34 protein-coding genes (1 of these 34 running past the window's edge) are annotated in these 43769 nt (G+C 72.4%); 16 read left to right on the forward strand and 18 right to left on the reverse strand.

Annotated features, from left to right (window positions below):
- A protein-coding gene (gene wecB / locus LADH09A_RS05760) for a non-hydrolyzing UDP-N-acetylglucosamine 2-epimerase (protein WP_238643686.1) crosses the window boundary here: on the forward strand, nucleotides 1–1078 show its 3' portion. 83 nt of this gene lie to the left of the window's left edge; the window shows 1078 of its 1161 coding nt (coding positions 84–1161); the start codon falls outside the window, past its left edge; the stop codon is at nucleotides 1076–1078.
- Nucleotides 1079–1206: 128 nt separating this feature from the next.
- Entirely contained in the window at nucleotides 1207–2691 is a 1485-nt protein-coding gene (locus tag LADH09A_RS05765) for an acyltransferase family protein (protein WP_238643687.1), read from the forward strand.
- 87 nt (nucleotides 2692–2778) lie between these two features.
- Here the strand turns inward: LADH09A_RS05765 and LADH09A_RS05770 are convergent, their stop codons facing one another.
- The 3 genes from LADH09A_RS05770 to LADH09A_RS05780 all read right to left on the reverse strand — a co-directional run bounded on the left by LADH09A_RS05770 (nucleotide 2779) and on the right by LADH09A_RS05780 (nucleotide 6417).
- On the reverse strand, nucleotides 2779–4008 hold the full coding sequence (locus LADH09A_RS05770) for a YeiH family protein (protein ID WP_238643688.1): 1230 nt from the start codon (nucleotides 4006–4008) through the stop codon (nucleotides 2779–2781).
- Nucleotides 4008–4154 (reverse strand): hypothetical protein, encoded by a 147-nt coding sequence (locus LADH09A_RS05775; protein ID WP_179779490.1) that lies wholly within the window; start codon nucleotides 4152–4154, stop codon nucleotides 4008–4010. Before LADH09A_RS05775 ends, LADH09A_RS05770 begins: the two co-directional genes overlap by 1 nt.
- Before the next feature lie 388 nt (nucleotides 4155–4542).
- Nucleotides 4543–6417, reverse strand: coding sequence for a pectate lyase-like domain-containing protein (locus LADH09A_RS05780; RefSeq protein WP_238643689.1), 1875 nt, complete (start codon nucleotides 6415–6417; stop codon nucleotides 4543–4545).
- A gap of 241 nt (nucleotides 6418–6658) precedes the next feature.
- Between LADH09A_RS05780 and LADH09A_RS05785 the strand changes: the two genes are divergently transcribed.
- Together LADH09A_RS05785 and LADH09A_RS05790 are read left to right on the forward strand one after the other, a co-directional pair.
- Nucleotides 6659–7609, forward strand: a complete 951-nt coding sequence (locus LADH09A_RS05785) for a hypothetical protein (RefSeq protein ID WP_238643690.1) — start codon at nucleotides 6659–6661, stop codon at nucleotides 7607–7609.
- Between the two features lie 39 nt (nucleotides 7610–7648).
- Entirely contained in the window at nucleotides 7649–8203 is a 555-nt protein-coding gene (locus tag LADH09A_RS05790) for a hypothetical protein (RefSeq protein ID WP_238643691.1), read from the forward strand.
- A 48-nt stretch (nucleotides 8204–8251) separates the two neighbouring features.
- Here LADH09A_RS05790 and LADH09A_RS05795 read toward each other — a convergent pair whose 3' ends face one another.
- A complete protein-coding gene (locus tag LADH09A_RS05795; protein WP_238643743.1) occupies nucleotides 8252–8986 on the reverse strand; it encodes an AfsR/SARP family transcriptional regulator in 735 nt (244 codons plus the stop codon).
- Between the two features lie 197 nt (nucleotides 8987–9183).
- Between LADH09A_RS05795 and LADH09A_RS05800 the strand changes: the two genes are divergently transcribed.
- Complete coding sequence (locus LADH09A_RS05800) at nucleotides 9184–12252, forward strand: AfsR/SARP family transcriptional regulator (protein ID WP_238643692.1); 3069 nt, start codon at nucleotides 9184–9186, stop codon at nucleotides 12250–12252.
- A 61-nt stretch (nucleotides 12253–12313) separates the two neighbouring features.
- Nucleotides 12314–15355: an AfsR/SARP family transcriptional regulator gene (locus tag LADH09A_RS31575; protein ID WP_274529064.1), complete on the forward strand. Its 3042-nt coding sequence runs from the start codon at nucleotides 12314–12316 to the stop codon at nucleotides 15353–15355.
- A 5-nt stretch (nucleotides 15356–15360) separates the two neighbouring features.
- On the opposite strand, the gene LADH09A_RS05810 is transcribed toward LADH09A_RS31575, so the two are convergent.
- The 7 genes from LADH09A_RS05810 to LADH09A_RS05840 form a co-directional block, all read right to left on the reverse strand.
- Nucleotides 15361–15915 (reverse strand): dihydrofolate reductase family protein, encoded by a 555-nt coding sequence (locus tag LADH09A_RS05810; protein WP_238643693.1) that lies wholly within the window; start codon nucleotides 15913–15915, stop codon nucleotides 15361–15363.
- Between the two features lie 73 nt (nucleotides 15916–15988).
- A complete protein-coding gene (locus tag LADH09A_RS05815) occupies nucleotides 15989–16579 on the reverse strand; it encodes a hypothetical protein (protein ID WP_238643694.1) in 591 nt (196 codons plus the stop codon).
- 17 nt (nucleotides 16580–16596) lie between these two features.
- On the reverse strand, nucleotides 16597–18441 hold the full coding sequence (locus LADH09A_RS05820) for a prolyl oligopeptidase family serine peptidase (RefSeq protein ID WP_238643695.1): 1845 nt from the start codon (nucleotides 18439–18441) through the stop codon (nucleotides 16597–16599).
- Nucleotides 18442–20220, reverse strand: a complete 1779-nt coding sequence (locus tag LADH09A_RS05825) for an N-acetylglutaminylglutamine amidotransferase (protein WP_238643696.1) — start codon at nucleotides 20218–20220, stop codon at nucleotides 18442–18444. It lies immediately after the preceding gene.
- Nucleotides 20221–20319: 99 nt separating this feature from the next.
- Nucleotides 20320–22989, reverse strand: coding sequence for a carboxylate--amine ligase/circularly permuted type 2 ATP-grasp protein (locus tag LADH09A_RS05830; protein ID WP_238643697.1), 2670 nt, complete (start codon nucleotides 22987–22989; stop codon nucleotides 20320–20322).
- Between the two features lie 229 nt (nucleotides 22990–23218).
- Nucleotides 23219–24568, reverse strand: coding sequence for a cellulase family glycosylhydrolase (locus tag LADH09A_RS05835; protein WP_238643698.1), 1350 nt, complete (start codon nucleotides 24566–24568; stop codon nucleotides 23219–23221).
- 90 nt (nucleotides 24569–24658) lie between these two features.
- A complete protein-coding gene (locus LADH09A_RS05840) occupies nucleotides 24659–25261 on the reverse strand; it encodes a dihydrofolate reductase family protein (protein WP_238643699.1) in 603 nt (200 codons plus the stop codon).
- Between the two features lie 146 nt (nucleotides 25262–25407).
- Between LADH09A_RS05840 and LADH09A_RS05845 the strand changes: the two genes are divergently transcribed.
- Complete coding sequence (locus LADH09A_RS05845) at nucleotides 25408–26385, forward strand: aldo/keto reductase (protein ID WP_238643700.1); 978 nt, start codon at nucleotides 25408–25410, stop codon at nucleotides 26383–26385.
- Nucleotides 26386–26407: 22 nt separating this feature from the next.
- Here LADH09A_RS05845 and LADH09A_RS05850 read toward each other — a convergent pair whose 3' ends face one another.
- Nucleotides 26408–27151, reverse strand: coding sequence for a YqjF family protein (locus tag LADH09A_RS05850; RefSeq protein ID WP_238643702.1), 744 nt, complete (start codon nucleotides 27149–27151; stop codon nucleotides 26408–26410).
- A gap of 19 nt (nucleotides 27152–27170) precedes the next feature.
- Nucleotides 27171–28328 carry a winged helix DNA-binding domain-containing protein gene (locus tag LADH09A_RS05855; RefSeq protein ID WP_238643705.1) on the reverse strand — a complete coding sequence of 386 codons (1158 nt, stop codon included), beginning with the start codon at nucleotides 28326–28328 and terminating at the stop codon, nucleotides 27171–27173.
- 269 nt (nucleotides 28329–28597) lie between these two features.
- On the opposite strand from LADH09A_RS05855, the gene LADH09A_RS05860 reads away from it, so the two are divergent.
- The 3 genes from LADH09A_RS05860 to LADH09A_RS05870 all read left to right on the forward strand — a co-directional run bounded on the left by LADH09A_RS05860 (nucleotide 28598) and on the right by LADH09A_RS05870 (nucleotide 31144).
- Entirely contained in the window at nucleotides 28598–29521 is a 924-nt protein-coding gene (locus tag LADH09A_RS05860; RefSeq protein ID WP_238643706.1) for an RNA polymerase sigma factor, read from the forward strand.
- A 112-nt stretch (nucleotides 29522–29633) separates the two neighbouring features.
- Nucleotides 29634–30518, forward strand: a complete 885-nt coding sequence (locus tag LADH09A_RS05865; RefSeq protein WP_238643709.1) for an alpha/beta fold hydrolase — start codon at nucleotides 29634–29636, stop codon at nucleotides 30516–30518.
- Nucleotides 30519–30682: 164 nt separating this feature from the next.
- Nucleotides 30683–31144: a DUF5709 domain-containing protein gene (locus LADH09A_RS05870; protein ID WP_238643711.1), complete on the forward strand. Its 462-nt coding sequence runs from the start codon at nucleotides 30683–30685 to the stop codon at nucleotides 31142–31144.
- A 60-nt stretch (nucleotides 31145–31204) separates the two neighbouring features.
- On the opposite strand, the gene LADH09A_RS05875 is transcribed toward LADH09A_RS05870, so the two are convergent.
- The 5 genes from LADH09A_RS05875 to LADH09A_RS05895 all read right to left on the reverse strand — a co-directional run bounded on the left by LADH09A_RS05875 (nucleotide 31205) and on the right by LADH09A_RS05895 (nucleotide 37850).
- Nucleotides 31205–32785, reverse strand: coding sequence for a DHA2 family efflux MFS transporter permease subunit (locus LADH09A_RS05875; RefSeq protein ID WP_238643713.1), 1581 nt, complete (start codon nucleotides 32783–32785; stop codon nucleotides 31205–31207).
- Nucleotides 32786–33555: 770 nt separating this feature from the next.
- On the reverse strand, nucleotides 33556–34806 hold the full coding sequence (locus LADH09A_RS05880; RefSeq protein WP_238643715.1) for an HNH endonuclease signature motif containing protein: 1251 nt from the start codon (nucleotides 34804–34806) through the stop codon (nucleotides 33556–33558).
- 146 nt (nucleotides 34807–34952) lie between these two features.
- Nucleotides 34953–35528: a DinB family protein gene (locus LADH09A_RS05885; RefSeq protein ID WP_238643717.1), complete on the reverse strand. Its 576-nt coding sequence runs from the start codon at nucleotides 35526–35528 to the stop codon at nucleotides 34953–34955.
- Nucleotides 35529–35606: 78 nt separating this feature from the next.
- Nucleotides 35607–36410 carry an IclR family transcriptional regulator domain-containing protein gene (locus tag LADH09A_RS05890; protein WP_238643719.1) on the reverse strand — a complete coding sequence of 268 codons (804 nt, stop codon included), beginning with the start codon at nucleotides 36408–36410 and terminating at the stop codon, nucleotides 35607–35609.
- 3 nt (nucleotides 36411–36413) lie between these two features.
- Nucleotides 36414–37850, reverse strand: a complete 1437-nt coding sequence (locus LADH09A_RS05895; protein ID WP_238643720.1) for an amidohydrolase family protein — start codon at nucleotides 37848–37850, stop codon at nucleotides 36414–36416.
- Nucleotides 37851–38048: 198 nt separating this feature from the next.
- On the opposite strand from LADH09A_RS05895, the gene LADH09A_RS05900 reads away from it, so the two are divergent.
- The 6 genes from LADH09A_RS05900 (at nucleotide 38049) to LADH09A_RS05925 (ending at nucleotide 43666) form a co-directional block, all read left to right on the forward strand.
- Complete coding sequence (locus tag LADH09A_RS05900; protein ID WP_238643722.1) at nucleotides 38049–39185, forward strand: CaiB/BaiF CoA transferase family protein; 1137 nt, start codon at nucleotides 38049–38051, stop codon at nucleotides 39183–39185.
- Complete coding sequence (locus tag LADH09A_RS05905) at nucleotides 39170–39940, forward strand: citryl-CoA lyase (RefSeq protein ID WP_238643724.1); 771 nt, start codon at nucleotides 39170–39172, stop codon at nucleotides 39938–39940. Before LADH09A_RS05900 ends, LADH09A_RS05905 begins: the two co-directional genes overlap by 16 nt.
- A gap of 29 nt (nucleotides 39941–39969) precedes the next feature.
- Entirely contained in the window at nucleotides 39970–40836 is an 867-nt protein-coding gene (locus LADH09A_RS05910; protein ID WP_238643726.1) for a DODA-type extradiol aromatic ring-opening family dioxygenase, read from the forward strand.
- Entirely contained in the window at nucleotides 40833–41195 is a 363-nt protein-coding gene (locus tag LADH09A_RS05915) for a hypothetical protein (protein WP_238643728.1), read from the forward strand. The genes LADH09A_RS05910 and LADH09A_RS05915 overlap by 4 nt, the downstream gene beginning before the upstream one ends.
- Complete coding sequence (locus tag LADH09A_RS05920) at nucleotides 41192–42157, forward strand: quinone oxidoreductase family protein (protein ID WP_238643730.1); 966 nt, start codon at nucleotides 41192–41194, stop codon at nucleotides 42155–42157. The genes LADH09A_RS05915 and LADH09A_RS05920 overlap by 4 nt, the downstream gene beginning before the upstream one ends.
- 84 nt (nucleotides 42158–42241) lie before the next feature.
- Nucleotides 42242–43666, forward strand: coding sequence for an aldehyde dehydrogenase family protein (locus LADH09A_RS05925; RefSeq protein ID WP_238643731.1), 1425 nt, complete (start codon nucleotides 42242–42244; stop codon nucleotides 43664–43666).
- Nucleotides 43667–43769 lie beyond the last annotated feature (103 nt).

Raw genomic sequence — 43769 nt, forward strand, 5'->3', positions numbered from 1 at the left:
CCGCCGTCTCCTCGATGACCCGAGGTTCACGGTGCGGGTGGCGGACACCGGTCAACAGCCGGGACGCGTCGCTGAGGCACTCGCCCCGTTCGGCCTCCACCCGGAGGTGAGCCTGCGCCCGCAACGGCACACCGGCTCGCTGGCGGAGTTGGCGGCGGCACTGATCACGGGGATCGACGATCTGGTCACACACCACCGTCCAGCGGCGGTCGTGGTGCAGGGGGACACCACGACCGCCCTGGCCGGCGGGACGGTCGCGTTCTGGCGGCGCGTTCCCGTCGTACACCTGGAGGCCGGGCTGCGGACGGGCGACCTGGATCGGCCGTTCCCGGAGGAGGCTAACCGGGCCATGCTCGCGCGCATCGCGGCGCTGCACCTGGCGCCGACCCCGGCGGCCAGGGCGAACCTCATCGGCGAGGGCATCCCCTCGGACGCGATCGTGGTGACCGGCAACACGGTCGTGGACGCGCTCCAGGATCTGGTCGAGCGAGGCACGGCCCAACCACCGACCTGGGTCGACCCGGGCCGGAAGCTGGTGGTGGCGACCGTGCACCGCCGGGAGAACTGGGGTCACGGGGTGGCCGCCACACTGGACGGTCTGAGCCGGTTGGCGCGACGCTGCCCCGAGGTTCAGATCGTGATGGTCGCCCATCCCAACCCGCAGGTCAGCGCAGCGGTCACCGCGGGGCTGACCGGCATCGCCAATGCCCGAGTCACTCCACCACTGCCCTACCCGCAGATGATCGGGCTGCTGCGGGTGGCCGACCTGATCGTCACCGACTCGGGTGGGCTTCAGGAGGAGGCCGCCACCCTGGGGGTCCCGTTACTGGTCACCAGGGACACCACGGAACGGCCGGAGGCCCTGACCGCGGGCCGCGGCGAGCTCGTCGGCACCGACCCGGAGCGGCTCGTGTCGGCCGGGCTTCGGTACCTCGCCGTCGGGCGCGGCGGCGCGGTCGGCTCGCCGTTCGGCGACGGGAAGGCCAGCGAACGCTCGGTCGCCGCCATGGCGGGGCTGTTGAGCCTGCCGGTCCCCCGCGTGGCGCAGCGTCGCCGGGTCGTCTCCCCCGCCGCCTGAAGGTTCGAGAATCGGGACAATCACCCATTACGGGGACAAACCTCCTTTACGCACTGATAATTGGCACATCGACCGGCGGCGTTCCGCTCTGTCGATCCCCACCATTCAGTGATCAGAGGAGTCGTCAGGTGCAGGCGTGGTTCAACGGGCAGCGATCCCCGACGCTGGAGGGCCGGTATTCGGCCCAGCACAACGCCTTCGGCGTGCTTCGCCTGGCGATGGCGTGCGGCGTGATCGTCGCGCACGCCGGGCCGCTGGGCTTCGGTCAGGCGAACGTCGGAGCGGCGACATTCGGCCGGCAGAGTGACCTCGGCACCATGTGCCTGTACGGATTCTTCCTGATCTCCGGATATCTCATCACCGAAAGCGCACTGCGCTCCACGCTGCGCCAGTACGTCCGCGCCCGGGTGCTGCGCGTCTTTCCGGGACTGTGGGCCTGCCTGCTCGTCACCGCGTTCGTCTTCGCCCCCCTGGCGGCGCTGTACGAGAACGGCAACCTCGACGGCTTCTGGGGGCACCCGGAGGGGCCCTTCGACTACGTCCTGACGAACCTCGTCGCCTCGATGGAGCAGTTCCCCATCTCCGGGCTGCTGGCCGACACCCCGTACGGGCAGATCGTCGGCGGACCCAGCGCGTTCGACGGGTCACTGTGGACCCTGCGGTACGACCTGGCCCTCTACGCCGTCGTCGGCATCCTCGTGGTGACCTCGGTCCTGCACAAGGCGCCTCGCGCGGTGCTGGTCCTGACCGCCGGCTCGTACGCGCTGATCCTGGCGGACTTCTTCACGGCACCGACCTGGAGCTCCCGGCCGCCGCAGCACGGCGCGATCGGACCGTTCCCGCTGATCGGCGCCTTCGCCGCCGACTGGACGTTGATGCTCGGCTTCCTGTTCCTGCTCGGTGCCGCCGCACGGCTCTACGCGCACCGGATCCCCGTGAACCGGGAGCTGGCCGTACTGGCCTCGGTGGTGCTGGTCGGATCACTGTGGCTGGGCGGGTTCTTCGCGGTCGGCCTGCCGGCGTTCGCTTACCTCGTGCTGTACGCGGCGGTCGCGCTGCCGAAGCGGCTGTCCACGATCAGCCGCCGGCACGACTACACGTACGGCATCTACATCTACGGCTTCCCGGTGCAGCAGCTGGTCGCCCTGTTCGGCGGCGCCCGGTTCGGGATCGTCGTCTACATCGTGCTGAGCCTGCTCGGCGCCCTGCTCTTCGCCATGCTGTCCTGGCACCTGGTGGAACGCCCGGCCCTCGGCCTCAAGACCGGCAGTGGGCGCGCCCGGCACCGCCAGACCAGCCGCGCCGCCAGCCCGCCCGCCCTGCCGATCCCCGCACCGGTGACCGCCGCGGCCACCATTCCGCGTCCCGACACGGCCGACACCGGACGGCGCAGGGCCGGCGCCCGGCACAGCCGGTCGACGAAGATCGAGCAGCCCGCGGTGACCGTGCCGAGTGGTGCGGGTCAAGCCTATGTCGACAGTCTGCCCTTCCTGGCCCGGCCCGAACGGGTCAGGACGGAAGCCCTGCCGGGCTCGACGAAGAAGCCGACCTCGCACGCGCGATCGGGGCGGGCACGCCACGCGCAGCCAGCCTCGAAGACACCCTCTCAGTGAGTGCGACCGGCGGGGCCGGAGCCGACCCGGCCCGGCCCCGCCGGTGCACCCACGACCGTCCGCAGGCCACGACGGTGACGCGTCGACTCAAGCCGAGAAGTTGCGGAACAGCAGCGACGCCAGGCCCAGTGCCAACGCCAGGTTGAAGACGGTGGCACTGGCGAACACCGCCACCGGCCGCCAACCGGCCTCCCGCAACGACGCGACCCGGACCTCCAGGCCGATGCTGACGAAGGCCAGGATCAGGAACCAGACGCGCAGGTCGTTGACGATGGCGATGGTCGCCTTGCCGTCCGCGCCCGCCGCGTCGAGGTACCACGTCGCGATGACCGAGGCGGCGATGAAGCCCAGGACGAACTTGGGAAACCGCGTCCACAGCTCGCCGAGGCCCGGTCGGGCCGCGCCGGGCCGCCGCTCCACCCGCAGGGTGAAGTACGCGGTGAGGGCGACCGCGACGACACCCATCAACGCGTTCTGGGTCACCTTGACGATGCTGGCGATCTGGAGCGCCTCCTCGCCGGCGAGCGCCCCCGCGGCAGTGACCGCGGCGGTGGTGTCGATGTTGCCGCCGATCCAGGCGCCGGCCACCGCGTCGGACAGCCCGAACACGTCGGCGAGCCAGGGCAGGATGAAGATCGACGGCAGCGCGAAGATGATGACCAGGCTCGCCGTGTAGGCCAACTGCTCCCGGCGCGCACGAACCGCGCCGGCCGCGGCGATAGCCGCGCTGACCCCGCAGATCGACACCGCCGACGCGAGCAACGCGCGCAGCTTGTCGTCGAGGCCGAATTTGCCGGCCAGCCACCAGGTGAACAGGAAGACCCCGCTGATCAGCAGGATCGCCTGGGCGATGGCCGGCCCGGCCGCGCTGGCGATCACGGCCAGGTTGATCGAGGCTCCGAGCAGCACGAGGCCGGTCTTGATGAAGAACTCGGTCCGGAAGGCCGCGGCGATGCGGTCCCGCCATCCGAGCAGCGTGACGGCGACGTTGCCCAGCAGACCCAGCAGGATGGCGTAGACCGGGTACTCGATCGCCGCGCCGACATCCTCGACCGCGCTGCCCTCGGCCCACCCCGGAACGTTCTGCTCCAGGTAGCGGGTGAGCGCGGCGAGGCCCACCACGATCACCAGGCCGAGCAGGGTCCAGGCCCAGAACCCGCCGCCACGCGCCGCGGTGGTGGTCGGGTCGGCGGGATCGCCGGTGGTCGGCGGCCCACTGCCCGGGACTGGCACGGCGGCGTCGGCGGGTGCCGCGCCGCCCCGGGTGGCGTCGACCGTCCGGGTCTCGTCACCGGTGCGGGTCGCGTCCGTGGTCATCAGGGCACCAGCCCGGCGGGGATGGCACCGAGCAGGACCAGTGCGAGCAGGGCCAGGCCGAGGATGGTCGCCACCCAGTCCTCGTTGAACGACAGCCGGGACTCCCCGGCCGTCGGTGGGGTGGGCGGTGACGGGTCGGTGGTCATGGCGTACCTCCAGGGGTGACCGGATCCGGGCGTGCCGGATCGGCGGAGAAGCGGGACACGGAAACGCGAGGGCCTCGACGACCGCGCGGAAGAGCGCCGGGGGCCGGAGCCCCGCGGACGGCGCACGATCCGGCCACGACGGCCGGATGAGAGACGGCGGCGGTCAGTCGATCGCTGGTGAGCCCGGACAGAGTTCCGAGGCGACGCGCATCAGGTCCACGACCCGACGCGAGGTGAGGAGCGGACCGACCGGCATTCACCTATTTTCCTACCGACACGATAGGAATTCAAGACCGATCGAGCGCGGATTGGATCCGTTGGCCCCGTTCCACAGCCGACGGGGCCGGGAGCCATACCGGCCCCGGCCCCGTCGGTACGCGCGAGATCCCTACGAGACCGGGTACTGCTTGAGGTAGACCGGTACGCCGACCTTGGTCATGTCGGCCGCCTCACCGACGCCGTTGACCACGTGGTCGATCGTGCCGGCACTGAGGTTGACGGTCATGATGTGGTGCAGCTTCACGCCCGGCCGGTTCGGCACCTCGAAGCCGTTCTCGGTGTGGATCGACGGGTTGTTCTGGTTGAACACGTACACCCCGCCGCCGTGCAGGGTGTGGTGACGCACCCGGTCACCGACCTTGTACCCGGCCCAACCCTCGACCGCGCCGTTCATCCAGTCGGCCTGGGTCGGCGGGTCGTACGGCAGCTCGTTCTGGTACAGGATCGTGGTGCCGTGCTCGCCGTTCCAGACCGTGTTGTAGCGCTGGAAGTGCTCCACGAACAGGCCGGTCGCGGTCACGTGGTCGCCATTGATGACAGCGCCGTAGCGACCGGTGTTGGTGCGCCAGCGGTCGGTGTCACCGTTGACGCCCTCGGTGAAGCCCTCGACGCCGTGGTCACCGCGCCAGACCCAGGTGTGGTCGATGAGCACGTTGTCGCTGTTGACCTCCAGCGCGGTGTTCGTCCGGCCGATGTGCGGGCCACCGACCCGGAAGTACACGTCCGACAGCGTAGTCGGGTTGTGCGGGCTGCTGGCGTTGTGGCCGTGCTGGCGCCCGACCCGCAGCAGGACCGGCGACTCGACCAGACCGGCGTCGATCGTGACACCGGCGACGATCACGCCGGGGACACCGGCGACGTCGAGCGGGATGGCGCCGTTCACCGCGGTGAGCGTCGCGTGGCCGATCCCGAGCACCACCGTGCCCGGACGCCGGACCTCGATGCTGCGGGCGATGTCGTACGTGCCGGGGGTGAGCAGCAGGTGCTTGCCGCGCGCGAGCTGGGCGTTGATGACGCGTACCGGGTCGGACGGCTTGGCGACGAAGAAGTCGCCGATGCCGATCGTCCGCCCCGGCGTCATGCCGTCGGCCCAGGAGACACCCCGGGTGTCACGCTGCGCGGCGGGCACCCGTACGTGGTAGCGGCCCTTGCCGTCGACGAAGAGGTACGGCTTCTCCCGGCTCAGCGGGGTGGTCTCCAGGGTGGTGTACGGCGGGTCGGGGAACGTGGCGTCGTCCGGTGCGCCCTCGACGCCCGCGAAGACCTGGTTCCACACCGCGTTGGACCAGCTGCCGACCTCGCTGTTACGGGTCAGCCACTGCTGCTGCGAGCCGTTGGTGGTGGCCGGCAGCCGCGAGTCGGCGATGAATCCGCCGCTGGCGAACTGCGGGCCGGCCGTGCAGTAGTCCATCAGCGACAGACCGCCGCCGCCGATGTTCAGTCGGCGCATCGACACCGCCTGGGACACCGCCCAGAAGTTCGCCGTCGACCGGCAGCCGTCCTGACCGGCGGCGTTGACGGTGAGCGACAGGTTGGACAGGGTGCGCCAGAAGTTGACCAGCGCGAGGCAGTTGCCGGTGCCACCGTCGGCCAGGCAGCGGTTGTAGACCTCGAGTTTGCCGTTGACGGTGACGTCGGTGGGCGAGGCGCCCAGACCGGAGACCTCGGTGTAGTAGCCGACCTTGGCCTGCAACGGCTGCTCGGCCGTGCCGTACGTGCCCGGCTTGAACAGGTAGGCGTGCCGCTCGGTGCCCATCTCGTTGTCGACCTGCCGGGCGTGGGCCGCGTCCAGGGTCTGCTGGATCTCGGCGACCGGCATACCCGGGTCGAAGATCGTCACGTTGGGGCCGAAGTCCGGTGCGCCGGACGGCGGACGGCCGGCGCTGGCGGCGGTGCTGGTCACCACGACGGCGGTGGCCACCACCAGAGCGAGGAGAAGGGTACGACCGGAGGTCCGGCGAACCCGTCGGGGCGGGACTGTCATGTGGTTCGTCCTCTCCGCTGGCCGGACCTCGTACCTCCGGCACAGCTGGGGCGGTGAGAGCGCTCTCTGACCCCTCCGGCCGGGGTGGGGCCGGGACGCAGGGGTTGACATGTTTCTACCCGCTAAATCGACCGCACGCCATCAGCCGCCCACCGCGAATGTCGACGCGGACCGTGCCGGCGGTACGTCGGCGGTACGTCGGCGGTACGAAAAGGGAACGCGGCGCTGGTCTGCTCGGGTCATGCGAGTACGCAGGACACCTGGACCACTCCGGCCCCGACGGCGGGCACTCGTCGCGGTCACCGCCGTCGTCGCCGTCGCGCTGCCGCTGGCCGCGACGTCGATCGCGGGAGCCTGGCCCGGCTCGACCTCGGCCGGCCCGGTGTCGACCCGCACGGCCCCGGCCGACCCGGCCCCCGCCGGACCCGTCACGGCGGAGGAACGACAGCTCCTGAGCCGCGCCGAGTCGCTTCTCACCCGAGACTGCATGACCCGCGCGGGATTCCAGATGTGGCTGGACGCGTCGCCGCCGGCCGACGAGCTGCGCTCCTTTCCGTACATCGTCGACGACCTCGCGTGGGCGCGCCGGCACGGTTTCGGCTCGGACCTGGTGGAGGCGGTGGACGCCCGCCGGCTCGCCGACCCCAACCAGCGCTACGTCAGTGGCCTCTCCCCCGAGCGCAGGGAAGCACTGCTGGCCGCGCTCAACGGTCCTCGGCCGGAGGGCCTGGAGGCGCGGCTCCCCTCCGGTGGGGTGATGCGCCGCAGCGCCGAGGGGTGCACGTCCGAGGCGCAGCGTCAGCTCTACGGCGACCTGGCGCAGTGGTACCGGGCGAACAAGGTGGTCGCCGACCTGAGCTACCTGCGGCAGCGCCGGGTCCTCGCCGACCCCGCCTGGACGGCCGCGCTGCGGCCGTGGGCGCGGTGCCTGCGGCAGCAGGGGTACGCCGCCGACAGCCCGCAACGACTGCGGGAGAGCGTCGGCGACCGCGGCCGGGAAGCCGAGATCGCCGCCGCGGTCGCCGAGGCACGGTGCGCCCAGGACGGGCTCGCCGCGACGGCACGGGAGCTGGACGCCCGCCACGGCGACGAGCTGGCGGCGGCTCACCACCAGGACGTGGCGACCAGGAACCGGCTGGAGCACGGGGCGATCCCTCGGGCCCGGGCCGTGGTCGCCAGCGAGCAGGAATGAACGCCGAGGCGATGGTCGCCCGGCGAGAAGGAGGACGAGATGAGACGTATCCACCTGGTCATGGCGGGGGCCGCGATGCTCGCGATGCTGCTGTCCGGCGCACCGGCGGCCGCATCCCCCGCGCAACCCGACTCGGTCGGGTCGGCCAGTCAGGCCGCACCGGTCGACCGGGACGGCCGGGCCGAGCGGGTCGACCTACCCCGGAGAACCCCGGCGGACGGCGCGCGGACGGCCGCGGAGGGCAACGGCTACTTCTACGCCTACGAGCACGCCTACTGGGGTGGTGGCTGGTGCGCGTGGGCGGGCAACGCGAAGAACTGGATCAACCCGGGCGGCGCCGGCACCAGCGGCCAGTGGGGCTGCGGCGGTAACTACGGCTTCGACAACATCGCCACGTCGGTGTGGAACAACGGGGTCCGCCACAACTACGACGCGGTACGGATGCACGTCGGGACGTTCCACAGCGGTGGCAGCATGTGCCTGTCCCGCGGCGACTCCTGGGCCGACTTCACCCTCGGCTGGCAGGTCTTCAACGACGGCACCGCCGCCGACAACCAGATCAGTTCGCACTACTGGGGCGTCTCCTGCGTATGACGCCCAGCCGGGCGGGGGCCATCGAGCCCCCGCCCGGCACCACCACGCTCAGCAGGGGACATCACCGGACAGCAGCGCACGGTGCAGGTCACGCAGCTCCCGACCCGGCTCGATGGCGAGCTGCGCCGACAGCTCCGCCCGCCAGTCCCGGTAGACCCCCAGGCCGTCGGCGGTACGGCCACTGTGGTGCAGGGCCAGCATCAACTGACCACGCAGTCGCTCCCGGTACGGGTGCCGGCGTACCAGCGTGACCAGTTCCCCGACCACCTGCGGGTGGTGGCACAAGGCCAACCGCGCGGCCACCCGCTGCTCGACGGCGGCAAGCCGTGCCTCCTCCAGTTGCGGCGCCTCGGCGTCGGTCAGCTCGTCGGTGCCGTCGGCCAGCGCCGGCCCGCGCCACCACCCCAGACCCGCGGTCAGCGCGTCCGACGCCTCGGCCGCCCGCCCCGCACGGAGCAGCAGGTCGGCTCGCCGCACCTCGTCGAGGAACCGGTCGAGGTCGAGCTCACCCGGTGCCACGCGCAGCGCGTACCCGTCCCGCCAGGACCGGATGCGGTCGGCCCCGAGCGACGCGCGCAGCCCGCTGATCCGCTTGCGCAGCTGGGTACGCGCCGTCGCGGGCGGTCGCTCGGCCCACAGCAGGCGTACCAGCCGATCCACCGACACCATCCGGCCGCGCGCGAGCAGCAGCGCGGCCAGTACCGAACGCTGCTGCGGGCCGGCCAGGCGCACCGGCCGACCCGCCCGGACGGCCTCGATCGGCCCCAGGATGCGAAAGTCCATCTGCGTCACCTGTTCCTCCTCGTCGCCGAGCACACGGTCGCAGCGGGCGTCGTCGAAGCGCTGTCATCGCGCTGTCACGGCCCTTCCCGTGGGCGAACACCGTGCGTCACGGTCACACCGTCGTGTCGGACCGTCGTGTTACCGTCGCTCTCGGTCGGTGCCGTGCGGCGTCTGGTCGTCCCGACCCTGGGGGCTTCGTGGAGTGGGACTTCGCCGTGCTCGGCACGCTTCGCGTCACCCGGCACGACCGCGTGATCCCCGTCCCGGCCAACCGGCAGCGGGCGTTGCTGGCGACGCTGCTGCTCAACCGGGGTGAGACGGTCAGCGTCCCCGCCCTCGTCGACCGGGTCTGGGGCTCCCGGGCACCCGCCCACGCAAAGGCGGCGCTGCACTCACTGGTCCGGCGGCTGCGCAGCACCCTCACCATCGAGGACCACCCGGGCGAGCTGATTGCGACGCGGGCCAGCGGCTACGTCCTCGACCTGCCCCCGGCCGCCCTCGACCTCGCCCGCTTCGACACGCTCGTGGCGGCCGGCCTGCCCGCCGACCCACACCGCCGCGCCGACCTGCTGCGCGACGCCCTGGCGCTGTGGCGCGGTGACCCGTTGGCAGACGTCGACTCCGAGGTGCTGCACCGCGAGGATGTGCCGGCCCTGACCGAGCGGTGGGCGCGCGCCACCGAGGTCTTCTTCGACACCGAGCTGACCCTCGGCCGGCACACCGAGATCGTCGCGGAGCTGCGACAGGCGACCCGGCGCAGCCCGTTGCGCGAGGGGCTGTGGGCACAGCTGATGCTCGCGCTGTATCGCAGCGGGCGGCAGGCCGAAGCCCTCGACGCCTTCCATCGGCTCGCCGCGATCCTCGCCGACGAGTTGGGCGTCGACCCGGGGCCGGCGGTGCTGAAGCTGCGCGACGGCGTGCTCCGCGCGGACCCCGCGCTGAGCTGGCGACCACCCGCGGCGACGCCCACCGTCACTCCCGCCGCACCACCGATGTTCCAACTGCCGGCCGACACCGGCGGGCTGCACGGTCGCGCCGCGACGGTCGCGGCCATCCGGCGGTCCATCGGCACGGCCGTCAGCGAGGGACGCCTGCCGCTGGTGTCCGTCTCGGGTGCCCCGGGCGTCGGCAAGACCGCCCTCGCCGTCCACCTCGGACACCAGCTCGCCGACGAGTTTCCCGACGGCCAGTGGTACGTCCGTCTGCGCGGCCAGCAGCAGACCCACGCTCGCCCGCTCGACGTCCTCGCCGAGTTGCTCACCTACTCGGGCGTGCGTGGTGCGGCCCAACCCGCCACGGCCGACGCGCGCGCCACCGCGCTGCGGGCGGCTCTCGCCGGCCGCCGCGTCCTCATCGTCCTGGACGACGCCGCCTCGGCGGAGCAGGTCGAGCCGCTGCTGCCCGGTGCCGGTGGCTGCGCGGTGATCGTGACCAGCCGCAGCACGCTCGGCGCGCTGGTGGCGCTGCACGGTGGCCGTGCCATCGGTCTTGACCCGCTCAGTCCGCAGGACGCGGTCGACCTGCTCACCGCGGTGTTCCAGGATCACGGTTTCTCCGTCGCGCCGGACGTCGTGCGCGACCTGGCCGGGCTCTGCGGCAACCTCCCGCTGGCACTGCGCATCGTGGCGGCCAACCTGGCCACGGCCGGCCCGACCGACGCGCACGCGTACGTGCGGCGACTGCGCGACGGCGACCGACTCGGCGGCCTGTCGGTGCCCGGTGATCCGCGAGTGACGCTGCGCGCCGCGATCGCGCCGTCCTACCAGCGGCTCGGCGCAGCGGAGCGGCGGGCGCTGCGGCTGCTCGGGTCGACGCCCACCGACTGCTTCACCATCGAGGACCTCGCGGCCCTCACGGACGTCGACTGGCCCGTCGCGGACGCGCTGCTGCGCACCCTGACCAGCAGCCACCTGGTCCGCCCCGCCCGGGGCGGCCGGTTCGCCACCCACGACCTGATCCGCCTGTACGCCGCCGAGCAGTCCCACCTCGAGGACACCGCCGACCAGCGCGCCGAAGCCCTCAGCCGGCTGTTCCACGGTTACCTGGCCACCGCCGACGCGCTGGCGCGGCGCAGCTATCCCCGGATGGCGTTCCTCCCGCAACCCGCCGGGCCGGTCCGGCGCACGGCCGCGGCGGCACTACCGGAGCAACCGGGCTGGTTCCGCGCCGAGTACGCCAATCTGCTGGCCGCGATCCGGCACCTGGCGCAGCACGGCCCGCGGGAGATCGCCTGGCACCTCGCCGACCGGATGCGCGGCTATCTCCAGGAGACCGGGGCACACGGCGAGTGGCGGTCGGTCGCCGAGCTGGGTCTGGCCCAGGCCCACCTTGAGGGCGACGACCAGGGGGTCGCCGCGATGCAGGCGAGCCTGGCGACGCTGAGCGCCAGCCGGGCCGACTACGCCGACGCGCGGCGGCGGTTCACCACGGCACTGACCATCCAGCTCCGTCTGGGCAACCGGGTCGGGCAGGCGTCCATCCTCAACAACCTCGGCATCGTGCACCGGGAGGAGGGCCGGCTGACCGAGGCCGGCGAGTGCTACGCGCAGGCCCTACGGCTCTACCGCGAGCTGGGCAACCGCTACGCCGAGTGGAGCTGCCTGGGCAACGTCGGTGTCGTCCAGCTGGAGTTGGACCAACTGCCCGACGCGGTCCGGGCGCAGCAGGCCGCGCTGGACGGTTACACGTCCCTGGCCGTCGCCGAGCAGCCGCTCAACGACATCGCCAACGTGCTGCACAACCTGGCCGTCGGCCTGCGCGCCCTCGGTCAACCCAGCCTGGCGGTGCTGCACCTCACCCGGGCCCTGGTGATCCGCCGGCAGGTGGGCAACCGCTACGGCGCCGCCACGGACCTGGATCAGCTCGCCGCCGCGTACGTCGACCTCGGCTACCACGCCAAGGCGCAGGACCTCGCCGAGGAGTGCCTGAGCATCGCCCGTGCGATCGGTCGACGCCGCGTCGAGGCGGAGGCGCTGGCCACCCTGGGCGCCGTCGCGCTCGGCCTGCACGGCCCGGCGGCGGCACTCGATCTGCTGCACCGGGCGCTGCGGCTGGCCCGCGAGATCGGTTACCGCCGGGCCGAGGTCAACGCCCATCTCGGCCTGGCCGCCGCGTACCGGGTGGCCGACCGGCACCGGGAGGCGGCGAGCCACGCCCAGATGGGCGAACAGCTCGCCCACGCGGCCCAACACCACCTGCTGGCCCGGCAGGCCCGGGCGTTGCGCGGGCCGGGCGAGCCCGAGACGCTGCTGCGGGCGGCCTGCTGAGCGCCGCCACGGCCGGGCCCGACGTCGCCGGCCGACCTCCGGTCACCGTCACGCGGTTAGGATGACCGCCGTGCAGTTCGGGGTGCTGGGGCCGCTCGCCGTGACCACGGACGCCGGCGAGCCGGTGGTGGTGCCCGGCACGAAGGTACGCGCGCTGCTGGCCGACCTGCTGGCCAACCGAAACCAGGTGGTCTCGGCGGACCGGCTCATCGACGACCTGTGGGGCGAGGACAGCCCCGCCAACCCCGCCGGCGCCCTCCAGGTGCGGGTGTCCCAGTTGCGCAAGGCGCTCAACGACGCCGAGCCGGGCGCCCGCGAGCTGGTCGAGTCGCGGCCACCGGGCTACCTGCTGCGGGTTGACGCCGTCGACGTGGCGCGGTTCGACGAGCTGGCCCGGTGCACCGACGTCGAGCGGTTGACCGATGCCCTCGCGTTGTGGCGCGGCGAGGCGTACGCCGACGTGGCCGACGCCGAGTTCGTCCGCGCGGAGGCGACCCGCCTCGCCGAGCAGCGCCTCGCCGTCCACGAGCGGTTGGCCGAGGCCCGGCTGGCCCGGGGTGAACACGACCTGGTCGCCGCCGACCTCGCCGAATTGGTCACCCGGCATCCGCTGCACGAAGGCCTGCGGGCGGTGCAGCTGCGCGCGCTGTACGCCGCCGGCCGGCAGTCCGAGGCGTTGGACAGCTACGCCGACCTGCGGGACCGACTCGCCGAGGAGCTGGGCCTCGACCCCGGCCCCGAGGTGGTCGCCCTGCACCGCAGGATCCTCGAACAGGACGCCGCCCTCAGCGCGCCGCCGAAGGCCGCGGTCACCCGCACCAGCCTGCCCGCCCCGCTCGACGAGCTGGTCGGGCGCGCCGAGGCGCTGGCCGAGCTGGGCGAGCTGCTGCCCCGGCACCGACTGGTCACGCTGGTCGGGCCGGGTGGCGTCGGCAAGACCAGACTGGCCGTCGAGACGGCCCGCACGCAGTCCTTTCCCGACGGGGTCCAACTGGTCGAGCTGGCTCCGCTGCCCGCCGGTGACGCGCTCGTCGCCGAGCAGGTGCTCGCCGCTCTGGGCAGCCACGAGGCGGCCGGCACGAGCCTGTCCCCCGCCGACCGGCTGGTGACGACTCTGCGGCACCGACACCTGCTGCTCGTGCTGGACAACTGCGAACATGTCATCGACCCGGTCGCCGAGCTGGTCGCCCGGCTGCTGCGCGAGGTGCCCGGGCTGCGGGTGCTGGCCACCAGCAGGGAACCGCTCGGGCTGACCGGCGAGCTGCTCTGGGAGGTACCCCCACTGCCCGTGCCGGACGACGGTGACCTGGACACGGTCCGGCGCTCGGCGGCGGCCCGGCTGTTCGTCGCCCGCGCCGCCGCGCAGCAGCGCGGGTTCCGCCTCGACGGGCAGAGCGCCGCCGCGGTCGCCCAGCTCTGCCGCCGCCTCGACGGCCTGCCGCTGGCGCTGGAGCTGGCCGCGACCCGGGTCCGCGCGCTGGGCGTGCGCGGCGTGGTGGAACGGCTCGACGACCGTTTCCGGCTGCTCACCACCCAGCAGCGGGACATGCCGCCCCGGCAGCGGACGCTGACCGCGGTGATCGGTTGGAGCTGGGACCTCCTCGGCGAGACCGAGCGGGTGGTGCTGGCCCGGCTGGCGGTGTTCCGGGACGGTTGCACCCCGGAGGCCGCCGAGTACGTCTGCGGGACCGACCTGGACACCCTCGCCCGGCTGGTGGACCGGTCCCTGGTGGTGCTCGACGACTCCGGCGCCCACCCGCGCTACCGGCTGCTCGAATCGGTCGCCGCGTTCGGCCTGGCCCGGCTGACCGACGTCGACGCGGTACGCACCCGGCACGCCACCTATTACACAGAGCTGGCCGAGCGCGCCGACCCGGAGCTGCGCGGGGCCGACCAGCAGCGGTGGCTGGCGCTGCTGGACGCCGAGACGGCGAACCTGCGATCCGCGCTGGTGCACGGCGGCGGGTTGCGCCTGGCGGTCGCGCTGAGCTGGTACTGGCACCTGCGCGGCCGGCTCACCGAGGCGCGGCGGGCCCTGGCCGTGCCGGGCGACCCGGAGCAGGAGACCCGTGCGGCCCCCTGGCGGGTCGGCTTCGCCCTGTCGCAGGGCGAGGCGGTCGCACCGGACGACGTACGCGCCGCGGTGGTCGCCGACCCGGACGGCCACGCCGCGTGGTTCGCGGCCAACGCGGTGATCGAGCACGGCGACCTGGCCCTGGCCTCGGAGCTGCTGCCCACCGCCGCCCTCGACAGCTGGACCGAGGCCGCGGTGCTCAGCTCCCTGGCCCACCTCGCGCACGCCAACGGTGACCAGGCCACCCTGGAACGCACCGCGACCCGCAGCGCCGCGCTCTTCGCCGACCTCGGCGACCGGTGGGGTCGACTCCGGGCGACCGAGTGGGTGGGTGGCCTGGCCGACATGCGCGGCGAGCACGAGCGCGCCGCCGCGCTGCACCGCGAGGGGCTGCGCTGGGCCGAGGAACTGGCGCTGTGGCCGCAGGTCTGCGCGGAGCTGTCCTGGCTGGCCTGGCTCGCCGTGCAGACCCGCGACTACGCCCAGGGTCGGGAACTGGCCGAGCGCGCGTACGACCTGGCGGTGGAACAGGGTTCGCCCGGCGCGCTGGTCTTCGCGGAGATGAGCCTCGGGCTGGCCGCCCGCCGCGACGGCAAACTCGACCTGGCCGTCACCCACCTCAGCCACCTCGCCGAGCTGGGCCGGGGCGAGAGCCAACCAGCGCTCTATTTGCCGATGGTCCTGGTGGAGCTGGGCTACGCGGTCGAGCAGGGCGGTGACCCGGATGCCGCGCTGGCCCTGCACGTCGAGGCGTTCGAGACCGCCGAGGCGATGGCCACGATGCGAGACGCGGTCGGCCCCCTGGAGGGGATGGCGGCGGCGGTGCGCTCCCCCGAGGTGGCCGCCCGGCTGCTGGGCGCCGCGGCCGCCGCCCGGCTCGCCACGCAGTCCCCCGCCGCACCGGCCGAACGCGACGACACCGACCGGACGACCGAGCGCCTGCGAGCCGAACTCGGGCCGGAGCGGTTCGACGCGTTGCTCGCCGAGGGCGCGAAGCTGAGCCCGAGCGAGGCCCGGGCTCAGCTCTGATCTGGTCAGGCCGGCGTCTTCGGCGCGTACGAGGCGACGATCACGCCGCTCTTGTGCACCCGGGTGTCGACCAGGTCGAACGAGGCCTTGAAGTCGGTCAGCGGCACCGTCAGGTTGGCGCCGCCCTCCAGCACCGGGTGGATCCAGAACCGGACCTCGTCCACCAGGCCCGCCCGGATCAGCTGCGCGGTGACCGAGCCGAAGCCGTACTGGATGATGTTCTTGCCCTCCTGGGCCTTGAGCGCCGTGACCGCCTCGACCAGGTCGCCCTGGAGCACCTCCGTGTTGTTCCAGGTGGGGTCGGTGAGGGTGGTCGAGGCGACGTACTTCTTGACGTTGTTGAAGAACGCGGCGCCGGTGCTCGGGTCGCTCTCGTCCATGTTCGGCCAAACGGCGGAGAAGCCGTCGTAGGTGGCCCGGCCCATCAGCATCGCGTCGGCCTCGGTGGTCTGCGACCCGGCGAGGCTGGCGGCCTCCTCGTCGAAGTACGGCATGGTCCACATCGGGTTGTCGATGATGCCGTCGAGGGTGATGTAGGTCGAGTTGATGAGCTTGCGCATCGGGATCTCCTGGTTGTCTGTCGTGTTCTCCGGTGACACCCAGAACTCTGCCGGAACCCGCTTACGATTCGCTTCAGGTGCCCTTACCGGCATCCCCGGCCGCGTCGGAAGCCGCGCCGGGAGCCGCGTCCGGTAGCGGGTCGGTCAGCGGGATGGGCAGCGCCTGCGGCGTCACCGTGCCGCCGCCGGTCGAGTGCGCCGGTGCGGGGCGCTCACCGGTGCGGCTGTGCAGGCGGCCCTGCCCCGCCGGCCCGGCACGCCGGGTCACCTCGACGGTCACCATCCGCACCGGCGCGGGCGGCGCGGTGAAACGCCCGACACCCCACCGCACCCAGATCGGGATCCGACCGGCGTCCGCCTCGGCGCGCAACTTCTGCACCGTGCGGGCCCGGTCGGTGTGGTCGACCTCCACGACGACCGGCGGGCCGTCCGGGCGGGCACACGCCACGTCCAGGACCGAGTGCCGCTGCTCCAGGGGCGGCGGCAACGGCAGCACGCTCGGGGCGCGTCGGTAGACCCGCCAGCCCTGGGCCTCGGCCCACCGCACCACCGAGTCGATCACCCGTGCGGTGACCTCGTCGGTGCCCAGGTCGACGAAGGTCAGGTCCGCCAGAGCGCGACCGAGGTCGGACGCCAACCGCTCGCCCTGCGCCGTGACCTCCACCGGCGCAGGATAACGCCTCAGCCGACGGTGGTCGTGGCCGCGGCGAGGTGCCGGGTCAGCCAGGCGGTGGTGGCCGTACGCGCCGCCTCGGCGTTGGCGCGCGTCAGGAAGTCGTGCCCCTCGCCGGCCAGCACCAGGTGCCCGTGCGGCACGTCCCGCGCGGCGAGGGCCCGCGCCACCTGCGCCGACTCGCCCGCCGGCACGTTGGTGTCGTTGGCGCCGTGGATGAGCAGCACCGGCACGTTGAGCCGGTCGACGTGGGTCATCGGGGATAGGTCACGCAGCAGCTCCGCGTCGCGCCGCGGGTCGCCGTACTTGCTGACGGCGGCGGCGGCGATCCACGGCTCGGTGCCGGCGTAGAAGGTGTGGAAGTCGGAGATCCCGCACTCGGCGACCCCGGCGGCGAACAGGCCGGGGAAGTTCACCAGCACCGCGAGGACCAGGTAGCCACCGTAGGAACGGCCCAGACAGCCGAGCTGGCCGGGGCGGGCGACGCCGCTGTCGACGAGGAAGTCCGCGCAGGCCGCCACGTCGGCGATCGCCCCGTACCGGCCGGCGAGGTTGTCGGCGGCGACGAAGGACCGGCCGAAGCCGGACGAGCCGCGCACGTTCGGCGCGAACACGGCGACGCCCTGCGCGACGAGAGCCTGGAACAACGGGTTGTAGCAGGGGCGTTCCTGCGCTTCCGGGCCTCCGTGCAGACTGATCGCGGTCGGCCAGGGACCCGGCCCGGCCGGGCGGTAGAGCCAGCCGGAGAGCGGCAACCCGTCGCGCGCCCGCAGGTCGACGAGGTGCGGCGCGACGCCGCCGTCGCCCGTACGCGCCACACCGGTGTCCGGCCGCAGCGGGCGCAGCGCCCCGCTGCTCGGGTCCACCAGCCAGACCTCCCGCGGCTGCACCGGCCCCTGTGCGGTGAGGCAGAGCAGGTCACCGCCGGCGGCGAAGACGGCGTCGTCGAGCACCTCGCCCGGTGCCACCACGGCTCGCTGCACCCCGCCGGCGACATCGAGCAGGCTCACCTCGCTGCGGCCACCGTAGGTGTTCCACAGCAGCGCGACCCGCCGCCCGTCGGCGCTCGGCACGGCCTGCTCCAGCTCGGCGTCCGGTCGCCCGGCGAGCCGGGAAGGCGGCTGCTCCGGTCGGGTCAGGTCGACCCGCACCAGCGCGGCGAGTTCCGAGAACGCGTCGGTGCGGGCCAGTACGCTGGTCCCGTCCGGACCGAACCAGCCCTGGTCGGTGCTGCCCTGGCCGGTGTCCGGGAACAGTCGCCGCCGCTCGCCGGTCGCCACGTCGAGCACTTCCAGCCAGCGCGCGTTGCGCGGGCCGCGGCGCAGCAGGGCGACGCCGGTGTCCGGGGTGACGTCCAGGAGCGTGAGCAGGTCACTCTCGGCGAGCACCCGCCGGTGCCCGGTGCCCGCGTCGACCAGGACGGCCCGACCGTGCTCGTCGGTCTCGGTGACCATCAGGACCGCGCCCCCGGGCAGCCAGCCGGCCATCGCGGCGCTGCGGCGGCCGAAACCGGCGACCTGGCGGCGTCCTGACCCGTCCGGGCGCAGCACCCACAGCTCGGTGCGGGGAGCGCCGCCCGGGGCGACGACGCAGGCCAGCCACTGCCCGTCCGGGGACCAGCTCAGCGCGAGCACCGGGTCGTCGCCGGTGGGCAGCGCGACAGCCTCGGCGGCGTCGACGTCGCGGACCCAGACGCCCGGCGCGCCGGCCCGGTCGGAGAGGAACGCCACCCGGCGACCGTCGGGGGACGGCGCGGGCGCGTGGTCCTCGCCGGGAGGCAGCGGCGGTGCCGGCCGGTGGCCGACGGGACGCGTCCGCCGGGTGGTCAGCGGCACCTCGGTCCGTACGCTCATCTAAACCCCGATCCGCTGCAACCAGAGCTCCAGCAGCCCGAGCTGCCAGAGTGCGTTGGAACCCAGCGTGGTCCGCTGGGCGTTGGGCGTGTCCAGCAACTCCTCCAGGTAGTCCTTGCGGAACAGGCCCCGCTCCCGCGCCGGCCGGGCGGTCAGCGCGTCGCGCACGTCGTCGAGCAGCGGGCCGGAGAGGTGCCGGATGGCGGGCACCGGGAAGTAGCCCTTCGGCCGGTCGATCACCTCGTCCGGGACGATGCCCCGGCTGGCCGCCTTCAGCACGCCCTTGCCGCCCTGCGCCAGCTTCATCCCGGGTGGGCAGGCGGCGGCCAGCTCGACGACCTCGTGGTCGAGGAACGGCACCCGGGCCTCCAGCCCCCAGGCCATCGTCATGTTGTCCACCCGCTTGACCGGGTCGTCGACGAGCATCACCAGGCTGTCCTGCCGCAGGGCCGCGTCCAGCGCGGTGTCCGCGCCGGGTGCGCCGAAGTGGGCGGCGACGAACTCCAGGCTCGCGTCGTGGTCGAGCATCCACTCGGGCGCCAGGTGCCCGCCGAGCGCGTCGTGGCGACGGTCGAAGAACACCCGGGCGTACGCCTCGACGGCGTCCGCCCGGGCCACGTTGGCCATCGGCGGGTACCAGTCGTAGCCGGCCAGGATCTCGTCGGCGCCCTGGCCGGACTGGACCACCGTGATCCGCTGCGAGACCTCCTCGGACAGCAGGTGGAACGCGACGCAGTCGTGGCTGACCATCGGCTCGCTCATCGCCGCGATGGCGTCGTGCACGGCGGGGACGAACCGGCTCGCGCCGATGCGGATCTGCTGGTGGTCGGTGCCGTAGTGACGGGCCACCAGGTCGGAGTAGTGGAACTCGTCGCCGCTCTCCCCCGCCGCCGCCTCGAAGCCGATGCTGAAGGTGGCCAGCCCGGTCTGACCCTGCTCGGCCAGCAGGGCGACGATCAGGCTGGAGTCGAGACCGCCGGAGAGCAGCACGCCGACCGGCACGTCGGCGACCATCCGCCGGCGTACGGCGGTGCGCAACGCCGCCATGAGTCGCTCCTGCCACTCGTCGGCGGACATCGGATCGGCCGCGGCCCGGGTGAACTCCGGCCGCCAGTACAGGGTGTCGGTGCTCCGGCCGGCCGCGGTGACCACCCGGACGGTGGCCGGTGGGAGTTTGCGGACCCCGGCGAGGATCGTGCGCGGCGGGGGCACCACCGAGTGGAAGCTCATGTAGTGGTGCAGCGCCACCGGGTCGAGGTCGGTGTCCACGTCACCGGCGGCGAGCAACGCCGGCAGGGTGGAGGCGAAGCGGACCCGGCCCGACCCCTCGGCCAGGTAGAGCGGTTTGATGCCGAGCCGGTCGCGGGCCAGCACCAGGGTGTGCGTGGCCAACTCGACCAGGGCGAACGCGAACATCCCGTAGAACCGTTCGACGCAGGCCGTCCCCCACCGGTGGTACGCCTTGAGGATCACCTCGGTGTCCGAGGTGGACCGGAAGGAGTAACCGGCGGCGATCAGCTCGTCGCGCAGCTCCCGGTAGTTGTAGATGCAGCCGTTGAAGACGACGGCCAGACCCAGCTCGTCGTCGACCATCGGCTGGGCGCCCGCGTCGGACAGGTCGATGATGCGCAGCCGTCGGTGCACCAGGGCCGCCGGCCCCTGCTGCCACCGGCCCTCACCGTCCGGGCCCCGGGAGGCCAGGGCGGGAAGCATCCGCTCGACGGCCGCCATGTCCGGTGGCGTCCCGTCGAAACGGAACTCGCCTCCGATACCGCACATGCCACGCACCTCTCGTCGGCTCGGATCCGCTCGGGCCGCTGACCGGTCCAGGCTTGGCGGACCGGGTTGCGTCCCGATGACGGCTGGGTCAAGCGTGGGTTACACCGACGGCTGCTCGTCCCCACCGAGCAGCCAGGTGTCCTTGGACCCACCGCCTCGGGACGAGTTGACGATCATGCTGCCGGCCGGCGCGACCCGGGTCAGCGCCACCGGCGCGACCTCGGCGGTGTCGCCGAGGAACACGAAGGCCCGCAGGTCGACATGGCGGGGGGCGAGAGCCGTGCCGTCGAAGACCGGGTGGGTGGTCAGCGTGATCATCTCCTGGGCGATCCACCGGTGCGGGGCCGCGAGGATCTGCTCCCGGACGGCGTCCAGTTCCTCCGCCTCGGCCCGGGGGCCGATCACCACCCGGTCGCCGCCGTACCCGTCGACCGGCTTGAGCACCAGCTCGTCGAGCCGGCCCAGCACCTCGGCCCGCTGCTCGGGCAGCCCGCACAGGTACGTCGGCACGTCGCCCAGCAGAGCCTTCTCACCCAGGTAGTACTCGATCAGCCGGGGCACGTACGCGTACAGCGCCTTGTCGTCGCCGACACCGTTGCCCAGCGCGTTGGCCAGCGTGAGCCGCCCGGCGTGCACCGCGGCGAGCAGCGGCCAGCCCAGCGGCACCCCGTCGGCGCCCGGCGCGTGCAGCAACGCCTCCTCGTCCATCCGCAGGTAGATCACGTCCACCTCGCTGCGGCAGCCCTCGCGGACCAACCGGACCCGGCCCTCCTCGACCAACAGGTCGTTGGTCTCGGTCAGGGGCACGCCCATCTCGTCGGCGAGCAGCCGGTGCTCGAACCACGCGGGATCACCGGGACCACTGCTGAGCACGACCACGGCGGGGTCGTCGGCAGCCGCCGGCGCGGCGGCGACCAGCGCCCGGTACAGCATCGCCGGCGTCTCGTCGGCGGGCAGCAGATCGGCCGGCACCGGCAGCTCCGGCAGCACCGCCTGGGTCAGCCGCCGGTTCTGCACCGCGTAGCCGATCCCGGAGGGCACCCGCAGGTTGTCCTCCAGCACGTACCAGCCGCCGTCCGGGTCCCGGACGAGATCGGTGCCGGACACCTGGGCGCGGGTCCTCCGCCGGCCCATCAGCGCCCCGGTCGGGCGCAGACCGGGAGAGGACTCCACCACCCAGGCCGGCACCACGCCGTCGGCCACCGCGGCCCGGTCCGCGTAGACGTCGCGCAGGAACGCGTCGAGGGCGCGGGCGCGCTGCACCAGGCCGGCGCGCAGGGTCCGCCAGTCGGCGGCGGGCACGACACGCGGCACCAGGTCGACGGGGAAGAGCCGGGTGCTCGCCTCGCCGGCCACGCTGAACGTCACCCCGCGGGCCCGCTGCTCCTCGTCCCGGTCGTTCTCCCGTTGACGCAGGCCGCCGGCGCCGAGGCCGCGCAGGGCGGCCAGCAGCGGACGGTACGCCGGCTCCGGGCCGCCCGGCCCGAAGACCTCGTCGGACGAGTCGGTGTAGGTGGGCAGGACGGGCAGCGGCGACACCCCGGGCAGGGGCTCGCGGACCCGTCCCCGGGTCTCGTCGAGGAGCAGGTCGACCACGTCGGCCAACCGGCCGCGCCGCTCGTACGCCCGCCGCTGCCGCGCGGCGGAGCTGCCACGCTCCAGCGCGTACCGGGTCAGCTCACTGACCTGCTGCCAGTCACCGGTCGCCTCCAACTGTGGACGCAGGTCGGTCACCAGACGGCGGACCGCCTCGGCGGCCGGCACCGGCCGGGCCGAGCGGGGCAGGTCGAGCAGGTCACCCTCCAACCCGGACCGGGCTGCCCGCCAGACGGCGGCGCGCAGCACCGGTGGCCGTACGCCGGTGCGCTCCACGCCGGCGCGCAGCGCGGCGACCTCCCGCCGGACGAGCGCCCGGAACAGGCCGGTGAGCAGGACGATGGTCTCCACGTCGGAGTTGGCGTCGGTGATCCGCAGTTCCACGGTGGGCACGTGGGCCGACGGCCGGACATCGAAATAGATCATGGCGGGGTCGGTGATGGTCTCGGAGGAGATCAGCTCGGCGACCAGCGCCTCGTGGTCCGCTGCGCTGGTCACCTCGCCCGGGTCACCCGCCGTGGGCCAGCGTTGCCAGACCAGCGACCGGACGCTGGCGTAACCGCTGTCCTGTCCCATCCAGTACGGCGAGCTGGTGGAGAGAGCGAGCAGGACGGGCAGCCACGGCTGGACCCGGCGGGTGACGGCCACCGCGAGATCCCGGTCGGACACCCCGACGTGCACCTGCGCGCCGCAGATCAACTGTTCCCGGGCGAGCATCTGGTACTCGTCGAGCATCCGGCGGTAGCGGGAGGTCGGGGTGACGCTCGGGTCGCCGTCGGCGCGCAGCGGCACCGTACCGGCCGCCACGATGCCCAGCCCGGCCCGGTCGGCGACCCGGACGGCGAGCTGACGCAACCGGGTCAGCTCGTCGCGGATCTCATCGAGGGTGCGGCAGACCTCGGTGTTCGTCTCCACCACGCTGCGGTGCAGTTCGGCGGTGAACGAGGTCGCCGGCAGCCGGTCGAGCAGTTCACCGGCCCGGGGCACCAGTTCGCGGGTGTGCAGGTCGACGACGTGGAACTCCTCCTCCACGCCGATCGTCGCCAGGTCCGCCGGGTCACCGTCGGCCAGGGACGCGACCGGGCTGTGGCGGGGCGTGGGCAGTGTCCGGCCGTTGCCGGACCGGCCCGTCGACCCGTCGAACGTCGGCACGTTCGTGGTGTTGTCGGCCATGCTCACCCCGGTTCGCGTGTCGGTGCTCTCGGCTGTCCGACGAGCGTTCCCAGGGTTGGTACCGGGGGTGTTTCCGGCGCGTTAAGGTGACGCGCCGGTCTCCGCACGCCCCGCGGCGCGCAGCCGCTCCCGTCGAATCGACGGGCATGGCGATGTCGGGGTATCCCGCCGATCCGGATACCCCGACATCAGTGAGCCCGTGTGGATCACGGCCTGGGAGCGGCAGGGGTCACCTCATGTTGGCCACCACGAACGGCGCGTGGCCGTGCAGGTGGTTGTTCCACCCGCCGGTCACCGGCGCTCCCGGGCTGAGCAGGTTGGTGGTGTCGGTGCCGACGTCGAGTTTCCACGCCGTCCAGGAGATGCCGTTGGTCTTCATCCAGTCGATCCAGGACTGCGCCTCCGGCAGGCAGGAGCGACCGTCGAGGCCACCGTCGGCGTGGCTGGCCCCCCACTCGGTGACGAACAGCGCCAGCCCCGCGCGGATCGCGGCGTCGCCCTTGGCGCGCAGTGCCGCCCCGTGGGTGCACGAGTAGAAGTGCAGCGTGTACATCAGGTTGGTGCCGGCGACCGGGCTGGCCGCCGCGACGTCCACGTCCTGCGACCAGGTCGGGGTGCCGAGCACGACGATGTTGTCCGGGTCGGCGGCGCGGATCGCGGAGACCACAGCCTGGTGGTACGGCTTGATGACGCTGGTCCAGCTCACCTGCAACGGCTCGTTGTAGGGCTCCCAGATCACGTTGGGCAGATGACCGTAACGGCGGGCCAGGTCACCGAAGAACGCCACCGCCTGGGACTGGTTGTTCTGTGCCTCGTGGGCGTGCCAGTCGACGATCACGTAGACCCCGGCGCTGACCGCGTTGTTGATGATGGTCTCCACCTGCGTACGTGCCTTGTTAGGGTCACTGAGGTACGCGCCCGCCGGCTCCACACCCATGGCCGCGCGGATCACCTGGAGGTTCCAGGTGTCCCGCATCCAGGTCAACGCGGAGAGGTTCTCGGCGTACGGTGCGGTCTCCCAGTTGAGCCACATGCTGCTGACGCCCCGCAACTGCACCCGCGCGCCGGTCCGGTCGCACATCGTGGTGCCGCAGACCCGCAGTTGCCCGTGCCGCTCGACCGGGGTGCCGGTGGTCGGCGGCGGAGTGGTGGGTGGTGGGGTCGTGGGCGGCGGCGTGGTCGGTGGCGGGCCACCCGCGCAGGACGCGCCGTTCACGGTGCAGTTGACCGGGGTCCCGGAGCCGTTGACGAGGAAACCGAACGAGGTCGAGGCGCCGGCGGCGAGGGTGCCGTTCCAGGACACGTTGGTGAAGGTGTAGCGGCTGCCGGAGGTCGACTGCTGGGCGTTCCACGACTGGCTGACGGTCGAGGAGGACGGCAGGTCGAACTCGACCCGCCAGCTGGTGATCGGCGCGGAGGTGTCGTTGGTGACGGTGACCTGCCCCTGGTAGCCACTGCCCCAGCTGTTGGTCACGGCGAACACGGCGGTCGCCGCGCTGGCCGGGGAGGCGGCCAACGCCACCCCACCGGCCAGCAGGCCGGCGACGGCCAGGGTCGTGACAAGTCTCGGTGCGCGCATGCGGAACCCGCTTCGGATCGACGGTGGTGGTCGGAGGCGGGGCGGCGCCTTCGCGCACCATATCGATCAATGCCGATGGAGACAAGGCGCTCAGGCCGCCCTGCGTACCCGGTAGGCCAGGTGGGTGACGCCGTCGCCCTCGACGAGGCTGATCGGACCGTCCAGCTGAAGTGGTGCGATCTTCAGGTCGGCGAAGAGCGGGATGCCCGCACCGAGCAGGACCGGGACGAGCTCGACGTGCACCTCGTCGAGCAGGCCGGCCTCGATGACCTGGGCCGCGATGGTGCCGCCGTTGACACCGACCTCCTTGTCGCCGGCGATCGCCTTCGCCCGGTCGATGGCACTCTCGATGCCGTCGGTGACGAAGACGAAGGAGTCGTTCTCCGGCTCCCAGCCCTCCGGCACACTGTGCGTGACCACCACGACGGGCACGTCCAGCGGATGCCGGCCACCCCATCCACTGGTGATGTCGAAGAGCCTCCGGCCGACGACGAGCGCGCCGGTCCGCTCGGTGAGAGCCCGCAGGTGCCGGGCACTCGCGGCGGACGTCCGGAAGGTCAGCTCGGGGTCGGCCGTCGGCGTCTCGACGTCGCCCGTCTCGTACCACTGGAACAGGTACTCGAAGCCACCGTGGGACGCGTCCGCGATGTAGCCGTCCAACGACATCGTCGCCCAGGTCGTCACCTGCGTCATCGATCCACTCCTCGGTCCGTGCCGTGTCGGCTCGTCGGTGAGACCGGGTGTGCCCGGCCCTCACCCCATGGTCGAACCTGGGGCGGCATTCCTCGACACGTGCGGCGAGATTTTCGCGGCGCGTCGGCTGTCGTAGCGTGGGACGCATGCGAACCACCACGCTGGGCAGCGCAGGTCCCGAGGTCGGCGTCATCGGCCTCGGGTGCATGGGCATGAGCCACGGTTACGACATCAGCGGCCCCCGCGACGACGACACCTCGATCTCGGTCATCCACCAGGCTCTCGACCTGGGTGCCACCCTGATCGACACGTCCGACGTGTACGGGCCCCACACCAACGAGGAGCTGGTGGGACGGGCACTGGCCGGCGGCCACCGGGAGCGGGCCGTCCTGGCGACGAAGGTCGGCCTGGTCGCCACCTCCCCCACCGGCGGTCCCGGCAACTCGCCGAAGATCGGCAACAACGGCCGTCCGGAGCACATCCGCGCGGCGATCGACGACAGCCTGCGCCGGCTCGGCACCGACCACGTCGACCTCTACCAGTTGCACCGGGTCGACCCGGAGGTGCCCATCGAGGACTCCTGGGGTGCGATGGCGGAGGTCGTGGCCGCGGGCAAGGCACGCCAGATCGGGCTGTCCGAGGTGACGGTCGCGCAGATCGCGCGAGCCCAGGCGGTGCACCCGGTGGCGTCGGTGCAGTCCGAGTTGTCGCTGTGGACCCGCGACCCGCTGGCCGAGGTGCTGCCGTACTGCGCCGAGCAGGGCATCGCGTTCCTGCCGTTCTCCCCGCTCGGTCGCGGTTTCCTCGCCGGCCGGTTCACCTCGTTCGACGACCTGCCCGCCGACGACTTCCGCCGTGGCCTGCCGCGCTTCCAGCAGGACGCGCTGCGCGCCAACCTCGCCATCGTCGCCCGGGTCCGGGAGGTCGCGGACCGGGCCGGCGTCACGTCCGCGCAGGTCGCGCTCGCGTGGGTGGTCGGCCAGGGTGACCAGGTCATTCCGATCCCCGGCACCAAGACCCCGAAGTACCTGGCGGACAACTGCGCCGCCGGAGACGTGCGGCTCGGCGCCGAGGATCTGGCCGACCTGGACGCCCTGCCCGCGCCCGAGGGCGGTCGCTACTGACAACCCGGCGGCCCGGCCACACTCAGCCGGGCCGCCGCACCGCCACCGGCGGGCCGAACCTGACCCCGACGCCGGGCGAGTAGAGCACGCTGACCGGCGGCCCGACCGGCGCCGGCAGCCCGGCGGCGGCGATCAACTCGTCGTCGAGGTGCAGCAGCTCGGCCCGGTGCAGCGGCCAGCGCGGATGCCAGTTCGGCAGGTGCAGCGTGCGCCCGTACGCCCGGGTGTGCAGCCCCCAGCGGGCGGTGACGAAATGCTCGAGGGGCGTCGGGTCGGTGACCTGCTCCCCCACCCGCACCACCATGCGGCTCGTCGTGCCCGCCGGGCCGGGCCAGCGTCGCCGGCACCGGTAGGTGAGGCGGTCACCGTCGCGGTCCATCCGCATCGAGGACCAGAGGTACGGCAGACGCAGCGTCGCCCGTGCCACCAGCACCGGCACCAGGCGGGACGCGTCCAGCGACCGGAACACGACGGCCCGCCGACCGAGGTCGTCGACGGAGTAGAGCCGGACGTTGGTCTCCCAGAACGTGCCGAAGTACGGCACCCCGGGACCTCGCCCGAAGCCCAGCCCGACCATCCGGAAGCCGATCAGCCCGACGTGGCTGACGCCGTCCAGCGTGTCCGGACGGGTCCCGACCGGCAGCAGTGGTGCGACGAGCGCCGGGTCGACGGCCCAGTGCAGGAAGGTGAGGTGCTCCCAGCGCTGGCCCAGGATCGCCCAGGGGAACGACTGCCGGGGCGAGTGGTCGACCGGTTCGATGTCCACCCCCTCATCGTGCCCTGCCTCAGGCGTGCGGACCGACGCTCACCGTGCCGACGGTCAGCGTGGCTCGGCCTTCCAGGATCTGACCGACCCGCTCGACCTCCTCCGCCAGCTCTCGCCGGCGACCGGCACCGAGCGCCCGCAACGGCTCGACCGTGATGTGGATGGTGCGGCCGGAGCGACGCGAATGCCAGACACCGGCGACCGTCCCGTCGACCAGCAGCACCGGATGGTTGCCGGCCTGCCCTCGGGCCAGCGCCCGCTCGGCGGCCGCGCCGGGAAAGAGCAGGTCGCGCGGATGACAACCCACCGCGTACGCGTCGAAGTAGGGCAGCAACCGCACCCCGGACGGCTGGTCGTCGGGGAAGTCGGTGTCGCCGGCGACGACCCAGGACGGCGTGCCCGCCACGGTCACCTCGGTCAGGTCCAGTGCGTCGAACAGCGACGTCGCCCATCCCGGGGGCACCGCCATCCACCGGGCGAAGTGTGCCGGGGTGGCCGGCCCGTACGCGTACAGGTAGCGGCGGACGAGATCGGCCAGCGCGGCCCGGCCGGCCAGCGGCACGAACCCGGGCAGCCACCGGGCCGGGCTGGTGTACGTGGTGGCACGGCCCCGGTTCGGCCCGAAGCAGATGACCCCGCTGCGGCTGGCGGCCGCCATCGCGGCGATCCATCGCGGCCAGGTGTCCTGGAACGCCTCCATGACCCGTTCGCCGGCCCACGGGCCGGTGCGGGCCACCACCTCCTCGGTCAACTCGGCGGTGGTCAGCTCGGCGTCGGCCACCGCCTCGGCGATCGCGGCGAGCACCTGCTCGGTCTGCTCCGGGGTCAGCAGGCCGCCGCTCTCCGCTGGCGGCACGGGCAGCGCGCTCAACGCACCGGCCCACATCGGCAGGTCGGCGGCGGCAAGCAGGTGCACGGTGCCGCGCGGGCCGCGACTCTTGACCAGCGTGCGGTCAGTCCACAGTGCCTGGCGCACCAGAGCGCGGGTCGCGCCCGGCACCCGCAGGCCGACGGACAGCTCGGCGGCGGAGGCGACCTGGGCGTGCGCGCCGCACATCGTCGACACCACGCCAGCGACCGCGTCGGTGTCCGGGTCAGCTCGCTGGTCGGTCGACGGCGCAAGCGCGTGCCGGTGCAGCCGCCGAGCCGACACCTGCGCCCAGCTCAGGTCGATCATCGCGGGCCTCCACCGACGGCGCGGACGCCGGTCGGGCCCGACCACGGGACGTCGACACCGCAGATCCTCATGCCGCCCACGTTACGACCGGCGTACGTCACTTTCCGCAGGCGAAGGCACCCTCGGACGGCTGGCCTGGGCTCTCCCCCGCCGTCGGCCCGGGGAGCCGCATCCTCACCCGTCGTAGGCTGGTACCGGTGTTGGACCCTGTGCAAAACGTACAGACCGCCACAGGTAGGACAGCCGGTGACGTATCGGAGGGCGTACGCGTGACAGAGGGTGACGCAAATCTGGTCGCACTCGCGCAGGCGGGCGACGCGGCGGCCCTCGGGGTGCTCCTGGCCCGTCACGAGGCCGAGATGCGGGCCGTCGCGCTGAGCATCCTCGGTTACGGACCGGACGCCGAGGACGCGGTGCAGGACGCCATGGTGGTGGCGCTGCGTCGCATCGCCGAGGTCCGCGACCCGGCCGCCGTCGGCCCGTGGCTGCGCGCCATCGTCCGCAACAACAGTCGGATGACGCTGCGCGGGCCCAGAGCCGTCCCGGTCGCCGAGCCGGAGTGGTTCGCCCGACCCGCCGACACACCCACCCCGGAGGAGGCGCTGGACCGGGGCGCGATGCGCGACTGGGTGTGGCACGCCATCGGGCAGTTGTCCGAGCCGGACCGGCTGGTCACCCTGTTGCGCTACTTCAGCGACGCGTCGTCGTACGAGCAGATCGCGGCCGTGTGCGGGGTGCCGGTCGGCACCGTCCGCAGCCGCCTCAGCCACGCCCGTCGTGCGCTCGTCGGCGGCCTCCGCGCGGCGGGGAGCGCAGCGCACACCGACGTCACCGCGACGACCGAGTCGCGGTGGCGGGAGGGCCGCGACATGATCGCGACGGCGATGGGCGGCGACTTCGACCGGGTGGTCCGCGAGAGCTGGTGGCCGGACGCCGAGATCATCGTGCCCGGTGGCCCGCGCGGCGGTCGCGACCTGGCGATCCAGGGAATGAACGGCGACCTGACTGCGGGGGTACGCCAACGGCTGCGCAACGTGGTGGCCAGTGGCGACGTGCTGATCTGGGAGACCGACCTGATCAGCCCGCCCGACGACCCGGAGCACTGCCCACCCTCGGCGCTGTGGTTGCAGGTCCTGCGCGAGGGGCGGGTGCGCCAGCTCACGCTCTTCCACCCCGTTCCGGCGCTGGCCTGAAAAACTTTCCCCACCGAGCGAACTTTTCCGTCCTCCCACGCATCTGGTCCGCGTCATGCGTCAGTTGCCGTGCCGGCGTACGCCGCACGGGTCTCGGAACGGGAGATAGTTCATGGGTTCCACCAGCCACGACGTCAGCGCCCTCGCACCGGGCGCCCACAGCTTCACCGTCGACGGCGTTCGGCAGGTCTACCACGTCGCCGGCACCGGCCCGGTGTGCGTGGCGCACTCCGGCGGCCCCGGCATCGAGTGGGCCTACCTGCGCACGCCCAGCCTGGAGGAGCACTTCACGATGGTCTACGTCGAGCCGGTCGGCACGGGCGCCTCGGGCCGCCTCGACGACCCCGCCGACTACCGTCTCGACACGTACGTCCGGTTCCTGCACGCCGTTGTCGAGCACCTCGGCGCACCCCGGGTCCACCTCCTCGGGCACTCGCACGGCGGTTTCGTCGTCCAGCGCTACGCCCTCGCACACCCGGACCGGCTCGCCGGTCTCGCCCTGTACGACACCTCACCCGTCACCGGGGCCGAGTTCTGGGCCGAGGCGATGGCCGGTCTGGCCGCGTACCCGCAGCGGCACCCGGACCGGCCGGAGGCGGCGGCGGTTCCGGCCGCGTTCGGGCAGATCGGCGCCGCGACGGACGACGAGTCGTTGGGTGCCGCCCTGCGTGCCGCCCTCCCGGTGTACTTCGCGGACTTCTGGGGCCGAAAGGACGAGTTCGTCCCGTTCCAGGCCGCCGTACGGATCTGGTCGGCCCCGGCCGGCGCACAGGACCCCACGCCCTTCGACGTACGAGACGACCTCGGCGAGATCGCTGTGCCCGTCGTGGTGATCGTGGGGGCGTACGACTTCATCTGCGGCCCCCGCTGGGCCGAGCAGGCGCACGCAGGCCTCAAGGACTCTCGCCTGGTCGTGCTGGAGCACAGCGGGCACTTCGGGCACATCGAGCAGCCGACGGAGTTCACCGCCGCCGTGGTGGAGCTGCTGAGCCGCTGATCGTCGCGCGCTGCTGAGCCGCTGATCGTCGCGCGCTCCCGAGCCGCTGGTCGTCGTGCGCTCCCGAGGTCCGTTCGTCACAGCGGGCAGGCCTCGGGTCGCGCTGGCGTTGGACGGTCATAGGCTGGGCACCTTTGGTGCACCGTGACGAAGAGGAGACCGCCGTGAGCCAGACCGAACGGATGGATTCCGTCGACGAGTGGAACGTGGCCGAGGACGACGGGGTCCTGGACGCCTCGGACACCCTGGACGACGACCGCGTCGGCGACCCCCTCGACACCGGCATCGTCGCCGAGGACCACTGGACGGCGGCGAACCGGTTCGGCACCACGCCGGCCGAGGAGCGGGCGGGCGAGTCCCTGGAGCAGTACCTCGCCCAGGAGGTGCCGGATGTCGACCCGTACGCCGAGGGCGGCGACGACGAGGACGAGCTGACCCGCCGGGGGTACGACGCCGAGGCGCGCGCCGGCCGTCTCGTCGCGTACGACGAGGGCGTCCGCGAGGACGACGAGGCCGAGTCGGTGGCGTGGGACGCCGGCATCGACGCGGGTGCCGCCAGCGCGGAGGAGGCGGCGGTGCACGTGGTCGAGGACCCGGACGGCCCCGGCGACGGCCCGTTGCGCTGACCCGAACCCGACAGCGCCGCGCTCACCATCCGTGGATGGTGAGCGCGGCGGGCGGTGTGGTCAGTGGATGACGACGGGCGTCTTGACCGGCTCGCCCTGCGATTCGTCGAGCTGCGCCGGCTGACGTCGGCGCGGCAGCAGGGCCGCCGGGATGAACGTGAGCAGGACCAGGGCGAACGCTACCCAGAACGTGTTGGCGAACGACGAGGCGGCGAAGTCGAGCCCACGTTGGATGATCGACGGGTCCACCGGCATCTGCTGGAGCAGCTCCGGCCGCTGCTGGGAGGCGATGGCCAGCCCGGCCTCGGTGACCGGCTTGCCGCTCTCGTCCACCAGGCCGGGGATCGTCCGCGAACCGTTCAGCTCGTTGGTGAGGATCACCGACATCACGGCGGCGCCGACCGATCCGCCGATCTGCTGGAGGATGTTGACCAGCGTGGAGCCGCGTGCCACCTCCTGAGCCTGCAACGTCCGCAACGCCGACGTCATGATCGGCATCATCGTGCCGCCCATGCCCAGACCCATCACGAACAGCGACCCGCCGAGCAGCCAGTACGAGGTCTGCGGGTCGACCTGGGTGAAGCCGAAGAACCCGGCGACGATGAGCGCCAGCGCGAACGGCACGGTGCGCCCGATCGGCACCCGGTCGGCCAACGTGCCGGCGATCGGCATGGTGATCATCGCGCCGATGCCCTGCGGGGCCATCAGCAGACCGGCGGCCAGCGTCGTCTCGCCGCGCACCTGGAGGAAGTAGCTCGGGAACAGCAGGCCGGCGCCCATGAACGCGATGATGAACACGAACAGCGTCAGCGACGCGATGGTCAGGCTGCGGTTGCGGAACAGCCGCAGGTCGAGCAGCGGGTGCCGAGGCTTGAACGAATAGAGCACGAACGCCACCACCAGCGCGCCGCCGACGAGCATCGGGGCCCACACCTTGGCCTCCGCGAAGGTGCCCACCTCCGGCAACGACGAGACGCCATAGAGGAAGAGGGCCAGGCCCGGCGAGAGCATCAGCATACCGACGAAGTCGAACGACTCGGACGGCTCGGGGGCGTCCTTCGGCAGCGCCATCTGCGCGTAGATCAGCCCGACGACACCGATCGGCAGGTTGATCAGGAAGATCCAGTGCCAGCTCGCGGTGTCGATCAACCAGCCGCCGAGGATCGGGCCGCCGATCGGCCCGAGCAGCATCGGGATGCCGAGGACGGCCATCAGCCGGCCGATCCGGTGCGGCCCTGCCGCGCGGGTCATGATGGTCATGCCCAGCGGCATGAGCATGCCGCCGCCGAGGCCCTGAAGCACGCGGTAGCCGATCAGCTCGCCGATCGTGTCGGCAGTGGCGCAGAGCCCCGACCCGATGGTGAACAGGGCCAGCGCCACCATGTAGAGGCGTTTGGTGCCGAACCGGTCGGCCGCCCAGCCGCTGAGCGGGATCACGGTGGCCAGGGCAAGGGTGTACGCGGTCATCGTCCACGCGACGCGGGCGTACGTCGCGTCGAACTCGCTCTGGAAGGTGGGCAGCGCCACGCTGACCACCGTCACGTCGAGGATCGACATGATCGCGCCGAGGACGACGACGCCCGCCACCTTGAGCACCGCGGCGTCGAGTTTGTCCGCTGTCGCGATGGATTGCTGTGTCACGAACGCTCCTGAAGTCGATTGAGCCGGCCAATGGTGGGCGGTGGCGGCGATGCCGCGCCTACCGGGCGCGGGGCGCGACGTGCCAGGGCAGCGACGCGCGCAGGAAGACTAACTGGAGGATGTGACGATTGGCCGCCTGATTTCGTGACCGCGCGGCCCTGCATCCGAACGGCCGTGCGACTGTGGCCGGACGTCGGGGTGGCGATCAACCGGCAGAAACCGCGAACCAGGGACGGGTCGCGGTCCGGGTCAGCGCGACTAGGGCCAGGGATCGGCTGCGCGGCGACCACGCGGTCCCCATCGTGACGGTCGGCGCGTCCACCAGCGGCACAGCGGCGAGGTCGGAACGACAATCGCGCTGATCCCCAGCGCGAACAGAGCAATTGGGTACGAGACCGCGACCGACCTGTGTGCCGGGTCCTGGTCGCGCGTCTCCCACCGCCACGACAACTGAGCGTCAACGAGAGCAGCCGACCCTGGTCGCGCCCCTCCCACCGCCACGACAACTGAGCGTGAGTGATGGCAGCCGACCCTGGCCGCGCGCCGCGCACCGCTGAGCGTGAGTGATGGCAGCCGACCCTGGCCGCGCGCCGCGCACCGCCACGACCGCTGAGCGTAAGTCGGGCCCTGGTCGCGCGCCTCGCACCGCCACGATCGCTGAGCGTAAGTCGGGCCCTGGTCGCGCGCCTTGTTTGCATCGGTGGCCGCCTGAAATCAGGGCGTGCTGCGCTGGTCACTCGATCGGCCTGCTGACCGGGTGTTCGTGCTGCTCACGTTCGTGGGTGGTAGTGGTTGCGGCGGGGGACCTGTTCGGGGTCGAGCCAGGCCGGTGGCACGAATTCAGGGTGGCCGTCGCCTGCCAGGCGCACGGCCCAGTCGCTGTGGTGCAGGTGCCGGTGATGGTGGCCGCAGAGCAGGACGGCGTTGGTGAGGCTGGTGTCGCCGCCGTCGGCCCAGTGGTGGATGTGGTGGGCCTCGCACCAGCGCGGTGGTCGGTCGCAGCCCGGAAAGGCGCAGCCCCGGTCCCGTAGCACCAGAGCTCGCCGGAGGGCGCCGGTGATGAGTCGACGTTGCCGGCCGAGGTCAAGTGGTTGGCCGGCTCCGCTGAGGACGGCGGGAAGGATGGCGGCATCGCAGGCGAGGCGGCGCACGGCTTCGGGGGTGAGGTGCAGGCCGGTGTCGAGGACACCGCTGCCCAGTTGCCGGGTCAGCCCGTCGTAGCTGGTGGTGACGACGATCTGGGCGGGATCACCACCGTGCTCGGGCAACTCTCCGGTACGCAGGGCGAGGCGGCACACGTCGCTGAGAGCGTCGTGTCGGCGTTGGCCGGGAGAGCGCTGGTCGTCAGGCCCCGAGGGTGCGCTGAGTGGGTCGATGGCCGCGCGGAGCAGCCCGGCGGTCGCGGTGTCGAGGATGCCGGTGAGTCGCAGGCGGCCGTCGGTGAGGGTGGAGAGGGTGACGTGGCGGTCGCGGGTGGCGCGGCGGGCTTCGTCGTCCAGGGCGGCTTTGGCGGCGGCGTCGGCGATGTCGGGTGCGACGTGGTCGAGGATGCGGGTGCTGAGTTTGCGCAACAGGGTGGGGTCGAACTGCCCGGCCCACTCGACGAGCACTCCGAGGGATTTGTCAGCTGCCTCGGGACCCGCGGCGGTCTGCACGCTGTCGACCGTGTCGGCGATGACCCGGGCCTGGTCCACGGTGATGTGACCATCTGCCAGTGCGTGGCGTACGCCAGGGTTGCCGGCGTCCAGGACGGCGGCGAGGTCGACGAGGCGGCGGGCGGCCGGGATGGTGAGACGCAACCGTTCGCGAAGCCAGACCGCGGTGGAGGAGGCACCCTGCGTGGTGGCGGTGCGTCGGCCGTCGAGCTCACGGATCAGGGCCAGCTTCACCGCGGCGAGACGCTGCTCGATGCGGTGCGCGGTGTCAAGCGCGGCGATCAGCTCGCCCTCGGGCTGCGCCCAGGTGGCCGTGTCGGCGCAGGCAGCGATGGCATCCTCTGCCTGCGACAACTCCTCGACCATGACCCGAGCCTAGAACAGGCGTACGACACTGTCAGTCATCATGATCGATCCACCGCAGGCCCCGTCATGCCGTCGCCGACCCATGGGAGACGCCACCCGTGACCCTGGTCGCGGGCCAACGACGGGCTGCCATGCCCGGCAGAGACCTAGTTGTCGCCAATGCTGGCGTCGAGGGCAGCCTGCTCCACTCGCTGGCGGTGGTCCAGCCACCACGACTCGTCCACAGAGGGCAGGTTGTCGTGCCCGGGCAGCAGCCCGGCGGCGCCGTCGATGAGTTCGCGCACGATGTCGGCGTGGCCGGCGTGCCGTTGGGTTTCCGCGATGACGTGGACCAGGACGTGGTGCAGCGTGACCGGTGCGTCACCCCACCACGGCACGCGGCCTACCTCGTCCAGCGCGAGGGCATCGATGGTGGCGTCGGCGTGGGCGATCGCGCGCCGGTACAGGTCGACGATCTCCTCGCGGGTCTCATCCGCGCTCGCCCACATGTCGGCGTTCGTCTCCGCCCCGTCGCCGACATACGGCAGCTCCTGGTCGAACGGTCGGCCGAACACGACGCCGAAGTAGAGGATCTCCATGGCCGCCGCGTGCTTCACCAGGCCGAGCAGGTTGGTCGCGGTCGGGGTCAACGGACGCCGAATGTCGTACTCGCCGAGCCCGTCGAGCTTCCACAGCAGCGTGTCGCGGCCGCCCTTCAGGTAACTGCGCAGGTCTGCCTTCATCGCGGCACTATGGCATCCGGTCGGGTGTCGGCGCCGCCCCAAACGATCGCGGACCTCACGGTCGGGAGGACAGCACACCTAGACGGTGACCACCGGCACGGCGGCGGTCAGCGCCCAGTCGTGCCCGATGTCGGCGGCGGCGCGCAGCAGCCTCGGCAGATGCTCTTCCCGCAGGGTCTCCAGCGAGGTCTCGGCCGCGTGCACGGTCACGTTGATGGCGGCGACGACACGCCCGTCGCCGTCGCGTACGCCGGTGGCGACGGACCGGATTCCCGGGGCCAGGTCCTGGTCGGCGAGGGCCCAGCCCTTCGCCCGCACCTCCCGCAGCACGGCGTCGAGGTCGCCGGGTGAGGGCTGCCAGCGTGGCGTGATGCCGGAGCGGGTCGGCTCGGCGAGCACGGCGGTCAGGGTCTCCGGTGGCAGCGCCGCGAGCAGCACCTTGCCCATCGAGGTCGCCGGGGCCGGGAAGCGGGTGCCGATGGTGACGCCGAGCGTCACGATCTTCGGGACGGCCACCCGGGCGACGTAGACGATGTCGCTGCCGTCCAGCTGGGCCATCGAGGTCGACTCGTTGGTCTGCGCGACCAGCTTCTCCATGTGCGGGCGGGCCACGTCCCACATGTTCAGCGCGTTGACGTACGCCATCCCCAGTTCCAGGACGCGCGGGGTGAGGGTGTGGCCACGGCCGACCGCGCGGACGTAGCCCAGCGATTCGAGCGTGATGAGGATGCGTCGGACGGTGGGCCGGGCGAGGCCGGTGGCGGCGGCGATCTCGCTGAGCGTCATCGACGGGCAGGCCGGACGGAAGGAGCGCAGGACGTCGAGGCCACGGGCGAGAGCCTCGATGAAGTCGGGCCCGGCGCCCCTTCCGTTGTCACTCATGACCTAATGCTTCCATTGCGCCGAGCCGGCGTCCCACTCGGTGTACTGGTAGGGGTTCTCCAGGATCGCGGTCTCCGGGACGTCCGGGTTCATGCCCCGCTGCCACGCCTCCTCCCCCATCGTCTCGCGGAGGTGGTCGATGGTCGACGCCACCGCGGCCCGCGCGGCGGCGAGGTCGACGCCGACGAGGCGACCGTCGCGCTTGACGACCCGCCCACCGACCAGCACGGTGTGCACGTCGCCGCGCTGGGCCTGGAAGACGACGTGACCGTGCGGGTTCAGGATCGGGAACATCACCGGCGAGGCGTCGTTCTTGATCAGCACCACGTCGGCCTGCCGGCCGGCGGTGAGGGCACCGATGGTGGAGTCCATGCCGAGCGCGCGGGCGCCGCCCCGGGTGGCCCACTCGACGACCTGCTCGGCGCGCAGGTGACAGTGGGTGATGGTCTCCTGTTTGGCGTGCGCCTCCAGGTGCTCGCGGGAGCGGTCCGCGCCGAGCGTGCTGCGCATCGCCGAGAAGAGGTCACCGCTCCACCACACGCTGGTGTCCATCGACAGCGACACCGGGATGTCGTGGTGGCGCAACTGCCAGGTGGGCGGGTAGCCCTGGCCGGCGCTCTGCTCGCTCTCGGTGGAGACGGAGACGGAGCCGCCGGTCGCGGCGATCCGGTTGTACGAGTCGTGGGTGAGCGTCGCCGCGTGCACGTAGACCGTCGACGGGGTCATGAAACCGTTCTCGTGCATCAGTCGGATGCCGTCGTCGTTGGTGGCGCCCCAGACGCCGGCGTGCGTGGTCACCGCCGCGCCCAACTCGCGGGCCACCTCGAAGGCTGCCCGCTCCGGGAAGGCCGGGTCGCCGGTGACGTCGAACGCCATCTGGAAGCCGGCCAGCTTGCCGCCGTCGATGCGGCGGCGGTGGAAGTCGCGGAACTCCGGCGAGGTGGCCCACTGCCACGGCCCCTGCTGGATGTTGCCGTAGGCGAGCACGAACCGCCCGTCGACCGCCTCCAGGGCGTCCACGGCCGCGTCGGCGTGCTCGGGAGTCTGGAGCCCGTGTGACCAGTCGACGGTGGTGGTGACACCAGCGTCGATCGCCTCGATCGCACCGAGCAGGTTGCCGGCGTAGACGTCCTCGGGGCGGAACAGCTTGCCGGATTCGAGGTAGTACCAGACGAAGTACTGGGTCAGGGTCCAGTCGGCGCCGTACCCGCGCATGGCGGTCTGCCACAGGTGCCGGTGGGTGTCGACCATGCCCGGCATGAGGATGCCGTCGGTGGCGTCGATCTCCAGGGCGTCGTCGGGCGCGGTGAGGCCGACGCCGACCTCCGCGATCCGGTCGCCGACGACCAGCACGTCGGCGCCGGGCAGCACCGTGTGGGCGTCGTCCATGGTGAGAACCAGGCCGTTTCGGAAGACCACCGGCCGGTCGGTTGCGCTCATCGCCACCCATTCCTTTCCGGGGTACGAGGGGAGCCCGGACTCTTGTCCGCTGTGCGGCCAGCCCGAGTGGCGCAAGTGTGCTCCCGGTCACGAGACGCGTCAAGAGCATGTTTCCGCGCGATCAACACACCGTTGACAGGCACCGTGCGGTGTCGCAAGCTGTGCGGGCGGACAGGTGTCCGCAGAACGGGCGGAAACATGGTGCAGCAATCGACGGGGCCACTGTCCGGCCTGCTCGTCGCGGACTTCTCCCGGATCCTCGCCGGGCCGTACGCGACGATGCTCCTGGCCGACCTGGGCGCACAGGTGATCAAAGTGGAGAGTCCCGGTGGCGACGACACCCGCACCTGGATGCCGCCCACCCGTGACGGCGTCTCGACCTACTACCTCGGCATCAACCGCAACAAGCGGTCGGTCGCCCTGGACCTCAAGGAGCCCGCCGACCTGGCCGCCGCGCAGGAGCTGGCCCGCCGCGCCGACGTGATGATCGAGAACTTCCGGCCCGGCGGCCTCGCCCGGTTCGGCCTCGACTACGACAGCGTCGCCGCGAGCAACGACAGGATCGTGTACGCGAGCATCAGCGGTTTCGGCACCGGCGCGGGTCGGGACTTCCCCGGCTACGACCTGATGGTGCAGGCGATCTCGGGCCTGATGAGCCTCACCGGCGACCCGGACGGCTCGCCGTACCGGGCCGGGATCTCCGTCTTCGACGTGATGGCCGGGCTGCACGCGAACATCGGCATCCTCGCCGCGCTGCGCCACCGTGGCGAGACCGGGCGGGGTCAACACGTCGAGGTCAACCTGCTCAGCTCGGCGCTGTCCGGTCTGGTCAACCACTCCAGCGGCTACGTCGCCGGCGGCACCGTCCCGTTCCGGATGGGCAACGCGCACCCCAGCCTCTTCCCGTACGAGCCGCTGCCCACCGCCGACGGCGAGCTGATCGTCATCGCCGGCAACGACGGGCAGTTCCGCAAACTCTGCCAGGTGCTCGACCTGCCCGGCCTGCCCGACGACCCGCGCTTCGGGCGCAACCAGGACCGCACCGCCAACCGCGAGGAGCTGCGGCCGCTGCTCGTGCAACGACTCGCCCAGCGGACCAAGGACGAGTGGTTCCGGGACCTGCTTGCCGCGGGGGTCCCCTGTGCACCGATCAACACCATCGACGGCGGCGTGGCACTCGCCGAGGAGTTGGGGCTCGACCCGGTCGTGGCCGTCGGTGACGTGCCCGGCGTCCGCAACCCCATCACCTTCTCCGACACCCCGGCGCGCTACGAGCTGCCGCCGCCTGGGCTCGACGAACACGGCGAGGAGATCCGCGCGTGGCTGAAGAGTTGAGCTTTCCGACCGGGATCGGCACGTCCGACCCGACCACCATCTCCCTGCTCGGGCAGGACCTGGCCGGCGACCTGATGGGCGAGGTCGGCTTCGGCGAGCTGGCGTACTGGCTGGTCGCCCGCCGCCGGCCCACCCGGGGTGAGGTACGGGTCTTCGAGGCGGTGCTGGTGGCGCTCGCCGACCACGGCTTCACCCCGACGGCTATCGCGGCCCGGCTGACCTACCTGTCGGCGCCAGAGTCGTTGCAGGGCGCCCTCGCCGCCGGCCTGCTCGGGGGCGGCTCCCGCTTCCTCGGCGTCACCGAGGACTGTGGACGCTTCCTCGCCGACACCCTCGCGGGGGCCGGCGAGGTGACCGACTACGACGCGCTGGCGCTCGACGCGGTCACCCGGGCCAAGCAGGAGCGCCGGCTGGTCCCCGGGCTCGGGCATCCGGTGCACAAGGAACAGGACCCGCGCACGCCCGTACTGATCCGGATCGCCACCGAGGAGGGTCTGCACGGCCCACACCTGCGGCTGTTCGAGGCGATCGGGCGGGTGCACCCGCAGGTGCTCGGCCGGACCCTGCCGCTCAACGGCGCCGGGGTCTGCGGCGCGGCGCTCGCCGACCTGGGGCTCCCCGTCGAGATGCTGCGCGGTTTCGCCCTGTTGGCCCGCGCGGCGGGGCTGCTCGGGCACCTCGCCGAGGAGCGGCGTCGCCCACTCGGCATGGACATCTACCGCGCCGTAGACCGCAACGCCGTCTACGAGCCCTGATCCCCTCCGCTGCCAGCGAAAGGAGCCCAATGGCCACCGTCGTCGCGGTCATCGCCTCCACCCACCACCCCTTCTACTATCGGGCCAGCACGGCCACCGGTGAGGATCGGCCGCCGTTCGCCGACGAGTGGACCAGCAAGATCCTGGCTTTCCGGGAGACGTTGACCCGGGCCCGGCCCGATGTGCTGGTGATGGTCGGCTCCGACCACTTCCACCAGCTCTGGCTGGACAACATGCCGCAGTTCCTGGTCGGCAAGGCACCCTCGTACGACGCCAACTGGTACAACGAGGAACGCGAGTTCGGGCTGCCCCGGATGCTGCTCAAGGGGCAGGAGGACCTGTCCGGGCACATCCTGCGGGCCGGGCTCGACTCCGGTTTCGACCTCGCGTTCAGCAACGAGCTGCGCATCGACCACAGCATCACCTGCCCGATCATCACGCTGCGGCCCGAGGCCGACCTGCCGATCGTGCCGATCTACACGAACATCTTCGCGCCGCCGCTGCCGCAGCCGAAGCGCTTCGTGCAGCTCGGCGAGGCCATCCGGGAGATCGTCGAGTCGTGGCCCTCGCACCTGCGGGTGGCCGTCATCGGCACCGGTCACCTGTCGTTGGAGCTGGGCGGCCCCCGGCAGTTCGGCCCGCACGGCCCGGACCCGGAGTTCGACCAGCGGGCCGTCGAGTGGATCGCCAACGGTGACCTGGACGGCTGCCTGCGGGAGGTCACGCTGGACAGCCTGCACTCACCGGGCAACGCCACCCACGGCTTCATGGACTTCATGCTCATGATGGGTGTGGCCGGGGCCGGGGCGAAGGCCGACTACGTCGACACCCTCGATCTGTTCCACACCATGGAGGCCTACTTCACCTGGTACCCGAACGGAGCGCCGGCGGCATGAGCAAGTACCTGCTGAACAAGTTCCTCTTCATGGTCGACCGGGACCCGGAGCTGGTCGAGCGCTACCGCAGCGAGCCGCGCGAGCTGGTCGCCTGGTGGGAGGCCGAGTGCGCCAACACCGTGCTGAACTGCCACACCGGCGAGGCCAGCACCTGGTTGCGCTTCGACGACGTGGAGCGGGAGGCGTTGGCCACCCACGACCACGTGAGACTGTTCGAGTTGGGGGCACACCCCTTCCTCACCCTCACCCTCTTCATCGCCCTCTTCGAGCGGGACAACACCGAGCCCCTGGAGTACCAGAAGTCCTTCGGCGCACGGCTGGCGCACTTTCCGATGCCGTACCCGGACATCGCGACGTGATCCGCGCGGCGCTGATCAACGCCTGCGGCACGCCGCCGACGATCACCGAACGGCCGGCGCCCCTGCCGGCCGACGACGAGGTGGCGGTCACCGTCGAGGCGGTGCCGATCACCCCGCTGGACCTGCTCTGCGCCAGCGGCACCAGCTACTTCGGCACGCCGACCACCCCGTACGTGCCGGGTGTGCAGGGTGTCGGCCGGCTCGCCGACGGCTCGGCCGTCTGGTTCGGCACGGCGGCCGGAATGCGGTCCGGCGTCGACGGCAGCATGGCGACCACGGTCGCGGTGCCCTCCGTCGACGTGGTGGCGCTGCCCTCCGGCGTACCGCTGACCCTGCTCGCGGCCCTCGGCCTCTCCGCGGTCGCCGCCCACGCGGCGCTGACCCACGGCGGCGGCCTGACGGCCGGCGAACAGGTCGTCGTGCTCGGGGCCGGGGGTGTGGTCGGCCAGGCCGCCGTCCAACTCGCCCTGCTCGGCGGCGCCCGCCGGGTCATCGCCGTGGCCCGCTCGGCCGCGGCACGGGCCCGCGCGGAGGAACTCGGCGCGGCGGTCGCCATCCCGCTGCTGCCCGACGACGACGTCGCGTCGATGGCCGACCGACTCCGTGAGGTCGCCGACGGGCCGGTCGACCTCGTCCTCGACCCGGTCTTCGGCGTCCCGGCGGCGGCGGCCCTGCGGGTGCTGCGCCCCGGCGGCCGGCTGGTCAACCTGGGCAGCGCGGCGGGGGCCACCGCGCCGATCGAGTCCGCCGTGCTGCGCGGCGGCTCCCTGCGCCTGGTCGGCTACACCAACAACGGGTTGTCGACCGCGCAACGGGCGGCGTCGCTGGGCGTGGTCGCCGGGCACGCGGCGGCGGGGCGGCTCACCGTCGACCACGAGGTCGTGCCGTTCGACTCGGTCGCGGACGCCTGGACCCGGCAGGACGCCGGCACCGCCGCCGGCCGGATCGTGCTCGCCCTCTGACCCCGCCGGGCCCCAGCCAGGGACCGCGAAACCCTGGATAAGGCGCACCTGGTTGGGGGTCCGGGCCGGTGCGACGGTCGGTCCATGACACCTTCCACCTACGCCGTCACCGGTCACTGGATCGGTGGCGAGACCGTCGCCGGCTCTGCCGGCACCCTTCCCGTCGTGAACCCCGCCACCGGCGAGGTCGTCGCCGAGACCCCGGCCGGCACCGCCGGGGACGTCGACCGTGCCGTCGCCGCCGCCCGGGCGGCATTCCCGGCCTGGGCGGCTACCACGCCGCAGCACCGGGCCGACGTACTGCGCCGCCTCGGCGCGGGCCTCGCCGCCCGGTCCGAGGAGATCGCCCAGGCGATCACCGCCGAGATGGGCTCTCCGATCGGGATGTCCCGGACCGCCCAGGTCGGTTTCCCGGCCGCAGTGGTCGAGTCGGTTGCCGGCCTGGCCGACGACTTCGCGTGGACCGAGGAGGTCGGCAACTCGCTGATCGTCCGTGAGCCGATCGGTGTGGTCGGTGCGATCACACCGTGGAACTTCCCGTTGCAGCAGATCGTCTCCAAGCTGGCCCCGGCGCTGCTTGCCGGCAACACGATGGTCTTCAAGCCGTCCGAGAACGCCCCGCTGACCGCGCGGCTCCTCGCCGACGCGGCCGCCGAGGCGGGCGTACCGGCCGGTGTGTTCAACATCGTCTACGGCACCGGCGCGGTCGTCGGCGAGGCGATCTCCGCCCACCCGGACATCGACATGATCTCCTTCACCGGCTCCACCCGGGCCGGGCAGCGGATCTCCGCGGTGGCCGCGGCGACCGTCAAGCGGGTCGCGCTGGAGTTGGGCGGCAAGGGCGCGAACATCATCCTCGACGACGCCGACCTGCCGACGGCGGTCACCACCGGCGTGATGATGGCGTTCGCCAACGGCGGTCAGGTGTGCGGGGCGTGGCCGCGGATGCTGGTGCCCGCCTCGCGCCAGGACGAGGTCGTGGCGTTGGCCGTCGAGGCGGCGAGGCAGTTCACCGTCGGCGACCCGAAGGACGAGGCCACCCGGGTCGGTCCGATGGCCTCCGAGGCCCACCGGCAGAAGGTCGTCGGGTACATCGAGCGGGGCAGCACCGACGGCGCCCGGCTGGTGTTCGGCGGGCCGGACCGGCCGGAGGGCCTGCCCAACGGCGCCTACGTCCAGCCGACGATCTTCGCCGACGTCGACCCGTCCTCCGCGATCGCCCAGGAGGAGATCTTCGGGCCGGTACTGACGATCATCCCGTACGCCGACGAGGACGAGGCCGTGGCCATCGCCAACGGCACCCTGTACGGCCTGACCAGCGGCGTCTTCGGTGAGCCGGAGCATGCCCTGGCCGTGGCGCGGCGGCTGCGCGTGGGCCAGGTCGACGTGAACGCCGGGCACTGGAACCCGCTGGCCCCGTTCGGCGGCTACAAGCAGTCCGGCAACGGCCGCGAGTTCGGCCGTTTCGGTCTGGAGGAGTTCCTGGAGACCAAGTCCATCCAGCGCTGACCGAACCCGGCCTGCCCGCCCGGCTCGTTCTCAGCGACCTCGTCCGTAGTCCCGCCGTCGAGCTTGGGCCGCTGCCGGTCGGGCGGTCGGCGGTCGGCGGTCG

The organism is Micromonospora cabrerizensis (assembly GCF_022230955.1).
GTDB lineage: Bacteria > Actinomycetota > Actinomycetes > Mycobacteriales > Micromonosporaceae > Micromonospora > Micromonospora cabrerizensis.

Excerpts from the sequence above, each read along its gene's own strand:
- LADH09A_RS05770 (WP_238643688.1), bottom strand. The coding sequence starts at position 4,008 with ATGACCACGGACGCGACCCGCACCGGTGACGAGACCCGGACGGTCGAC.
- LADH09A_RS05775 (WP_179779490.1), bottom strand. The coding sequence starts at position 4,154 with ATGACCACCGACCCGTCACCGCCCACCCCACCGACGGCCGGGGAGTCC.
- LADH09A_RS05780 (WP_238643689.1), bottom strand. The coding sequence starts at position 6,417 with ATGACAGTCCCGCCCCGACGGGTTCGCCGGACCTCCGGTCGTACCCTT.
- LADH09A_RS05785 (WP_238643690.1), top strand. The coding sequence starts at position 6,659 with ATGCGAGTACGCAGGACACCTGGACCACTCCGGCCCCGACGGCGGGCA.
- LADH09A_RS05790 (WP_238643691.1), top strand. The coding sequence starts at position 7,649 with ATGAGACGTATCCACCTGGTCATGGCGGGGGCCGCGATGCTCGCGATG.
- LADH09A_RS05795 (WP_238643743.1), bottom strand. The coding sequence starts at position 8,986 with ATGGACTTTCGCATCCTGGGGCCGATCGAGGCCGTCCGGGCGGGTCGG.
- LADH09A_RS31575 (WP_274529064.1), top strand. The coding sequence starts at position 12,314 with ATGACCGCCGTGCAGTTCGGGGTGCTGGGGCCGCTCGCCGTGACCACG.
- LADH09A_RS05810 (WP_238643693.1), bottom strand. The coding sequence starts at position 15,915 with ATGCGCAAGCTCATCAACTCGACCTACATCACCCTCGACGGCATCATC.
- LADH09A_RS05820 (WP_238643695.1), bottom strand. The coding sequence starts at position 18,441 with ATGAGCGTACGGACCGAGGTGCCGCTGACCACCCGGCGGACGCGTCCC.
- LADH09A_RS05825 (WP_238643696.1), bottom strand. The coding sequence starts at position 20,220 with ATGTGCGGTATCGGAGGCGAGTTCCGTTTCGACGGGACGCCACCGGAC.
- LADH09A_RS05830 (WP_238643697.1), bottom strand. The coding sequence starts at position 22,989 with ATGGCCGACAACACCACGAACGTGCCGACGTTCGACGGGTCGACGGGC.
- LADH09A_RS05835 (WP_238643698.1), bottom strand. The coding sequence starts at position 24,568 with ATGCGCGCACCGAGACTTGTCACGACCCTGGCCGTCGCCGGCCTGCTG.
- LADH09A_RS05840 (WP_238643699.1), bottom strand. The coding sequence starts at position 25,261 with ATGACGCAGGTGACGACCTGGGCGACGATGTCGTTGGACGGCTACATC.
- LADH09A_RS05845 (WP_238643700.1), top strand. The coding sequence starts at position 25,408 with ATGCGAACCACCACGCTGGGCAGCGCAGGTCCCGAGGTCGGCGTCATC.
- LADH09A_RS05855 (WP_238643705.1), bottom strand. The coding sequence starts at position 28,328 with ATGATCGACCTGAGCTGGGCGCAGGTGTCGGCTCGGCGGCTGCACCGG.
- LADH09A_RS05865 (WP_238643709.1), top strand. The coding sequence starts at position 29,634 with ATGGGTTCCACCAGCCACGACGTCAGCGCCCTCGCACCGGGCGCCCAC.
- LADH09A_RS05880 (WP_238643715.1), bottom strand. The coding sequence starts at position 34,806 with ATGGTCGAGGAGTTGTCGCAGGCAGAGGATGCCATCGCTGCCTGCGCC.
- LADH09A_RS05885 (WP_238643717.1), bottom strand. The coding sequence starts at position 35,528 with ATGAAGGCAGACCTGCGCAGTTACCTGAAGGGCGGCCGCGACACGCTG.
- LADH09A_RS05890 (WP_238643719.1), bottom strand. The coding sequence starts at position 36,410 with ATGAGTGACAACGGAAGGGGCGCCGGGCCCGACTTCATCGAGGCTCTC.
- LADH09A_RS05895 (WP_238643720.1), bottom strand. The coding sequence starts at position 37,850 with ATGAGCGCAACCGACCGGCCGGTGGTCTTCCGAAACGGCCTGGTTCTC.
- LADH09A_RS05900 (WP_238643722.1), top strand. The coding sequence starts at position 38,049 with ATGGTGCAGCAATCGACGGGGCCACTGTCCGGCCTGCTCGTCGCGGAC.
- LADH09A_RS05910 (WP_238643726.1), top strand. The coding sequence starts at position 39,970 with ATGGCCACCGTCGTCGCGGTCATCGCCTCCACCCACCACCCCTTCTAC.
- LADH09A_RS05915 (WP_238643728.1), top strand. The coding sequence starts at position 40,833 with ATGAGCAAGTACCTGCTGAACAAGTTCCTCTTCATGGTCGACCGGGAC.
- LADH09A_RS05925 (WP_238643731.1), top strand. The coding sequence starts at position 42,242 with ATGACACCTTCCACCTACGCCGTCACCGGTCACTGGATCGGTGGCGAG.